The organism is Campylobacter sp. BCW_6871 (genome assembly GCF_001762325.1).
Taxonomy (GTDB): domain Bacteria; phylum Campylobacterota; class Campylobacteria; order Campylobacterales; family Campylobacteraceae; genus Campylobacter_D; species Campylobacter_D jejuni.
In genome coordinates, this window is record NZ_MJWQ01000082.1 from 1 (window position 1) to 56,883 (window position 56,883).

The following is a 56,883-nucleotide window of genomic DNA, read 5'->3' on the forward strand; positions in this document are numbered from 1 at the left end:
CTAGCTGAGAGAACTCAAAAGTCTTTATCTGAAATAGAAGCTAATACTAATTTACTTGTTCAATCTATCAATGATATGGCAGAAAGTATTAAAGAACAAACTGCAGGTATTACTCAAATCAATGATAGCGTAGCACAAATTGATCAAACTACTAAAGATAATGTTGAAATTGCTAATGAATCAGCTATTATTTCTAGTACAGTAAGTGATATAGCTAATAATATCTTAGAAGATGTTAAGAAGAAGAGGTTTTAACCTTAGATAACTAGCTAAAAAGCTAGTTATCTCTAAATTTACTTATTGATTTAAAATTTGATTTTTACTCTTACATAAATTCTGCCAATTTGAAACACTTTTGATTTCAAGACATTGTTTTAAACTTTCTTTTTCAGCTTGTATATTTTGCATTCTTTCATAAGTTAAAGCTTGGATATATAAAGCTCTTGCTCTATCTTCATCTGAAAGTTTTAATTTAAGCAAATCTGTTAAAACAGCTAAACTTTCTTCATTTTTATTGATTTTAGCCAAAGCATCAAGATACATAAATTCTAAATTAGGACTAAAAAGATTTATACCTTTAAAATTTTGATAGTCAATGGCCTTAGGTGCGTAAGTTAAAATAGTTGTTTGCATATTATGATCATTAGCATAAGAAAGTAAAGCATCATAGACTTCTACCATACTAAAATTCATTGGAAAACTTTCTAAAATTTGCAAAATTTTAATGGCTTGATTGTAGTCATTTAAACGCAACAAAGACAAAAATTGCAAATAATAAGCCTTAAAATTCTCATCATCGCTTTTTAAAATTCTAGAATTAGCTATATCTTTAGAAATTTTAATCACCTGAGGATATTGTTTATTATCAAAAAGAATAGATGCTTTTTGAAGACCATAAAATATAGAATCTTCGCTATAATTTTTATTTATATAATCAAGTGCTTGTTCAACATTAGAAGTTCTGATAAGACAAGCTAACATTTGTTTTTTATTATCAATTTTCTGACCTATATCATAAGCGCTAAAACGCATAAAAATATTTGCAGCATTGATACAATTATCAGCTTTTATCGCATTTTTTAAATCATTAACAGCTGCTTTCTCTAAAAATTGAGTAGCATTTGGAATTTTTTTACTTTCTATAAGATCTTTATAAGCTAAAATCGCACTAAAATTTCCCTCTTTATAATAAAGTGCAACATCTTCATCTAAAGCTTTATTTGCAATATTCTCATCTTTATTTGCATATTGCTTCATTAAATCTGTATAACGCTGATGCAAAAAGCTTGCATTATTATCACCTAAAGCAAAGAATACCTCATCACTTGCTTTTTTGATTTCATCTAAATACCTACCATCTAAATAATCATCCATATACAAATCAAGGTATTTTTTAGCATCACTAGATCTGTTAGTATGTGATAAAACTAAGGCTAAATCTTTTAAAGTTTCTTCATAACTTGGATCAAGTTTGGACATTTTAGCAAAGGCATCTTCATAAATACTTGCACTTATATCAAATTGTCCTTTTTGATTAAATAATTTAGCAAGTTCTAAAGATCTTGGAATATCTTTTCCAAAATATTCAGGATTGGCTTTTAAAATAGTGTTAATATACTCTATAGCTTTATTTACTTGCCCATTTGAAAGCAAATTCTTTGCCAAACTCATAGCTGCTCTTGCAGCTAAATCTAAATTTTTTGTATTAAAATAAGTATTTTCATAAATATTTACAGCTTTTTCTTTTTCATTTAAATTATAAATATAGTCTGCATAATCAAGTTTTGATAACTGAGTAAAATAACTATTAGGTTGTTCATTATCCAAAATCGACATTGTATATTCTACATCAGCACGCTGAGCTAAAGCGATATAAGTTCTTAACATTATATGTAAAACTTCTGAAAAATTTTTATCACTTGTAAAAGTACGCGTCCAATTTTTAGCATCATCAATCATCTTTTCTAAAATTTGTTGATCACGCATGCTCGGATCTTGGGTATAAAGTTTATTTTGAGCTCTTAATTTATATAGTATAAATTCACTAGTAAAAATACTGCCACGATATCTATTGATAGCATTTTGAGCATCAATAGCAACCTGACTATAATTAGCCTTATCGTATTCTTTTTTGATGCGTAAATAAGTATTAATATCTGCACTTTGAGGGATGACAACAGGATCAGAATTTAAATCCAAAGCTCCAACATAAGGCAAGCTCTCGTGTGGAAAATTGATATTAAAATCAAGTCCATCATAGTCTTTAATAGGTGCTAGCTCTGGTGCAAAAATAAAAGTAAAAGCCTTACTTTTATGCGAACTTGATGAACTAAGTTCTTTATCTATATAAATATTTTGAGAAGTGTCAAACATTTTTGCTTGTATTTTTGGCAAAATGATCATTTTAATTTTTTGAGCTTCTTGTATAAATTTTAAATCAAAAGCAGAAAAACTCTGATCTTTTAATTTATTATCAACCATACCTGCAATATCACATTCAAAATGAACTTTTGATTCGGTAATAAATTTTTGACATGTAAATTCTAAATCATTACTCGCATGTAAAACTGCAAAAGCTTGATTATTTTCGCGACCCGTGTTTAAAACAAGCTCAAAAGCAAAAGCATTTAAAAAACTTAATAAAATTAAAAATAATATTCTCATAAAATAATTATAGCAAAACTCTTATAACATTAACAATATAGCAAAAGTGCTTATACAAACACAAAAAGCTAAAATAAAATTTTGTATAAAACTAAACTTAATATTATGAACCCTATCATTTTTCATAAATAAAGCATGAATTAAAATCTTTAAATACGCATAAAGCATAATAACAGAAGATAAAGCCACAAAAAGTGCCAAATACCAATATCCATTTAAAATTGCTGTATTTAAAATCATAAATTTACCCCAAAATACTCCAAAAGGCGGGACACCTGCTAAAGAAAGCACACTAATGCTCAAACAAAAAGCAATTAAAGGTTTTTTAACCAAAAGTCCATTTAAACTCTCATAAGAATTATTCTCATAATTGCTTAAAATCATAAATACAGCATAATTTGCAAAAGCAAATAAAGTCCAATATCCAAAAATAGCAAGCAAAATTCCATCAAAATTTTGTTCTTTTAATAAAGGAATACAAGCCACCAAAACCAAAGAAGAATGCATTACAGAACTATAAGCAAACATTTTTTTGATATTGTTTTGACTTAGAGCCGCAAAAGCACCTATAAGCATAGAAAAAATCGCTAGAACTATTATGATATATTCAAAACCTGTATTATTTAAAAAATCAAACAAACGAATAACCACAACCAACATGGCAACTTTTGGCACAACTGAAATAAAAGCAACCAAATTTGTATGTGCTGCATAATACACGTCTTTAAGCCAAAAATGAAAAGGCGCCAAAGAAAGCTTAATTGCACAAAGAACGAAAATCATCACTCCAGCACCCAAAAGCATGGGATCTTTTTGAAACTCATTTTTTAACGCTAAATTAGCAGATAAATCTAAAGTTCCTGTTTTTAAATAAATAAAAGCTACAGCCATAACAAAAAACCCAGCTCCTACAGCCGCTACACTAAAGTATTTTATTGCACTTGAAATAGCATTATTACTTCCACGCATTGCTATTAAAGTATAAAGTGCTAAAGAAGAACTTTCAAGTCCTATAAAAATAAGTACTAAATTTGAGCTTGAAACCATCAAAAGCAAAGATGCAATCATAAATAAAAATAAAGCATAAAATTCACCTTGATTTTCTTCTTTTTGCATTAAAAGATATAAAAATGAAAAACACAAAATCACCAAAGAAGCATAAAATGAAACAATATCATTATTTAAAGTAGCCAAAAAAGCTTTTGCTTCTAAACCTTGAGCATTTGCATTATTTAAAATCAAAAAAGCACTTACAATTAAAGATAAAGAACTTATGCCAATATAAAACGATCGATGAAATTTCCAAAAACCAGAGCAAAGCAAAAGAACTATTGCGGTTGTAATTAAAAATAAAAATGGATAAGATAAGCTTATATTTAAAAGTTCTAAATTTAAAAAATTATTTAACATTTGCCTCTCCTATTTTAGATAAAAAATCTAAAGTATTTTGCTCCACAGCTCTAATATTCATTGTTTTTATAAGATTATCCACATCTTTTTGTATCGGCTTTAAAAGTATATTTGGCATAAGCCCTAGTCCAAAAATCATTACTACAATACACACAAGCGCTACTATTTCTCTAAAGCGTAAAGAAAAACCCTCTATAAAGCTTTGTTTTTGCATGAAAAATATTTTTCTAAATACTGCGAACATATAAATCGCTCCTAAAATAATCACCAAACCTGCCAACAAAGCGTAAAATAAATTAATCTTTGCTATACCTAAAAGAATTAAAAACTCTCCCACAAAAGAAACAGTTAAAGGCAAAGAAACACTCGCAAGTAAAATTAGCATAAAGAAAATTGAAAATAAAGGTGCTTTTTTGGCCAAAGAATGGTAAAAAGAAATATCATAAGTATGATATCTTTGATATAAAAGTTCAACCATTAAAAATAAAGATCCTGTTACAATACCGTGTGCAAACATATAAAAAACCGCACCACTAATACCTAAAGCATTTAAAGAAAAAATTCCCAAAATCATCACACCAAGATGTGAAATAGAACTATAAGCGATCAATTCTTTAATATTTTCTGCTCTATAAGCAATTAAAGCATTATAAACGATACTCACTATACATAAAGCTACAATTAAAGGCATAAAATACACACTCGCATCTGGAAAAAGTGGTAAACAAAAAAGTAAAAATCCAAAAGGAGCCATTTTAAAAACTACAAGCATTACAGAAACAAGCACAGGCGAATTTGCATAAACCTTAGGTGCCCAAGTATGAAGTGGAAATAAAGGAGCTTTGATAGCAAAAGCGATAAAAAATGCTCCAAAAAGTAAAAGTTGCTCTGTGAAATTTACTGCTGAGGCATTATTTTTCCAAATTTCCAAGTCAAAAGTGAAAATATTTAAAAGTTGATAATTTAAATAAGCTTGATAAATCAATGCTACAAGCATTAAAATTGAACCCGCAAAAGCATAGATAAAAAATTTCACCCCTGCTCTAAAATCTTTACCATAAACTCCCATAATATAAAGCAAAGGCAAAAGAGAAAATTCCCAAAAAACATAAAATAACAAACCATCTTTTGCGCTAAAAAGTCCCATAATGGCAAATTCTAAAAAGAATATACAAGATACAAGTGCTTTTTGTTCCAGCTTTAAAAATAAAAAGCTTAAAAATATCATCAAAGAACTTAAAAGCATCAACACAAGTGCAATACTGTCTACTCCTACATGAAAGCTAAAAAATTTCAAAATTTTAAAAGAGAGATTATAATCAAAGCTTGCCCCTTGTAAAAAATCCGCAAAAATATCCAAATTTAAAGCCAAAATTATAAAACTTACAACAACGCTAAAAACCTTAACGCCTCCGCGATTTAAAAGCAAAACTACAAAAGCAGAAATTAAAGGAAAAAATATCAAATAATTTAGCATTTTACACCATCCATACCAAAATCAACAAAATCACAAAAGCTGCCACCAAAAATCTAAGCATTAAGTTTAAACTGTTTGGCATAATCATTTTTTGTGAAATAATTTGAGAATACAAAGCAATTTTTTCAACTATTCTATCAAAAATATAAAGATCACAATGCTTTAAAATCGCACATAAACTTTCATATTTTGAAACAATAAATTGATGATAGAATTTAGGAATAAAATAATCATTACTTAAAAGTTTGTGAATTTTATTTTCTTCAATACTTTCTTTAAACCAAGAATTTTTATAAGCAAAAATAGCCAAAATTACACCCAAAATAGCTACTACACTCGCACTAATCATTACAATTTGATTTTGCGCATCGATAAAAACTAATTTTGTGCTTAAATATTCAAAAAAACTATGTTCAAAAAATCCTGCAATAATAGCTAAAACCATCAAAGGACTCATAGCTAAAAGTGCGATTTTACTTGCTTCATGTGGATGTTCATCATGTCTTGCAGGGGTAAAAAATACCAACATTAAAAGTCTAAAGCTATAAAATGCTGTTAAAAAAGCTGCGATTAAAAGCACCAAAAAAATACCATGGTGAAAAGAAATGAAAGAATATCCTAAAATCAAATCTTTAGAGAAAAATCCTGCAAAAGGATAAATTCCTGCTAAAGCTAAAGATCCTATACACATCAAAATAGCTGTAAATTTTAAAGGTTTAAAAAGTCCACCCATTTTTTTAATGTCTAATTTATCATTCATAGCATGCATTACATTTCCAGCACCTAAAAAAAGTAAAGATTTAAAAAAAGCATGTGTAGCTAAGTGAAATAAAGCTATACCATAAGCCCCAAGTCCTGCAGCTACAAACATATATCCAAGTTGCGATAAGGTAGAATAAGCAATAATGCGTTTTAAATCCCTAGCCACCAAAGCCATAGAAGCTGCAAAAATCGCTACAAAAGCTCCAAGTAAGGCAATAATATAAGAAACCTCAGGAACTAAATCATAAAGCGTGCTCGCACGAATTACCAAATAAACCCCCGCTGTTACCATGGTTGCTGCATGGATTAATGCAGAAACAGGAGTTGGCCCTGCCATAGCATCAGCAAGCCAAGTGTGAAAAGGAAATTGTGCAGATTTTCCCATAGCCCCTATAAATAAACAAGTTGCGATTAAGATCAAAGCGTTGCGATCTAGGCTTTGTGCCATGGAAAAAACTTCATCATATTTTAAAGTTCCTGCTTGTAAATAAAGCCAAAAAATTCCTAAAAGCATACCCAAATCCGCAATACGATTCATAATAAAGGCTTCATTAGCCGCAAAAGAATAAGTATCATTTTTATACCAAAAACCTATAAGCAACCAAGAGCAAAGCCCAACGCCTTCCCAACCTACAAAAAGTCCTAAGAAATTATCACTCATAACTAAAAAAAGCATAGAAAAGACAAAAAGTCCTAAATAAGCAAAAAATTTATTAAAACCTTCATCATGAGCCATATAAAAAATACTATAAAAATGCACACAAGTAGCTACAATACCTACAACACTCATCATAGTAAGCGAAATGGCATCTATATCAAATCCAAAATTTACTCCAGCAAACCATTCAAACAAACTCACATTAAAAGCTTCATTGCAAAAAAGCAAATACAAAGAACAAAAAGCACTCAAAGCTACTAAAAGTGAACAAATTATCCCTACAAATTGTTTTTTCTCACTCAAAGCAAAACAACTTGCAAACAAAAAAGCTATAAAAGGACTAAAAAGAGAAATCAAAGCCAAATTTTGCATACTAAGCCTCCACTTCTTTTAAACTTTTTAACTCTAAAGTGCCTTTTCTTCTATACCAAAGCACACACAAAGCTACACCAACAGCTACTTCACAAGCCGCTACACCCATGATAAAAAGTGCAAAAACCTGTCCATTTAAATCATTGTGCATTTTAGAAGCTGCTACCAAGGCTAAATTAGCACTATTTAATAAAATTTCACTCGAAATAAAAAGCATAATGAGATTTTGTCTTTTTAAAATCCCTACAAGCCCTATAACAAACATTAAAATAGCGACAAAAAAATACTTTTCTATCATTGTTTTTCCTTTGTAAGCTCTTTATGAGTAAGAGTGATAGCACAAACTAAAGCAATCAAAAGCAAAATAGCTATAAATTCAAAAGCTAAAAGATATTTTGAAAAAATCGCTAAAGCCAGTTGTTTATTAAAATCAAACAAAGCAGGATCATTTAAAGGCAAATCCGTGCTGATATTTTGGTATTTAAAACCTATAAGCATGGCCAAAAGTAAAATTGCACTTAAAACTACCAAAGTAAAAAAACTTTTTTTAGCTTTAAGTTGTTCTTTAAATTCTTTAGAAGCATCAAAAAACATCATCGCGAAACTATAAAGTCCAAGCACAGCTCCACTATAAACAATAATTTGTATCACGCCTAAAAACTCTGCATCAAGTAAAAAATAAAATCCCGATAAAAACACCATTCCACCCGCTAAAGCCGAAAGAGAATAAAGCATATTTTTACTTAAAACCGCAATGCCAAAAAAGCCTAAAACCACTACACTAAAAAATACAAAAGCCAAATTTTCTATCATTTATTTTCTCCTTACTCTTGTGTATTTTGATTTTCTAAGGCTCTTTCTTGCATCACATCGTAATAATTTGGTGTTTTTACCACCAATAAATCAGCATCTTTTCTAAGGCTTCCCGCTCCTTCAAATTCAACTTGATTTTTAAGCTTATCAATAGGAGTTAAAAAATCTTGCTTATAGCCAAAATAAGACCTTTGCTCAGCTGCATTTTCATACTCTGTTCCATGCACTATAGCAAGTTCAGGGCAAACCTCAGCACAAAAACCACAATAAATGCAACGCCCTAAATTAATACTATAATTTCCTACTTTTTTACGCCCATTTTCATCTAAAGAAGTTTCCATTCTAATACAATTGCTAATGCAAATTTTTTCGCAAAGCCCACAACCTATACATCTTTCGTTTTCGCTTTCTATAAAACGCATCAAACGATGAACAGCACGGTAACGATTGTCAAGTTTTACCTTTTCAAAAGGATATTTAATCGTAGCGCTATTATTTCTCTTAAGCAATTCTCTCATCATCACAAAAAGCCCTATAAAAAGCTCTAGTTTAACGCTTCTACGCAAAGCTTGTGAAATTTTCTCCCAAGCGCTAACAGGAGTTTTTCTTTTCTCATCCACTAAATAATAATTTTTCATATTAAACTCCTATAAAAGAACTGCCAAAGCAGTGATTAAAAGGTTTAAAACCGCTAAAGGGATTAAGATCAAATAGCACATTTTCATCACTTGATCTGGACGCAATTGCGGAAAAGCAGCTCTTGCCCAAAAATACCAAAAGAAAATAAAACTTGATTTTACTATCATCATAATCCAACCAGGAATAATCCAAAAGCTATTAAAACCCCCTAAAAACAAAAGAGTTACCAAAATAGCTCCAGCTATCATAGAAGCATATTCACCTATGAAAAACATACCCCATCTTAAACCCGAATACTCCGTTCCATAACCCGCTACAATTTCAGCATCATTTTCCGTCAAACAAAGCGGAGTTCTATTGGTCTCTATAAATAAAGCAATTATAAAAAGCACAAAAGCCAAGGGCTGTTTAAAAATAAGCCAAGAAAAAAATCCATCACTTTGATAATTGTTAATATCCACCAAAGAAAAAGAACCTACAAGCATTACAATAGCAATCAAAGCCAAAACTCCTACGCTTTCATAGGAAATAATCGCTACAAGCCCTCTTGCAGCCCCTAAAATCGACCATTTATTATTACTTGCAAGTCCACCCAAAAACACCGCATAAAAGCAAAGCCCTGAAGTACCGATGACAAAAAGCAAAGCTACATTGATATCTGCCACTATAGGCTGAATCACCCTTCCAAATAAAGTAAATTCAGGTAGCATAGGAATAGCTGCTAAAGAAACAAAAGCACAAATAGCAGAAATCAAAGGTGCTATAGCAAAAATAAATTTTTGCGAATTTGAAGGGATTATATCTTCTTTAGTAAAAAGTTTTATCATATCAGCTACAAGTTGAATAAGCCCAAAAGGCCCTACCATATCAGGCCCTATGCGTCTTTGAAAATAAGCTAAAACCTTTCTTTCAGCATAAGTTGCAAGACCTGCTAAACTCGCAAATATTGCAATGATAATAATACATTTAATCAAAGTCTCTAAAGCAAAAAAAGCAAAATCACTCATGGTTTGCTCCTAATTTTTCTAAATTCGCCACAACAAATCTTTCATCAAAAAAGCTTAGCGTGTCAAGTTTTTCATCAAAATACGGCAAGAAAGCTCCATTTTTTATATCCTTATCCACACGCACACTAAGGCTTAATTCTTTATCTTTTATTTTAAGTTTTACAAGATCTTTATCTTTTAAATTTTTCTCTTTAGCTAAATTTTCACTTACGCCTAAAAAAATCACCTCATTAATCGCACTAGCACGATTTGAAAATCTACCAAATTGATAGCTAGGATTAGCGCTATAAAGCAAAATTTCATCTTCTTTTAGGTTTAAATTTTCAAAATTTGGAGAGACGAATTCTTTTTTAGCAACTTGTTTAAAACATTCTAAATTAAGCTCATATCCCCTTTTACAATCGCCTGCATTGGTATAAAAATTGTCTAAATGATCAAAATCAATCGGAGAAAAACCTTTATTTATAGGGAGTCTCTTAGTATAATTTATAGTATATTCCTCATCAAAACCTAAAGCATTAGCTAAATCATTTAAAAAATATCCCTTAAATTCTAAAGCAGCGTTAGTTGGCACCACTCTTTTATCATAATTTAAAAAAGTTCCTTCTTGCTGATTTAAACTCGCACTAGCTAAATTTGCATGCTCTTCATAAGAAAAACTAAAATCACCTTTTTCATTGTAGCCTAAAGTCTTGCCTTCTTGTGTGTTTTTATCCAAATCACAAATCATAGCCACACCTAAGGTATTAGTATGCGTAGGATTTAAAAAGACTTTAAAAGGAGTGGTATTTTGGATCAAAGCAAGTAATTTAGCAAGTTTTTTGGCATTTTTATGAAAATAAAAATCACTCCCTATAACAAGAGTAAAATTTACTTTTTTGAGCAATAAATCTTCTAATTTATCTTCATCTATGCCTAAATTTTTAGCAAAAACAGAGCGTTGTACTTCTATGATTTTTTTTACTTTTTTAGGTACGACTTTTTTTACTTCTTTTTGGATTTCATTACCTTCTTCATCTTTTTCTATGACTTGTTCTACAACTTCTTCGTTGATACTTTCTTCTATTTCTTTATTTTCACTAACAAAAAACTCTGCTAAATGAGTTTTAATACCTTCATCTTGGCTAAATTTTTGAAGTAAAAAATATAAAATTTGCTCTTCATCGCCACTTTTATGAATGTGTGAAATAAAATTTTTAGAATATTTTGCTATACCCATATCTTGCATAGGATGAAAATAAAGCCCTGAGCCTTTATTCATCACTAAAGCATTATTGATTTTATAGCTAAGTGTTGGAGCATCATATCTTAAAAGCATTCCAGCCACAACCAAAAAATCACTTTTTGTTATATCTTGAGTATTAGCACTATAAAACTCGCCAGAATTAGCGATAAATTCTTGTAAAAATTCTTTAAATTTCAAAGCTTCTTCATTGATCAAAGAAAGATTAAATTTCTTTTTTAAATTTTGTAAAATCAAAGCTTCTTCATTGGTAATAAAACTATTAAATTTAATGTTTTTAATTTCATTTTTCTCAAAAAGCTCCACAAGTTCTTTAAAGGCTTTTTCATCTTTATCTGCCTCATTTTGCGTATCAAAAGCAAATCTTGCAGCCTTATTTAAACTCGCAAAGGCAAAATCATTACTCACACGATAAATTTTTTCTTTTTGATTGCTAATACCACTTTGCTTAATATCATAATACATCAACTCACAATCGCTTGAATGCGGATTTGAAGCAGGGATTCTTTTAAGTTCCCAAATATTTGAAGTGTATTGAAATTTCGAACCTATCAAAGCTCCTGTTGGGCATACGCTTGTACATTCCCCACAAAATGAACAATCAAGCGTGTCGCCATTTGCAGGACCTATCAAACTTTTTTGAAATTTAGTCCAAATCGCATAAGCATCTTTTCCCATGCTCTCTTTAAAGCTATTATCCACACTATCTCCGCCACGAGGAACGGTTTTTAAAGCACTTTCGCCGATTTTATCCTTACAAACTGTAATGCAGCGCTCACATACTATGCAAAGCGCGGGATCGTAATTAATCATTCCCCAATGTTTATGCGGTTTATGCGTGTCTTTAATCCAATGCTTTTGAACATTTACACGGCTTTTATGAGTGAAATTTTGCAATTCACACTCGCCTGATTTATCGCAAACCCCACACTCTAAAGGATGATTGATACAATAAGTTTGCATGATCTCATTTCTTTCATCCCAAAGATTTTGCAAATCACTTTCTACAACCATGCCCTCTTTTGCTTTAGTATTGCAAGAATATACTTTTTTACCATCAGCTTCAACCATACACATACGACAAGCCAAAGTAGGACTACAGCCCGAAAGATAGCAAATCGCTGGGATAAAAATATCATTTCTTCTTGCTATATTTAAAATATATTCGCCTTCTTCAAAGGCGCAATCTATACCATTAATCTTAATTGTCATTTTGCTTCCTTTATGCGAATTGGAGTAAAATCAAAACCATTGTTTTCATAATTTAAAAAAGCTATGGTGCCTTGTAAATTTTCATCTAAACAAAGCTTGGTTTTAAGACTAAAATCTTTAGCCAAAATTTCAACTTCACTTTGATCTTTGCATTTTGCAATTTGTAAAAATTGCTTTGAACAATGTAAATTTTTATCTTGTAAATTTACTCTAAAAAGCACTAAACCATCATAATTATCTAGTTCTTTTAGGGTGTTTAATTTTGCCTTTTTAAAATCGCATTCTTCTTCATCGCTATCTAAAATCTTTAATTCATATTTTGCACTTAAGAAATTCAAAAAATATTTGATATTTTCGCTATCTTTGTAAGAATGGATATTTTTATCTATAATTAAATACTTAGCCTCTTTTAAAAAAGCAAGCACTTCACCTGCTTCTTCCTCTCCAAAACAAGATTCAGCACTTAAATATCCCTCATCTAAATCGCAAAAATGCTCTTCATCGCTTAATTTACAAAGCAAGGCTAAAACAAAACTCAAACTTGCAATTTCGCATTTGTAAAATTTAGCTTTTAAGTTTTTATCTTCCAAACAAGAAATATTAATGCTATTTACACCTATTTTTTCACATAAATTTTTGTTTTTAAGGCTTGGCATATCTAAAAAACAAAGAGCATTATCATAAATCATACCCTCTCCTTTTTTATAACAATAGTCCAATCCACTTGATTAAATTTCAAAGAATTTAAAAGCTCACAGCCTTGTTCTTTTACAAAAGAAAAACTTTTTTCAACAGGAGAAAAATCGCCGATTTCAAAAAGCACCACTAAAACCTCGCCTTGTTTTGCTTCTTTTATGATTTGTGCTAAATCTTCAAAAAGCTCTTTGCTTTTTCTTAAATCTACTCTTCTCATCGATCTATCTCACCTAAAACTATATTTACATTACCCATAATGGCTACAACATCAGCCAAATAAGTACCTACAAGCATTTCTTCAAAAAACGCACAATGCCAATAACTAGGCGTTCTAGCCTTTAAACGATAAGGTCTTCCTGTACCATCACTATAGATAAAAAAGCCAAGCTCACCTTTTGGACTTTCAGTAGGCACATAAACTTCGCCTTTAGGGGGTTTTAAACCTTGAGTGATTAAAACAAAATGCTGCATTAAAGAATAATTCTGCGTTAAAATTTGTTCCTTTGAAGCACTTACATACTCAGGATGCGTAGCTAAAATTTCAGGTGGAGTATCTTTATAAAGCGTGGCACATTGTCTAAGGATTTTTAAACTTTCACGAAATTCTTGCATATAAACTTTATATCTTGCATAAGAATCCCCTTGCGTAGCATAAGGCACGCCAAATTCGACTTCATTATAAAGCAAATAAGGCTCTTCTTTGCGTATATCGTATTTTATGCCACTTCCTCTTAACATCACACCTGTACAACCCCAATTTAAGGCTTGTTCTTTAGTAACCACACCTACATTTTCAGTTCTTAAACGCCAAATTCTATTATCATCTAAAAGATATTCATAATCTTTTAAATCATTTGGAAATTTATCGCAAAATGCAAGCATTTCTTCTAAATAATTTTCAGGTAAATCAAGCATAACCCCGCCTATTCTCATAGAAGAATGTGTAAGCCTTGCACCACAATACTTTTCTATCAAATCCAAAACATACTCACGTTCTCTAAAGCAGTATAAAAACACACTCATCGCACCAATATCAAGCGCATGAGTGGCAAGCCAAAGTAAATGCGATGCGATACGGTTTAATTCTAAAAGTATCATGCGTATCACTGCTGCACGGCGTGGAATCTCTAAACCACAAAGCTTTTCAACCGCTGCACAATAAGCATAATTATTCGCTGAAGCGGCGATATAATCCATTCTATCAGTAGTAGGAATAAATTCTTGATAAATCATATTTTCAGCCATTTTTTCCATACCACGATGCATATAACCTATACAAGGACGTGCTTTTACAACTTGCTCTCCATCAAGTTCTAAAATAAGACGTAAATTTCCATGTGCTGAAGGGTGTTGAGGGCCTAAATTGATAATCATTTTTGAGTCTTCTTGCTCAAAAGCTATATTTTCATAATAAGGTTTTAACTTGCTAGGAATTTGCATTTTAACGCCTTTTCTCTAAAATTTTTGCTTCATCACGTTTTACTTTTTTTACAAAAGCTACGCCTTCATCTTCTTGATATTCTTGTTTAAAGGAAACTTCCTTCTTTTGACCACCTTTTGGCACTTCATGATAAAGTCTTGCAAAATTTAGCGTATCTTTATCATCAACAAAACCAGAATCTCTTTGTTCTTCACCCACTACTTCACGATATTCTTTACCAAAAATTTTATCAATCTCATACCATCTTGCAAACTCATCACCCTTTAAAGGATAAGTTTTTAAAAGCGGATGTCCAAACCAATCATCAGGCATTAAAATGCGTTTTAAATTGGGATGATTTATGATGAAAATTCCAAACATATCATAAATTTCTCTCTCACTCCAATCTGCCCCTTTAAAAACATGAGCCACGCTTTGCAAACGCTCTTTTACGCCTACAAAAGTTTTTATTCTCACTCTTAATTTTTTTTCTAAATTTAAAAGCTGATAAAACACTTCAAAACCATTTTTATCTGCTACAAAATCAATAGCACTTGCCTCTGTAAAACTTAAATACCCTAAAGTTTTAAGCATTTGCAAAGTTTTAACGTTGTCTTCTTTTTTAATTTCTATTACCCAAAAATCAAGCTCTACAAAGGAATTTAAAATTTCTACTTGAGTTTTTAAAACTTCAAAATCATCTTTAAAAACACTTTCATTAACATCAGATTTTACAGTGTGTGGCGCGTGATAAAATCTATCTTTGTAATAATTTTGAGTTTGAGCATTTTTTTTATCGCTATACTTTCTCATCATATCAACCTTTTAGGTGCGATCTTACGACTTGCTTTTTCTTTGCGGATCTTTTTTTGCAAAATCATCAAAGCAAACTGAAAACTTTCTGGGCGTGGAGCACAGCCTGGCACATAAATATCTACAGGTATAATTCTATCCACTCCTTGAACCGTAGAATAAGTATTAAACATACCGCCTGTATTGGCACAACTTCCCATAGAAATCACCCATTTAGGATCAGGCATTTGATCGTAAAGTCTTCTTGTAAATTCAGCGTGTTTTTTACACAAAGTTCCTGCGATAATCATCACTTCGCTATGGCGTGGTGAAGCTCTAAAAATCGTTCCAAATCTATCAAAATCATATCTTGAACCCCCGGCCGCCATCATCTCAATCGCACAACAGGCAAGTCCATAAGATAAAGCCCATAAAGAATTACTCCTACCCCATTGAACTAGTTTATCAACACTAGTTAAAACGACGGGCAAACCACTTGCATAATTTACTTGATGCTCTGCCATGCAAACGCTCCTTTTTTATAAGCATATAAAAATCCAACTCCTAAAAGTACGATAAAAACAAAAACTTCTAAAAGCCCAAACCAACCTAAATCTTTAAAAATCAAAGCCCAAGGAAATAAAAACACAACTTCTATATCCAAAAGTATGAAGATTAAGGCGATGATGAAAAATTGAGAGTTAATCTTGTTAGCTTGTTTAACAGGAATAGGACCACATTCATAAATTCCAAGTCCTAATTTTTTGCGATTTTTTGCGGCAAAATTATTACCAATTTTTGAAGCTAAAAAAACCAGTCCAAAAAAAATAACACTAGCAAGTACTAGCATTAAAAAAATACCAAAATAAGGATGCGAAGCATCTATATGAGACATTTATTCTCCTTTTTTAAAGCACTTTAATCACTCCACAACAAAAATTAAATTTACACTTTTCTTTATTTTACTCTAAACTTTCTATATTGAAACTTATATTAAAAAATATTTTTTAAAGTTTTAATTTTTTATGATTAAATTTATAAAAAAGATCACTTTGATGAGTTATAAATATATAAGAAATATTATTTTTTTGCTGATAGTCATATAAAAAAGTTAAAATTTCTTTAGAAGTTTTAATATCAAGTGCTGAAGTAATTTCATCTAAAATCAACAATTTAGGATTTAAAATCAAAGCACGGATAAGACCTACACGCGTGGCTTCTCCTCCGCTTAACTCATAGGGTTTTTGTTCTAAAATTTGCTTTTTTAGACTAAAAAAATCAAAAAATTCTAAAATCAAGTCATCATTCTTTTGTAAATTAAAATTTTCCAAACCATCTTGTATAAGATTTTTGATTTTTTTATAAGGGTTTAAAGCCATTTTTTGATCTTGAAAGCAATACTGAATTTGCTTTCTTAAAAGTCTCTGTTTGTTTTTATCAAGCTTGTGTAAGTTAAGATTTTCATACCATACCTCACCCTCGCTTGGATCTTCTAAAAAACAAAGAATTCTAGCTAATGTACTTTTACCTGCACCACTTTTACCTAAAATTATTAAATTGTCATTTTTATTTAAAGAAAAATTGATATTATCAAAAATAATATGTCTTTCTTTTTTTAAATACCAATGCTTTTTAAGCTCATAAAACTTACTTAAATTACAAACTTTAAGCATTATAATACCTTAAAAACTCATCTAAGCTATATAAATTTGAACTATTTTTTTCTAGCATAAGAATTTCATCTGCTAAAGAATTTACCAAATTTAAATCATGAGTGATGCAAACTAAGGCTGTGTTATTTTTTAATTCTTCTAAAATCGATATAATCTTAGAAGCGTTTTCTTTATCCAAAGAAGCTGTGATTTCATCACAAATTAAAATTTGGGGTTGATTTAATAATGCCAAAGCTAGGCTCACCCTTCTTGCCATACCCAAACTTAATTCATTAGCATAAGAATGCCACAAACGATCAAGATTTTCAAATCCTAATTTTTTAAAATAAGAAAAAGCGTAATCTTTTCTTTCTTTTTGTTTTAATTTTGTATGAGTTTTTAAAACAAGATGACATAAATTTCCAATATCCAAATAAGGATAAAGACTAAGCTCTGCATCTTGCAAAACAAGTGCCACCTTAGAACGGAAATTTCTAAGTTCTTCTTTGTTAAAATTAAAAATACAAGAATTATGAAAACTTAATTCATCAAAACTTATTGTGAAGTTAGAATCTAAAAGTCTTACCAAAGCTTTTCCTAGCAAGCTTTTACCCACTCCACTTTGTCCTAGTATCATTAAAGTTTTGCCTGTTTTTATATCTAAATTAATATCCTTAAGCAATAAATTATTCTTCAAACTGATATTTAAATTTCTTACCTTCAAGATCTTATACCCCAAATTTTTTGTAAAAAATTACCCAACCATAAAAGAGGTAAAAACAACAAAAGCAAGCTTAAAAGTGGAAAAAGTATCATCCACCAAGCACCTATAAAAACTGCTTTTGAAGACTCACTCAAAAGAGTACCTAAAGTTGGAATTTCAAATCCTAAGCCCAATCCAAAAAAACTCAAAGTAGCTTCTGTGGCTATAGCATGAACAATATTAAATATAAAAAGTGTAAAAATCAGTGTTTTTAAAGCGGGTATTAAATCTTTAAAAAAAGCTCTAAATTTAGTTCTTCCAAGCACTATATTTGCTTTGTAAAAATCTAAATTTTCAAGTCTTTTTAATTCACTTTCTATAATTCTTGCTATGAAACACCAATGAATTAAAGCGATTAAAAAAATCATCAAAAACACATCAGAAGTTATCATGCTTTGAAAAAACATCATAAGTAAAAAAGCAGGCAAGGCTAAAAAAAACTCTAAAATACGCATCCAAAAAATATAAAAAAAACATCGTGCTAAAAACAAATAACACAAAGCAAAAATAATAGACAATAAAGATCCACCAACACCTATAATCAAAGAATTTCTCAAAGCAAAAAGCAAACGAGAAAACAAATCCCTGCCTAAAAAATCAGTCCCTAAAATATAAGTAAAATTAGGAGCTTGATGCAAATTTTCTAAATGAGTGCTTAAAATATCAAAAGGAGTCAAAAAAGGTGCGAATAAGGCGCATAAAAACAAAAAAATTAAAGGCGCAAGTATGATAAGAAATTTAAACAAAATCAAGCCTTCTTAATCTAGGATTTAAAATCCTAGCTACAATATCACTTAAAAATGTAAAAAATGCTGCAAGCAAAACACTAAAAAATATAAGCGCAAGCACAACAGGATAATCTTTAAAAATAATACTTTTAAAAAGTAAAGACCCAAGCCCCTCGTAAGCAAAGACACTTTCTACCACATAAGTTCCCATCATAAAACTTAAAGCACTTCCCCCAAAATAAGCCACAATAGGACTTAAAGAATATTTCAAAACTAAAAAATAAATATCTTTTTCTCTCAAAGCTCTAGCATATAAATTTTGAATAAAAATTTGAGAAAAACTTTCATTGATAAAATTTCTAGCAATCCTTAAAAATAACGCCAAATGTGATAAAACGAGCACCAAAACAGGTAAAATCAAATGCTCTAAACGATTTAAAAAATCATCTTCAAAGCCTATATCACTACTTCCCATAACAGGCAAAATTTTCCAAAAAATTCCAAAAATTAAAACAAACAATAAAGCTAAAACAAAAGGAGGTAAAGCAAAAAAATTAAAAGCTAAAAAAGTGATGATTTTATCTATAAAACTTTCTTTATAGTAATATCCTAAAAGTGCCAAAAAAACACTGAGTAAAAATAAAAGCATTAAGGCACTAAAACCCAAAATAAAAGTATTAAAAATTCTTTCTTTTATAAGCTTTAAAACACTTTCTCCACTTAAAAAAGAAACCCCTAAATCTCCTTTTAAAGCCTTAAAAAGCCAAATTTTATACTGCTCTAGCAAAGGCTTATCAAGCCCTAAATTTTGTTCTATTCTTTGAACAAATTCTTTACTTTGTGAATTAACTCCATTAGCATAAGCTATACTGCCTTTACTAAAATAAAGCAAAACAAAACATAAAAAAGTGCTAAAAAATGCTACGACAATACTAAAAACTAAGCGCTTTAGCACTATTTACTCCACTCATAAACATTCCAAGTAAAACCCACTCCATGATGACCTAAAGTCCTTGCTTTGATACCTTTTAAATCTTTATTATAAACTAAAGCAAAATCAAGATAGGCTAAAAAGATAAAAGGGGGATTTTCATACAAAGCATCTATAAAATCTTTATAATATTTTTTTCTCTCTTCCAAATTTGAAGTATTTCTTGCTTTTTGCAAGGCTATATCCACTTTTTTATCATGATAATGTCCAAAATTCCAACCCGCATCATTTAAAGCACTATCTTGCGAACTTTCAAATACCCTAAAAGTGTGAAAATCAGGATCTAAAGGACTTCCCCAGCCTATTAAAAAACTATCTACTTTAGAATAATCAAAACTTCCAGCAGGTTTAGCCACCACCTTGCTTACAACTCCTATTTTTCTAAATTCGCTTTGCAAAATTCCAGCTAAACTTACCCTTAAAGGATCATTACTCATCACCCAAATTTCAAATTCTAAAATTTTCCCATCTTTTTCAAAATTTCCATCTTTATTTTTCTTAAAACCTGCACTTACAAGCAAGTCCTTGGCTTTTTTGGGATCATATTTGTAAATTTTAAAATTCTTAGAATTTGCCCAAGAACGCTCTAAAGGGTGATTGGCTACAAAAGCATAATTATGCAAAAGATTTTTTACTATACTTTCTTTATCAACTGCGTAATTTAAGGCTTGTCTTACTTTTAAATCTTTTAAACATTCATTATCAAAATTAAACATTAAAGCCCGATAATCAGCCGATTTTTCACGTAAAATTCTAAAATTTTCATCATTTTTAAAAAGATTTAGCAAAGAAACATCGATTAAAGCTGCGTCTATCTTGCCATTTTTAAGCTCAGCATTAGCTATAGAAGGGTCAAAAATGTGTTTTATAATAAGTCTTGGAGTTTTTACCTTATCAAGATAAAAATGTTCATTGGCTTTAAATTCAACATATTCACCTTTTTTCCATTTTACAAATTTATAAGGACCTGTGCCTATAGGATTTTGATTAAAAGAGCTTGTGTTTAAATTCTCATTTTCAAGCAAATGTTTAGGAAGCATTCCTATGCTTAAAGCATCTAAAAATGCGGGATAAGGTTTAAAAAGTGTGATTTTTACATGAGAAGGATTTAAAATTTCCACACTTTTAATGTCTTCAAAATTGACATAAACAGAAGAATTGTTTTTAGGATTTTTAAAGGCTTCTATACTAAATTTCACATCATCAGCACCAAATTTGACTCCATCATGCCATAAAACATCATCTCTTAAAAAAATATCATAAATAAGCCCATCTTTACTAACATCCCAAGACTTAGCCAAATCAGGTTTTAAACTCATATTTTCATCAAAACGCGTAAGCCCTGAAAATACAAGATTAATCACTGCATCATGATCCTCGCTATAAGCAGGATTTATCCTTGTGATTTCATTTTCAACTGCTATAATAAGTGTATCTTTTGGGATTTTCGCTTCTAAATTCACAAACAATAACATTGCAGAAATTAAAAATCTCAACATAAAAAAACCTTTTTATTTTAATAACGCACAAAATTATAAAACAAAAAAACTCAACTCGCAAGCCTATACGGGGGATAAAGTTATATTTTAGTTATAAATTTCTATTTAAATACTATTTTAATAAATTTTTATCATTATATTATTCAAATTTTTATTTTTTGAAGTTAAATTCATAAACGAAAAATTCATTATAAAGCCTATATTTAGGAGTTTTAAAGTCTTAATTTTAATTGAATAAAATTATTATTTGTATTATAATCGCAATTACTTTTGTCATATAAATGCAAGGAGATAACATGGAACAAAATCGTAGAGATTTTTTAAAATGAAGTTCTTTGTTTGGCGGCTTAACCTTAAGTCCTATAAGTCTAAGTACAAATTTATTAAAAACTCCTCAATTGATCAGCAAATGGGCTGGATGTAATGTAAATTGCGAAAAAAAATGTCCTGTAAAAGTACATAATCAAGATGGAATTATTAAATAATCAGTACTGATAATGAAGCCTTTTATATAATTTATGCAACAGGAACAATAATCAATCGCTGTACACAAGGTCCATGGGCTAGACTTTGAAGTCTTTATGGTGGTTATTTAAATTATCACAACTCTTATTCTACGGCTCAAATTTCAAATACTATGTTTTTTCTATGGAGGATCTCCTGCTAGCGATATATATACTTTACGCTCTGCAAAATTAGCTATATTTTTTGGAGCAAACCATGTTGAAACTAGAATGGGAGGTGGTGGAGTAGGCTATGCTTATCAAAAAGCCTTAGAAGAAAGTGGATGTAAAATAATTCACATTGACCCAAGATACAATGATTCTATGATAGGGCATTGTGATGAGTGGATACCTATAGCACCAGGAACCGATGCAGCTTTGATTGCTGCGCTAACTTATGTGATGATAAAAGAAGATTTACTTGATAAAACTTTTCTTGATAAATACACCATAGGCTTTAGCGAAAATACTCTGCCACAAGATGCAGCCAAAAACTCAAGCTATGAAAGCTATGTTTAGGACTAAACGATGGAGTAGAAAAAACTCCTGATTAGGCTAGCAAGATTATAAACCACATAGTTCAACTTGCAAGAGAAATTACCACCATAAAGCCTTGTTTTATAGAACAAGGTTGAGAAGTGCAAAGACATTCAAATGTCGAACAGGGTCAAGTAAAACATATGATATAATGGATATGCCTTTTAAAAATCCAATAAAAGATTCTATTCCTTATTTTTTATTCACAGATGCCATTTATCGTGGAAAAGAAATGACAGATATTAGTGATGGGGTACGTAGCACAACACAATTAAAACAAAATATTAAATTTATTTTCAATACAGCAGGAAATTGCCTTACAAATCAGCACAGCACTATTAAAGAAGTGTATGATATTTTAAGCGATGAGAATTTGTGTGAGTGTATAGTAGATATTAATATAACCAGAACTCCGTCAAACAATTATGCTGATTATATCTTACCTGATGCAACTATGCTAGAGCAAGAAGATTTTATAAGACCTAGTGCAGGATATTATAGCAATAAGCCTTATATTATTTATTGTCAAAAAGCTATCGAGCCAGTTGGTGAAGTAAAACCTATTTATGAAATGTGTCTTGAACTTGCTAAAGACTTGGCATAGAAAAAGAATTTAGCGAAGGAAGAACGCAAAAAGATTGGCTAAAATACCTTTATGAAGAAAGTATGAAAAAAATCCACTTTTGTCTAGTTTTGAAGAAATGTGCGAAAAAAGGACTTGTAAAATTTGAGCCTGTAAAACCTGTAGTGGCATTACAAAGTTTTATAAAAGATCCTATCAATAATCCTTTAAAAACTCCTAGCGGAAAGATAGAAATTTATAGCACAAAACTCGCACAAATGCAAAAAACTTGGAAATTAAAAGAAGGACAACAAATATTGAAAGTCAAAGAGAAGGGATTTTAGACCCATTAAAACAAAAGCATCCTTTGCAATTTTTTGGCTATCACTACAAAGGTAGAACGCATTCTAGCTTTTGGGAAATTCCACAAATTAGAGAAGCTAATCCTCAAGAAATTTGGATAAATATTATAGATGCAGAGCAAAGAAGTATCAAAACAGGCGATGTGGTGCAAGTAAGAAATGACTTAGGAATCATACCAGGTTTTGCAGTAACCCCACAAGATGCATGGGTAAAATATGAAAATGGTATCGATGTGGGAACTTGTGTGAATTCTTTGGCAAGTATAGTACCAACTGCTATTTCTAAAGGAAATGGACAACAATTCTATTTTAGTTGAAATTGCAAAAGTTTAAGGAGAAAAAGATGAAATTAGAAGAAAATTCACAATTTGGTTTTATGCTAGATCAAAGCAAATGCGTAGGCTGTAGGACTTGCTCACTTTCTTGCAAGGATTATAAAAATATGCCTGTGGGTTAATTTTCGCCGTGTGTTTGAGACCGAAGGGGGAAATTGGACAGCTAAAGAAGATGGAAGTTTTGAGCAAAGTGTTGCTTACTACACTTCTATTTCTTGCAATCATTGTTCTAATCCATCTTGTCTTAAAGCTTATCCAACCGGTGCAACAACGAAAATAAATGGGGCATAGTAGCAATCGATGATAATATGTGTATAGGCTGCAAAGCTTGTGCTATGGCATGTCCTTATGGCGCACCTCAATTTAACCATGAAAGTGGTCATATGAGCAAATGCGATGGGTGTTATGAGAGATTAAAAGAAGGTAAAAATCCAAAGGAATTTGCAATGGTGGTTGCTTTTATCCCTTCATTTTTTCATTTAAATGATATTATACACATTGTTAATGTATTAAATAGAATGGGTGTTTTTTATGCAAACAATGAGTGGCATATAGGCTGGATGAATAATGAAATTTTATTTATATCTCTTGTATGTGCTTTGGGCTTTTTGCTTTATCTAATAAACTTCAAATTGGGGCGGGGTATCTTACGCTAATATGTGGAATTTTAGGACTTTTCTTTATGAGTGGAGCTTATGACTCCATGCAAGAAAGTGTGCCTACTTGGGATTTTAAGATCACTTTGCTTTATTTTTTCGCTAGTACTATATTTTTAGGTGCTATTGTTTATTATTGTTTTTTTGAAAATAGCGAACATGAAAAAATGTCGTTTTTTACAGGACTTATAGGCATAGGGCTTTAAGCACTGCTATAGTTTTGCAAACCCTACATGTAGGACAAACTTGGATTATGGGGCTTGTAAACCCTTTTGAACTTTTAGGTGGAGCCTATGATTGGTTTATACCGCTTTCTTTTGCATTCTTAGGACTTGGGATTTTTACTTGGTATTTGCATAATTATTTACATGAAAAATTTAAAAGTAAATTTTTTGCTTATTTTTCCCTACTTTGCGCATTTTTAGGGATATTTACCACCAGAATGCTATTTTATGGACTTATAAATACTAGGACATTCTTAATGCAAAAATTGGCAATAGACATATTTATCAATTTTTTGCAAAATCCACCTAATCATTTTTTGCTAGAAAAACTTAAAAAATAAAAATTCTGGCAAAATTGGTTTTTAAAAAATAATAGCAAATTACAATGCGCCGCTTTAAAGCTTTTATCATCTTCAAACGAAGATGATAAATTAATAGCAAGTGATTTTACATCTTTGTTTTTAAGCGATGTTGATTATGTAAAAGCACCGCCTTTTGCTTCTTTTTATCTTGATGAAAATAAAGAAATTTATTCAGATAATTCTGATAAAATTAAGCAAATTTTTGTGCAAAATAACTTTTTTTCTTTTTTTAATGAAGAACCTGCAGATAGCTTGATAAATGAATTATTATTCATTAGTTTTTTAATCAAAAAACAAGATGATATAACTTTGCAAAAATTCTTAAAAGAAGAATTTTTTACTTGGTTTAATATGTGGAGTTTTGATGTTATCAATAAAGCTAAAACACATTTTTATAAAGCATTAACAATGTTAATGCAAGACTTTTTCAATCAACTAAATACAAAATTTTAACACAAGTCAATTTTTTTCTCCTTTTTAAGATATAAAATATCTCTTTTACAATAAAAAGGAGAAATTATGACAAAAGAACAAATTCAAATCATCAAAGATTGTGTGCCTATTTTGCAAAAAAATGGAGAGGATTTAACCAATGAGTTTTATAAAATAATGTTTAATGATTATCCTGAGGTAAAACCTATGTTTAATATGGAAAAACAAATTTCAGGAGAACAACCAAAAGCTTTAGCGATGGCGATTTTAATGGCAGCCAAAAATATAGAAAATTTAGAAAATATGAGAAGCTTTGTTGATAAAGTTGCCATAACTCATGTTAACTTAGGGGTTAAAGAAGAGCATTATCCTATAGTTGGAGCTTGCCTTTTAAAGGCTATTAAAAATCTTTTAAATCCTGATGAAGCCACTCTTAAAGCTTGGGAAGTTGCTTATGGAAAAATTGCTGAATTTTATATCGATATAGAAAAAAAGCTCTATGATAAATAATACAAGCCCATTTTGGGCTTTAATCAAATTTTTCTACTAAATTTTTTGCTAATTCCTTTATATTCTCACCCTTTAATTCGCTGATTTCACCATTTTGAGCCAAGAAAATTCTATCAGCACTATCAAAATATGCATCATCATGTGTGATAGCAAAGATTGTTTTGCCTTGCTCTTTTAACAAAGGTAAAAGTTTTTTATAAAAAAATCTTCTAAAAACAGGATCTTGATCAGCCGCCCATTCATCAAGCACTAAAATATCCCTTTCTTCAAGCAAGGCTATAAGCATAGCTAAACGCTTTTTTTGCCCTGTAGAAAGTTTGGTTAAGGTCAGTTCATTATCTTTGACACTTGTTTTATCTTTAAGTTCTAAAAACTCCAACCAAAAAGCAATTTTTTCTTCGCTTGCAAAATTTTCTTTATTTAAGGTTTTAGTAAAAAGATGAAAATCGCTAAAAACAGCAGAAATAAGAGATCTATACTCATCTAACTTTTTATCATCTATAAGCGTATCGTCAACATAAATTCCGCCTTTACTTGGCTTAAAAAGTCCTGTCAAAAGCATACAAAAAGTGGATTTACCACTTCCATTTTTACCTATTAAAAATACCAATTCACCTTTTTTAAGTTCTATATTTACAGGATTTAAGTGAAAATTTTCTTCATAAGCAAATTGAGTATTTCTAAAAGAAATTTTTTTCCATTCGCTAATATAATGTGTTTTTTTAAAACCTTCTATATAATCATCTAATTCCAATTTTGCGATCTTATCTAAAGCGATTTTTGCCAAAAGCAAAGTAGGAAAAGATCCTATCATAGATACTAAAGGGGTTCGTAAAAACAAAATAGAAAGAGCTATAGTTGTAGCATCTGCAACACTTGCCCATTCAAATTTTAAAGCTAAGTAAAACTCTACGCCCACTAAAGCCAAAAGAGTTACATTTGTCCAGTTGTTTGAGAGATTGTTAAAAAGATTGCCTAAAGTACTATTTTTCTTTTTCAATCTTGCATTATTTTCAAATTCATCTTCATAATAAAGCTTGGCTCTATCACGATTGATCAAAAGTTCTTTATGTCCATCTAGTATATTTTGGTAATTATTTTGCAAAGCATCGTCATTTTCCCTTGCCTTTCGAAAATACTGATATACTTTCATCATCAAAAAATTATTAGTAATAAAAATAACCATAATCCATACCACACACAAAGCAAAAATTTGTGGTGAAAGATAACATAAATAAACACTAGTGCATAAAATCAATATACTTGATTGTAAAAAATCAGGCAATCTTAAAAGCCCAAAAGATATATTTCTCACATCACTTCCCAAAGAAGCTAAAATTCTAGCCTTACCTACTTTAGCCACTCTTAACAAAGGGGTATCTAAGATCTGCTTTACTACACGCCTTTGCATTTTAAAAATAAAATTTTGTCCAAAAATACTAAGTCCAAGTTCAACTATGGTAGAACTTATAAAAAATATCAAAAGCAAAACAATAAAATAAAAAATAGGAATGTTTTGTGCATTTTTAAGCAAATAATCATTGATAAAAACAAGAGTTAAAACTCCAACAGCACTTGTAATAAAAGAAAAAAGCAAAAAAGAAACCAACTTTAATTTATTTTGCTTAAGTAATTCCATAATAAAAGGCATTTATAAACTCCAAAATATAATTTTAATTATAACATTTTAAGAGTGATTATTAAAATTTTATTTTATCTTTTACTATAAAAACAGCACGAATAGCCAATAACGCTAAAAAAATCATATATATACTCATACCATATAAAATATGGATTTTCATTTTTACTCGCGAGTGTATTAAGCCAAAAAACGAGTTGCGGAGTAATACCGCCTGAAATTGCATAAGCAATATTATAAGAAAAAGAAATTCCTGAAAATCTTATTTTAGCTCTAAAAACTTCACTCATTAAAATAGGTGCAAACACATTAATTCCACCTAAAAAACAAACAATCGAATACAAAATACATACCAAAACCAAATTTTTAAGCTCATATAAAGCATAAAAATATAAAAAAGAAAAAATACAAAAGTTAAAGAAAATAAAATGTAAATTTTAAATAAACCAAATTTATCTACAAGATAACCCATAAAAGCCCCGCCTAAAGCTATTCCCAAAATTCCTAATATCTGCAAATAACTTCTTTCAATCTCACTTAAATTTAAAATACTGGGCATAAATTTAGGCATTAATAAAACAAGCACAATAACACAACCTGTTAAAACCCAAGTCATCATCATTGATGAAAATAAATTTTTTACAATATCCTTTTCTTTAAATAAATCTTTAAGAGGAAAAGAACTAAGCGATGATTCTTTTTTCATTTGTTTAAAAACAGGAGCTTCTTACAAAAATCTACACAAATAAATAGAAATAATCCCAAAAATTCCACCTACAAAAAAAGCAATACGCCATGCATAAGCAGCAATTTCTTCTATACCAAAAAAAGCATTAATGATTAAAATACTATACTTCCTAACAAAATTCCTAAAGCCATAGCTGAATTTAAACAGCTTAAAAAGAAAGCTTTTTGTTTTTCTTGACAATGTTCTCTTACAAAAACCCAAGAGTTTCATAACCTAGAATAAAAGCTAAGACAAAGGTAGGAAGAACCATTAGTAAAATACTTAGCATAAACATATTTTTACGCCCAAATTTATCTCCAAAATGTGCCATAACTATACCACCTAAGGACGTGCTAAATATCCAGCTGCAAATGCTCCATAAGTATTTAATAAAGCCCAAAATTCACTCATATCTTTAGGAAAAAATACATTAGCTATATATTCAGCAAAAAAGACAAAAATAATAAAATCATAAAATTCTAAAGTTCCTCCTAGTGAAGAAAGTCCTAAGATCTTAATTTCCTTTGTTCCAAATTTTGATTTTCTCATTGATTAATTACCTTAAATTTTAAAAACATTGTTTTTATTATACTATAATCATTTCCAAAATATTATCTAAAAAATTTAAGGATAAATATGTTTAATTTTATAACCACTCTTTTAAAAACCAATCTTTATTTTTTAGAAGAAAAAACCACAAGCAAAAGTTCAAATCAAACCCATATAATCCCACTTAAACAATCTGATGATGAATTTTTAAATTTATTATTTTCTTTTTTAGTGCCACAAAGCGATGAAGATAAGAATTTTATAGGAAAAACTCGCACAAAAATCAAAAGAAATGAGCATAATATTGCCCTGATAAAAAATCCAAATTTTAATGCTTTAATAGACACAGGGTTTTTAGATACTATTGACACATTAAAAGAAAAATTGCATATCCACAAAACCGATTTTAAAGATATCATTCATATTATCTTAACACATGCACATCCTGATCATATAGGAGCTTTAATGAGCGAAGAAAATCTTTTTCCAAAAGCTCAAATTTTAATCGATAAAAAAGAATATGATTTTTAGATCAAAAGCGATAGACAAGAAATTAAAAACACTTTGCTTAAACTTAAAAATATAGAATTTATTAACCACTCTAAAGATTTAATCTTTCAAAATTCAGGCATTAAAGCCATACCTGCTTACGGGCATACCCCAGGTCAAAATGCTATAATAATTGATGATAAAATAGTCTTTTGGGGAAATTTACTTCACCTTTATGATATACAAATCCCAAAACCTAAAATCGCTATAAAATTTGATATAGATCAAAATGAGGCTATACAAATCAAGGGAAAAACTACTTAAAGAATTTAAAGAAAGAAAACTCAAAGTTATAGGGACTCATATGCCTTTTATTGAGCCTAAATTTTAGATTAATTACTTAAAAATTACTAAAAATTAAGTAAAAATTTTAATAATTTTTGCTAAAATTATAGCCTTTTTATTTCATGAAAGGAGAAAATTTTGGCAAAAGATGATGTAATTGAAATTGATGGCACCGTACTTGAAGCATTGCCTAATGCAAATTTCAAGGTTGAACTTGACAACAAACATGTAATTTTATGTCATATTGCAGGAAAAATGCGTATGCATTATATAAGAATAATGCCAGGTGATAAAGTAAAAGTAGAACTTACACCTTATAGCCTTGATAAAGGGCGTATAACTTTTAGATATAAATAATCTAAGTTATTTAAAAGCTAATTTTAGATAAAATTAGAGTTTTTACGACAAATTACATCGAACTATATGAAGAAGTATTTTTAAAATCCACCACTTATTTTGAAAATAGTTGGTTATTCATAAAACCTGATGTGGTCGTAAATCAAGTGGAATTCATTCAAGGAGACGCTCATGAAAGTGAGACCATCGGTTAAAAAGATGTGCGACAAGTGCAAAGTAGTTCGCCGTAAAGGCGTGGTTCGCATTATTTGCGAAAATCCAAAACATAAACAAAGACAAGGATAAACATGGCTCGTATTGCAGGTGTGGATTTACCAAAGAAAAAAAGAATTGAGTATGGACTAACCTATATTTATGGTATAGGGCTTTTCACTTCAAGAAAAATTCTAGATAAAGTAGGAATTTCTTATGATAAAAGAGTTCATGAGTTAAGTGAAGATGAAGCAGCAGCTATCCGTAAAGAAATTCAAGAAAACTATATGGTTGAAGGGGACTTGAGAAAACAAGTTGCTATGGATATTAAAGCACTTATGGATTTAGGAAGCTTTAGAGGCTTAAGACACAGAAAAGGCTTACCAGTTCGCGGACAAAAAACAAAAACAAACGCAAGAACTAGAAAAGGTAAGAGAAAAACTGTTGGTGCAAAATCATAAGGATAAATCATGGCAAAAAGAAAAATCGTAAAGAAAAAAGTAGTTAAAAAAAATATAGCAAAAGGTATTGTTTATATCAGTGCGACTTTTAACAATACTATGGTTACAGTAACTGATGAAATGGGAAATGCTATCGCTTGGAGTAGTGCAGGTGGTTTAGGATTTAAAGGTTCTAAAAAATCAACTCCTTATGCGGCACAACAAGCAGTAGAAGACGCTTTAAATAAAGCAAAAGAACACGGAATTAAAGAAGTAGGCATTAAAGTACAAGGACCAGGAAGCGGTAGAGAAACTGCTGTTAAGAGTGTAGGTGCTATGGAAGGAATTAAAGTAACTTTCTTAAAAGATATCACTCCATTAGCTCACAATGGTTGCAGACCGCCTAAGCGTCGTCGTGTCTAAGATATAAGAAAAATTTAGGAGAATATTATGGCAAGATATAGAGGACCAGTAGAAAAATTAGAAAGACGCTTTGGTGTTAGCTTAGCATTAAAAGGAGAAAGAAGACTAGCTGGCAAAAGTGCACTAGATAAACGCCCTTATGCACCAGGACAACACGGAGCAAGAAAAGGTAAAATTAGTGAGTATGGACTTCAATTAAGAGAAAAACAAAAAGCTAAATTTATGTATGGAGTAAGCGAAAAGCAATTCCGTCGTTTATTTGCTGAAGCAGCAAGAAGAGAAGGAAATACAGGGGTATTACTTATCCAACTTTTAGAACAAAGATTAGACAATGTGGTGTATAGAATGGGTTTTGCTACAACACGTCGTTTTGCAAGACAACTTGTAACACATGGACATGTTTTAGTAAATGGTAAAAGAGTGGATATTCCTAGCTTTAGAGTAGAAGCAGGTGCTAAAATCGAAATTATCGAAAAAAGCAAAAACAATCCACAAATAACAAGAGCTATCGAACTTACAGCACAAACTGGAATCGTTGCTTGGGTTGATGTTGAAAAAGATAAGAGATTTGGAATTTTCACAAGAAAACCTGAAAGAGAAGAAGTTGTCATTCCGGTTGAGGAAAGATTTATCGTTGAGCTTTACTCTAAGTAATAGGGGCTAAATATGAGAAACATTACAACATCTGCTTATACGCCAACAGAATTTACAATAGAAAACATTAGTGATACTGTGGCTAAAATCAGTGCTTGGCCTTTTGAGATCGGCTATGGAATCACCCTAGCCCATCCTTTACGCCGTTTGCTTTACACTAGCACCATAGGATATGCTCCAACTGCAATTCATATTGATGGCGTAGCTCATGAATTTGATAGCATGCGTGGTATGCTTGAAGATGTAGCACTTTTTATCATTAATCTAAAAAAACTACGCTTTAAAATTAAAGGCGAATCAAATAAAGAAATAGTAGAATTTAGCTTTAAAGGCTCAAAAGAAATTTACGGCAAAGATCTAAATAATGATCAAGTAGAAGTAGTAAATAAAGACGCCTATCTAGCAACAATCAACGAAGATGCTGAACTCAAATTCACATTGATTGTTGAAAAAGGTATTGGCTATGTACCAAGCGAAGAAATTAAAGAGCTTTTAAATGATCCTAAATTTATAGCTTTAGATGCTTTCTTTACACCTGTAAGAGAAGCAACCTATGATATTGAAAAAGTTTTATTTGAAGATAATCCTGATTATGAAAAAGTGGTTTTAACCGTAACAACTGATGGACAAATCACTCCAAATGAGGCTTTTCAAAATGCTCTAGAAGCTATGTATAAACAATTATCAGTATTTGATAAAATTACCAATGTTAGAAGCGTAATTAAAAATCAAGCAACAAGCAATGAACTAGAAAATACTAAATTATTGCAAAACATTACAGATTTAAATTTAAGTGCTAGAAGTTATAATTGTCTTGAAAAAGCAGGAGTAGTTTACATAGGTGAGCTTGCTTTGATGAGTGTAAGTGAACTTGCAGGGCTTAAAAATTTAGGTAAAAAATCTCTTGATGAAATTAAAAACATCATGGAAAGCATAGGTTTTCCTGTGGGAACTTCTAAGCTTAGCGATAATAAAGAAATACTTAAAAATAAAATCGCAGAATTAAAAGCACAAAACGAAGGATAAAGAATGAGACATAAACATGGATATAGAAAACTTGGCAGAACTTCATCTCATCGTGCTGCCTTATTAAAAAATTTAACTATAGCTTTAGTAAATAGTGGAAAAATCGAAACTACTCTACCAAAAGCTAAAGAATTAAGAGGTTATGTAGAAAGATTGATTACTAGAGCAAGACTTGGAGATTTTAACGCTCATAAAGCAGTTTTTGCTTCATTACAAGATAAAAACGCTACTAATAAATTAGTGACTGAAATTGCTCCAAAATTCAAAGATCGCAATGGTGGATATACAAGAATCATCAAAACAAGAATTCGCCGTGGTGATGCTGCTGAAATGGCTTTCATCGAATTTGTGGCTTAATCAAATCCTAGCTTTTGCTAGGATTAATACTTCAATTAAATACCCTAAAAATAAAAAGTTTTAAATAATTATTTTAAATAAAATTAAATTTATTTATTTTTCAAAACCCTTGCTAAAAATTCAACTACTTATGCTAATATAAGTTTTTAATTTTTAATTTCAAGGATATGTTATGCAAGAAAACACTCGTTTACGCATTGCGATACAAAAATCAGGTAGACTTTCAAAAGAATCCATAGAGCTTCTTTCAGAATGTGGTGTTAAAATGCATATCCATGAACAAAGTTTGATCGCTTTTTCTACAAATTTACCTATAGATATTTTACGCGTTAGAGATGATGATATCCCTGGGCTTATTTTTGATGGTGTTGTAGATTTAGGTATTATAGGGGAAAATGTTTTAGAAGAAAATGAACTTGAACGCCAGTCTTTAGGAGAAAATCCAAGTTATAAGCTTTTAAAAAAGCTAGATTTTGGATATTGCCGTCTTTCTCTTGCCTTACCTCAAGAAAAAAAATTTCAAAATTTGAAAGATTTTGAAGGCTTAAGGATAGCTACTTCTTATCCACAACTTTTAAAGCGTTTTATGAAAGAAAATGGGATTAATTATAAAAATTGTATGCTTACAGGTTCTGTTGAAGTAGCCCCTAGGGCAAATTTAGCCGATGCAATTTGCGATCTTGTTTCAAGCGGGGCAACTTTACAAGCAAATAATCTTAAAGAAGTTAAAGTCATTTATGAATCTCGTGCTTGTTTGATTCAAAAAGAAAATGCTTTAAGTAAAGAAAAACAAGCCTTAGTGGATAAAATTATGTTGCGTGTAGCAGGAGTAATGCAAGCAAGAGAATCTAAATACATTATGCTTCATGCTCCAAAAGAAAAGCTTGATAAAATTCAAGCCCTACTTCCAGGAGTTGAAAGACCGACTATCTTACCTTTAGCACACGATGAAAAAAATGTAGCTTTACATATGGTAAGTAAAGAAAATCTTTTTTGGGAAACTATGGAGGCTTTAAAAGAAGAAGGTGCGAGTTCGATTTTGGTTCTGCCTATAGAAAAAATGTTAAAGTGAGTAAAAAATGCAAATTTTAGTATATGATAATTTAGATGAAAAACAAAAAGAAGAAGCGTTAAAACGCCCTGCTATAAGTGCGAAGGATGAAATTTCAAAAATAGTAAGTTCTATCATTAAAGAAGTGCAAGAAAAAGGCGATGAAGCTTTGATAGAACAAGCTTTAAAATTTGATAAGGCTGAAATTTCTAATATTAAAATCACTCAAGAAGAAATCACTCAAGCAAGCAATCGTTTGGATAAAGATTTACAAAATGCTATTTTAGTAGCTTATGAAAATATCAAAAAATTTCACGAAGCCCAAATCCCGCATGAAATCGCTCTTGAAACTACAAAAGGCGTTAAATGCGAGGTTTTAACACGCCCTATAGAAAAAGTAGGACTTTACATACCAGGGGGTTTAGCACCTTTGTTTTCAACGGTTTTAATGTTAGCTATCCCTGCAAAAATTGCAGGTTGTGAAAAAATCGTTTTAGCAAGTCCTGCAAAAATCAATGATGCCGTGCTTTTTTGTGCTAAACTTTGCGGCGTGGATGAAATTTATCAAATGGGTGGTGCAGGAGCTATAGCAGCTTTGGCTTATGGTACACAAAGTATTTTAAAGGTGGATAAAATTTTTGGCCCAGGAAATGCCTTTGTAACCGAAGCAAAACGCCAAGTAAGTAGCGATATAAACGGAGTAGCTATTGATATGCAAGCAGGACCTAGTGAAGTTTTAGTAATAGCTGATGATTTGGCTAATGAAAAATTTGTAGCTAGCGATTTGCTTTCACAAGCTGAACATGGTGCAGATTCTCAAGTGATTTTAGTGTGTTTAAATCAAGATTTTGCTCAAAAAGCAAGTAATGAAGTCCAAAGTCAATTAGAACTTTTACCTCGTAAAGAACTTGCAAGCAAAAGTATTGCGAATTCACGCATTATCATAGCTAAAGATTTAAATCAAGCCTTGGAAATTTCAAATCTTTATGCCCCTGAACATTTGATCATACAAACTCAAAATCCACGAGAACTTTTAAAAGGTGTAAAACACGCAGGATCAGTATTTTTAGGAGCTTATTCCCCAGAGTCTATGGGTGATTATGCAAGTGGGACTAATCATGTTTTACCTACTTATGGACTTACTAAAACGCATTCTAGTTTAGGTTTGGCAGATTTTAGTAAAAGAATGACCGTTCAAGAGCTAAGCAAAGAAGGCTTTCTAGCTTTAGGTAAAAGTGTTGAAATTTTAGCACAAAATGAGCATTTAGACGCACACAAAAACGCTGTAACTTTTCGTTTAGAGAGCTTAAAATGAATCAAAAAATCCTTTTTATAGATAGAGATGGCACTTTAATAGAGGAGCCAAAAAGCGATTTTCAAATCGATACTCTTGAAAAATTGCGTTTTGAAAAAGATGCTATTCCTACTCTTTTAAAACTAAAAAATTTTGGATTTAAATTTATCATGGTAAGCAATCAAGATGGTCTTGGAACGCCGAGTTTTCCAAAGGAAAATTTTGAAATTGCTCATGAAAAAATGCTTGATATTTTAAAAAGTTGCGGTATAGAATTTCAAGATATTTTTATTTGTCCGCATTTTGAAAATGAAAATTGTGCTTGCAGAAAACCTAAAACTGCTATGTTAGAAGAGTATATCAAACACGAACTTTATGACAAGGAGCAAAGTTTTGTTATAGGAGATCGTGAGAGTGATATGATTTTAGCTTCAAATTTAGGTGTGCGTGGTTTAAGATACGGCGAACTTTCTTGGAAAGAAATAGAAAATGAAATTTTAAGTTCTTTTAGAAGTGCGAGTTATCAAAGAACTACCAAAGAAACAGATATAAAAGTAAAAGTGTGCTTAAATGGGGGCAAGGTTAGCATTAAAACAGGTATTGATTTTTTTGATCACATGTTAGAGCAAATCGCTGTACATGGAGGTATAGGGCTTGAAATTTCTTGCAAAGGGGATTTAGAAATCGATGAGCATCATAGCGTTGAAGATGTAGCCTTAGCACTTGGAGCTTGCATCAAAAAAGCCTTAGGGGATAAAATCGGCATTGCAAGATATGGTTTTGCTTTACCTATGGATGAGTGTTTGGCAAGTTGTGCGATGGATTTTTGCAATCGCCCTCATTTAGTCTATAAAGCCAAATTTAAAAAATCTCATTTAGGAGCTTTAAGCACAGAAATGATCGAGCACTTTTTTTATTCTTTAAGCTATGCTATGGGTGTGAGTTTGCATTTAAAAGTTAAAGGCAAAAACGATCATCATAAAGCCGAAGGGCTTTTTAAAGCCTTTGCAAAAGCTTTGAAAATGGCAGTAAAAATAGAAAGTGAAAATTTAGCCAGCTCTAAAGGAGTGATATGAAAATCATCATCATCGATACAGCCTGTGCGAATTTGGCATCTTTGAAATTTTGTTTGGATAGATTAGGTTTTAATGCAACTATCAGTAGGGATTTAAAAGAACTTGAAAGTGCGGATAAGCTTTTTTTACCTGGAGTGGGTACTGCAAAAGAAGCGATGAAAAATTTAGAACAATTTAATCTTATTGATTTTATTAAAAATACCAAAAAACCTTTACTTGGTATTTGTTTAGGTATGCAAATTTTAGGAAATTTTTCCGAAGAATTAAATCAAGAAACCTTAAAACTCATAGATTTTACAACTCAAAAATTTAAAGCTAAAGAAGGCTTTACTTTTCCACATATGGGATGGAATCAAGTTCATAGCTCTCATGCTTTGTTTAAAGGTTTAGAAGGGGCTTATTTTTATTTTGTGCATAGTTATTGTGTAGGACTTGGAGAATACACTATAGCAGATTGTGAGTATTCGCAAAAATTTAGCGCAAGTGTAATGAAAGATAATTTTTACGGGGTGCAATTTCACCCTGAAAGAAGCAGTGAAGCGGGAGAAATTTTAATTTCAAATTTTATTAAGGATATAGGATGACTCAAATCATACCCGCACTCGATCTTATAGATGGCGAAGTGGTGCGTCTTGTAAAAGGGGATTACGAACAAAAAAAAGTATATAAATACAATCCCTTAAAGAAATTTAAAGAATACGAAAAAGCAGGAGCGAAAGAACTTCACCTTGTAGATCTTACAGGCGCAAAAGATCCTAGCAAAAGACAGCTTGTTTTGATAGAAAAATTAGCTAAAGAAGTCAGTGTCAATCTACAAGTAGGTGGAGGCATACGCTCTAAAGAAGAAGTTAAAGCTTTGCTTGATTGTGGAGTAAAAAGAGTAGTGATAGGATCTATGGCGATTAAAGATGTGACTTTATGTCTTGAAATTTTAAAAGAATTTGGTAATGAAGCTATAGTTTTAGCCTTAGATACGATTTTGAAAGAGGATTATGTTGTGGCTGTAAATGCTTGGCAAGAAGCAAGCGATAAGAAGCTTATGGAAGTTTTAGATTTTTATAGCAATAAAGGCTTAAAACACATACTTTGCACAGATATTTCAAAAGATGGCACCATGCAAGGAGTAAATATAAGACTTTACAAACTTATCCATGAAATTTTTCCTAATATTTGCATTCAGGCAAGTGGTGGAGTAGCAAGCTTAAAAGACCTTGAAAACTTAAAAGGAATTTGTAGTGGGGTTATCGTAGGAAAAGCTTTATTAGACGGAGTTTTTAGCGTAGAAGAAGGGATAAGATGCTTACAAAACGCATAATTGCATGTTTAGATGTCAAAGATGGCAGAGTAGTAAAAGGAACACAATTTAAAAACCATAAAGATATGGGAGATATCATAGAGCTTGCTAGGTATTATTCTCAAAATGGTATTGATGAGCTTGTTTTTTATGATATTGCTGCAAGTGCTAGAAAAGAACGCATATCAAGAGAATGGGTAAGTGAAGTAGCAAAAAATATCAATATTCCTTTTTGTGTTGCAGGGAGTATTAAAAGCGAAGAAGATGCAGCTGAACTTTTAGCTAATGGGGCAGATAAAATTTCTATCAATTCTCCTGCTTTAAATGATCCAAGCCTAATCACACGCCTTGCTAAAAGCTTTGGCGTGCAATGCGTAGTAGTAGGGATTGATAGTTTTAAAGATGAAAATGGAAATTTAAAAGTATTTCAATACACAGGCGATGAAAAAACAAGCAAACATAGTGGAAAAAGCACTTTAGAATGGGTTAAAGAAGTACAAGATCTAGGTGCAGGCGAAATTGTTTTAAATATGATGAATCAAGATGGCGTTAAAAATGGCTATGATTTAGAACAATTAGAAGCTGTATATAAAATTTGCAAAGTACCTTTGATCGCAAGCGGGGGAGCGGGAAAAATGGAGCATTTTTTAGAAGCTTTTAAACTAGGTATAGATGGGGCTTTAGCTGCTTCTGTTTTTCATCAAAAACTTATAGACATTAAAGAATTAAAAATTTATCTTAAAAATCAAGGTTTAAGTATAAGGATATAATATGCAAAATTTCAAAGAACTTAATGAAAAAATTGCTTGGCAAAAAGTGGATCATCTTTTACCTGTCATCATCCAAGATGCAAAAACTTGTGAAGTTTTAATGCTAGGCTTTATGAATAATGAAGCCTTAGAAAAAAGCTTAGAAAGTGGTAAAGTAGTCTTTTTTTCACGCACAAAACAGCGTCTTTGGATGAAGGGTGAAGAAAGTGGAAATTTCTTAAATATCGTAGATTTAAGCTTAGATTGTGATAATGACACGCTTTTAATTTTAGCAAATCCTGTAGGACCTACTTGTCATACGGGCGATATTTCTTGTTTTGAAAAAATTTCTAAAAATGCGGATTTTGTTTTTCTAGCCAGACTTGAAAAGCTTATCAATTCACGCAAAAATGCCGATGAAAATACTTCTTATACAGCAAAACTTTTCAAAAGTGGTACAAAACGCATCGCACAAAAAGTTGGTGAAGAAGGCGTAGAAACAGCTTTGGCAGCGACAGTAAAAGATAAAGAAGAGCTTATTTGTGAAGCAGCGGATTTAATGTATCATTTAAGTGTTTTACTTGCAGATGCAAATCTTAGCTTCTCAGATGTGATTTCAAAGTTAAAAGAAAGGCATAAAGCTTAAAGCTTTATGTAAATAAATTTATATCAATGCAAGGCTTCGTTAAGTTTGACTGCTTTTTTATTTAAAGCTACTATCATAGCACCACTTATAGAATCTTGGCGGAAATGTAACCCATTTAAACCTTTAAGCTCTAAGCCTTTGTAAATTTCTTTATCAAAAGAAAAATAAGGATTAAGTTTGGCAAGTTCTTCGGCATCTTTGAGTAAAAATTTCGTTCCCTCTAGCACCGCAATACCTGCATCAACTATACAATTATCCCCTAAAGGAATTCCTGTCACTGAATTAGCCCCTAAAAGACAAGCCTTACCTACACTTATAGCATTGCCACTTGTTCCACTTAAAACACCTAAAATCGAAGCTCCGCCACCTACATCAGAACCTTCTCCTACTATAGCACTTGAACTAATACGCCCTTCAACCATACAAGCTCCTGTTGTACCTGCATTAAAATTCACATAACTTGCCCCTGGCATGATGGTTGTTCCTGCTGCTAAAGACGCACCCATTCTTACTTTAGAACTTTCTAAAATTCTTGTATTATCCTCAGGGATAATATGTGCTAAAAATCTTGGGAATTTATCAACAAAATCGATTTTTGGATATTGATTGCTCATTTTTAAACGCATTTCATTTGCTCTTAAATACTCAAGCTCGATAGGTTTATCATCGCTCCAAGCTACATTGCTTAAAAGTCCAAAAGCTCCATTTAGATTAATACTTCTTAAAGGCACTTTTTTAGTAGAAAGCAAATAAAGTTTTAGATAAACACTTTCTACACTTAAAGGTTCTTTATCCTCAAAAAGACAAACAAAAGCAAATTCATCGTCTTTAAATTTATCTTTGATAATCTTTAATAAATCAATATTTTGATGCCCTTCTTCTTCTAAAAAAGGTTTAAAACAAGAAAGTGCAAAATCAATATCTTCTAATTTCAAAGTTTGCACAAACTCACTCGCATTAAAATCAATCTCCACACCCCTTTGCATAAAAGCTTCAAGCATGATTGCTGCTGAGCCAAAATTTTGCTCATAATTAATCAAAGCAAAACTTGCTTGCAAGATTTTATTTTTATTTAGCTGTCCTCTATCAAGCCTTGCTATACCAAAAGCTTTAGGTTTTTTATAGCCGCTTTTTTGCTCGATTTGTTTGATTAAATGTAAAAAATCTTCTTTAGTATTAATCATTTTCTTTTCCTTATCCACTTAATTTTTAATGCGAACACGCACTTTTTCCATTCATCACAGGTTGTATAGCAGAATTATCCGCACCACCTTCATTGTTAATCTTTTCTATAAAGCTCCAAATTTTTTCAGCCGCCATTAAATAACGCTTTGAACTCACACTTTCAGGGTGATAAAAACTCACAGGCTTGCCTTCATCTCCACCTTCTCTTACTATCATTTCTATAGGAATTTGTGCTAAAACTTCACTTTTATAAGCTTTTGCCATATCCTCAGCTGTTCCTTTACCAAAAATATCATACTCTTTACCATTATCAGGACATAAAAATCCACTCATATTTTCAATCACACCCGCTATAGGAATGTGAAGTTTATTAAACATATCTAAAGCTCTTTTACTATCGTCTAAAGATACGGTTTGAGGTGTGCTTACGCAAACTCCTGCAGTAATAGGAATACTTTGTGCAGAAGTAATTTGCGCATCACCTGTTCCTGGAGGCATATCTAAAAACAATACATCAAGCTCAGGCCAAATCACATCAGCTAAAAGTTGCTCGATTGCTTTCATAATCATAGCTCCACGCCACATAAGACCTTGACCCTCTTCAATCAAAACCCCCATACTCATCATATAAACACCATGAGTTAAAATAGGCTTTAATCTCTGCCCTACTACTTCAGGCTGAGTTTTGGTTTCACCTAGCATTCTTGGAATATTTGGCCCATAAATATCCGCGTCTAAAATCCCCACTCTTTTTCCCATTTTAGCCATGGAAATTGCTAAATTTACTGTAGTTGTAGATTTACCCACACCACCTTTTCCACTTGAAACCATGATGAAATTTTTTACTTGTGGAGCGATATTTTTTCCACTTCTTGAATTACTTTTTTCTTCAGGAATTTTTGGAGTAATGATATTAAGTTCAATACTTTTTAAAGCCAAACTCGATAAAGCTTCAGTAGCATTTTTACGAATTTCATTGGCTACTTCAGGATTTGCTGAAACGATTTCTATATCAATGAATACACCATCATCTTGAATTTTAATATCTTTTACAAAGTTAAAACTCACTATATCCTTTTCAAAACCAGGATATTTTACAGTTTTTAATTTCTCTAAAATTTGTTCTTTCATATTTTTTCCTTGTCTTTTAAAAAAATCAATTTTACTAATAAAATGATAAAATTTAGCTTTTTATAAGTGTATAATATGGTAACATTATAAAAACCAACAATATTAAAAAGAGGAATGAAAAAATGAGTGAAATTAGCCTCATTATGTTAGCAGCTGGAAATTCTACTCGTTTTAACACAAAGGTAAAAAAACAATTTTTACGACTTGGAAATGACCCTCTTTGGCTTTATGCAACAAAAAATTTAAGCTCTTTTTATCCTTTTAAAAAAATAGTTGTTACCTCTAGTAATATCGTTTATATGAAAAAATTTACTAAAAACTATGAATTCATAGAAGGTGGTGATACCAGAGCAGAATCCTTAAAAAAAGCCTTAGAGCTCATAGATAGCGAATTTGTTATGGTAAGTGATGTAGCAAGGGTATTGGTGAGCAAAAATTTGTTTGATCGTTTGATTGAAAATTTAGATAAAGCAGATTGTATTACCCCTGCTTTAAAAGTTGCAGATACAACGCTTTTTGACAATGAAGCCTTACAAAGAGAAAAAATCAAACTCATTCAAACCCCGCAAATTTCTAAAACCAAATTGCTTAAAAAAGCCTTGGATCAAAACCTAGAATTTACAGATGATAGCACAGCTATAGCTGCAATGGGTGGAAAAATTTGGTTTGTTGAAGGTGAAGAAAATGCAAGAAAACTAACCTTTAAAGAAGATCTTAAAAAACTTGATTTGCCTAAACCTAGCTTTGAAATTTTTACTGGCAATGGTTTTGATGTGCATGAATTTGGAGAGAATCGCCCTTTGCTTTTAGCAGGAGTGCAAATTCATCCTACTATGGGGCTTAAAGCACACAGCGATGGAGATGTTTTAGCTCACTCTTTAACCGATGCGATTTTAGGCGCTGCAGGACTTGGAGATATAGGAGAGCTTTATCCTGATACTGATATGAAATTTAAAAATGCCAACTCCATGGAGCTTTTAAAACAGGCTTATGATAAAGTCAGAGAAGTAGGTTTTGAACTCATTAATATAGACATTTGCGTCATGGCACAAAGCCCTAAACTTAAAGACTTTAAACAAGCTATGCAAAGCAATATAGCTCATACTTTAGACTTAGATGAATTTAGAATCAATGTTAAAGCCACAACAACGGAAAAATTGGGTTTTATTGGAAGAAAAGAAGGTATGGCAGTGCTTAGTAGTGTAAATTTAAAATATTTTGATTGGGCAAGATTATGAAAGTTTTAATTATTGAAAATGAAATTTATCTAGCGCAAAGCATTAGCATTAAACTAAGTGATGCTGGATATAGCTGTGAAATTATCAACTCGTTTGATGAATACAATGGTGAAAAATACTATGATATTGTACTGCTTTCTACAAATACTAATAATTTTTTAAAGGCCGTAGGTCAGTTTAAACATAGTATTATTATTTTGCTTATTTCTTATATAAGTACAGATACAGTTTCAAATCCTTTGAAATTAGGTGCTAGTGATTATATTCAAAAACCCTTTATGATAGAAGAGCTGATTAGAAAAATAAAGCATTATCAAGATTTTAGAAAACTTTCAATCCTTAATAAAGCTTATCAAAGCTATATCAAATCAAGATTAGAAACAATCAAAATTCCAGAGTATAATTATAAAAAATTAAAACTTCCATTGATATTAAAATCCAACAAGCAAAGCAGTGCTGATGCTTTTGTTTTTAATTATGCAAATGAATGTGACATTACTCTTTCTTTTATTGATTTAACATCTACAAATTCAGTTGAAAAAGTTATGAAACTTCCCACAGAAAATAATCTCTTATTTTTGAGTAATTTTCAAGCATTAAAAGCAGTAGAAAAGGAAAAACTCCTAGATTTTATACAAAACAAAAATGTTATTTTGCATACCAATTCAAATACAGATGATTTAAAAATAAACTGCATTAATTTAAATGATAATGAAAAAAATATCGATAGCAATGAAATTTTAACCATAGATGAGTATGTAAAATATGTTATTATAAACTACCAAAATATATTTCCTGATACTGATCTTTCAAAAAAATTAGGCATTTCACGTAAATCTTTATGGGAAAAAAGGAAGAAATATGAAATCAGCAAGAAAAAATAAAAACATTACCATAGATCAAAATGAATTTGGCATCTTATCACTTATTAAAGAAAGTTTGCTAGGCACTTGCACTCATTTAATGAATGAAAAAGAAGTCAATGAAATCATTAAATCAGGAAAATTTAAAGGAGAAAGTTTTCCCTATCCCTTAAGCTTTGCACCAAAAAATGCTGAAGAAGCACTAAATGATATAAAATCTGGCGATAGAATCGATCTCATACTAGATGAAAAAGTAGTAGGACATATAGATTTTAAAAGCCAATTTAAAAATAATAAAAATTTTTCTGATATTTTCAGTCCTAACACTTGCTCTTTAGAAGATATGGGGACAACTTGCATAAGTGGAAAAATAGAAATTTACAATTCTCAAATTAAAAAAATAAAAGAAAATTTTCAACAAATCAAAAACAATCTTAACGCACAAAAAATTACCGCTATAGTTTCAAGTTTTGATCCTTTGCATCGTGCCCATGAAAGAATGTTTCGTTGGACTATTGATAAAGCAGATTTAGTTGTAGTTTTTCTTGTAGAATCTTTTGATGCAAATGGGTTTGAATTCGAACTTAAAGAAGCTTATTTGAAAAAATTTATTCAAAACTATCTTCCACCGGATAGAATTTTCATTTTTCCATTAAAAAATATTAATATTTTTCACGCTCATTTAAATCCTGGCTTAGAAAGCATTATCGCAAAAAGTCTAGGTTGTACCAAACTAGTAGTAGGACAAAATCATACAGGACTTGGAATGTTTTATGATGATAATCAACCAAAAACCATACTTGATGATTTTTCCAAGGACTATGGCATAGAAGTGATTGTTTTACCTGAATTTGTATTTTGCGATCAATGTCGCATGATTGTTAGCACAAGATCTTGCCCTCATGGTTGTCATCACCATTTGCACTATAATTCTCAGTCTTTAAAAGATTTACTAAGAGCGGGTATCATTCCTCCAGCAATTTTCATGCGCAAGGAAGTATCTAGTGTTATTTTAACTTCTCTTTTTCCAAATAGATTAAAAAATATGCAAAAAATTTATAATGAGCTTTTTCCAACTGATGGAATTTTAGAATACAAAAATGATGAAGAATTTTATCAAAAACTTTTAGAAATTCATCAAATGTCTTATATGGTGTAACAAAATGCAAAAATTATTTTTAACTTTTTTTTATTCAGGCTCCGTAAAAAAGGCAAGTGGGACTTTTGGTACTATCGCTGCTTTAATACCTGCTTTTTTTATACTTAAATATCTTGCGATTAATACTTTGTTTTTACTAAGTATTTTAATTTTTGTTGCAAGTATTCGTGTTATAGATGATTATGAAAAAAAAACAGGAATTCACGATGACAAACACATAGTTATCGATGAAGTTGCTGGGGTTTTTCTTGCTTGTGCTATTGCAGCAAGTGTCGAAAACTCAATAGTCAATTTTATTTTGGCTTTTGTTTTATTTAGACTCTTTGACATTACAAAACCTTCTATTATTGGCAAAATAGATAAAAAAGTCAAAGGCGGACTAGGTGTAATGCTTGATGATATGCTAGCAGGATTGTTTGCTGGACTTTTAAGTGCGGTAATTTATGGATTTTTACTTAAATTTAATTTAGTTTTTTGGGATATAAATTTAAAAGATTTATTTTGAAATTTTGCTTAAATTAATTAAATTTTAAATTTTATTCTTATATAATTTAGTCTTTAATTTCAAAAAAGGAAAATATAAATGGCAAACCATAAATCTGCTGAAAAAAGAGCAAGACAAACTATTAAAAAAACAGAAAGAAATAGATTCTATAGAACAAGACTTAAAAATATAACTAAAGCCGTAAGAGAAGCTGCAGCAAATGGAGATAAAAATGCTGCTAATGAAGCTTTAAAAGTAGCTAATAAAAGCATTCATGCTATGGTAAGTCGCGGTTTCATTAAAAAACAAACTGCTTCTCGCCGTGTAAGCCGCTTAGCCCTTTTAGTAAATAAAATCGCATAATTTTCTATATAGTTTTTAATGTTAGCTAGCAAACTAGATCCTTTTTTAAAACGCTTTGAAGAGTTAAATTCTCTTCTTAGCAGTTCTGATATACTCAACGATATCAGTAAAATGACTACACTCTCTAAAGAACAAAAAAATTTAGAACCTATCGTTTTAAAAGCTAAAGAGTATTTAAAAACTTTAGACAATATAGAAGAAAATAAAGCTTTGCTAAACGATCCAGAACTTGGGGAACTTGCAAAAGAAGAACTAAAAACTTTAGAAGAATTAAAACCGAAACTTGAAGAAGAGATTAAAATTTTACTTCTTCCTAAGGATCCCAATGATGAAAGAAATATTTTTCTTGAAATTCGTGCAGGCACAGGTGGAGATGAGGCATCTTTATTTGTAGGAGATCTTGTAAAAGCTTATGCAAGATATGCTGAAAATCGCGGCTATAAACTTGAGATTGTAAGCTCTAGCGAAGGGAGTGTAGGTGGATTTAAAGAAATCATCATGCTTGTTAAAGGAACAGGGGCTTATTCAAGACTTAAATATGAAGGTGGAACGCACCGTGTTCAAAGAGTTCCTCAAACAGAATCCCAAGGACGTGTGCATACTTCTGCTATCACCGTGGCAGTAATGCCAGAAGTTGATGATATAGAAATCGAAATCAATCCAAACGATCTTAAAGTTGATGTTATGCGATCTTCGGGACATGGTGGACAAAGTGTAAATACTACTGATTCAGCTGTTCGTATCACTCATATCCCTACAGGTATAGTTGTAGTCAATCAAGATGGAAAAAGCCAACACAAAAATAAAGAAAGTGCGATGAAAGTCCTAAAAGCAAGGCTTTATGAAATGCAAGAGAGTGAAAGACTAGCAAAAGAAAGTGAAGCAAGAAAATCACAAGTAGGAAGCGGAGATAGAAGCGAACGCATTCGCACTTACAATTTTCCACAAAATCGTATCAGCGATCATAGAATAAATCTTACTTTATATCGCTTAGATGCCATTATGCAAGATGGGCTTTTTGATGAAATCATAGAACCTTTAATCACTCATCATCAAGCCCAAGCTTTACAAGAACAAAATTTATAAGATTTTATACAAATTAATGCTTATGTGGGAATTTATGTGGATTTCCACTAGCACCTACATGTGCAACATTTCCATTTTCTATATCATAAGCTTGACCAAAACCTTTTACAAAGCGTCCTTTTTTAAATTCAAGCTTTACTAGATGAAAATCAAGCATCTTGCGTATAGTTTTAATGCCTCCTTCTCCTCCGGTTTGTTTTTCAAACTCATCATAAATTTGATCAAATCTTTCACCTCTCTCTAAAAAGCTTGCATTTACTCTATAGCGCAATCTTTTGCGAAGTATAACAGAAGCAGCTTTACTCTCATCCTCTAAAAACATTATTTCTATATTGTTTGGATTTACTTTGATGTTGTTAAAATGTTCGCTTACTTCACTTATATAAATATAATTTCCCCATTGTGTGCTTACAAAAGGTGCATACGAGCAAACAACTTCTCCATTTGCATTTAAAGTCGCCAAAGCTACAGAATTAAAACTTAGCATAAATTCATTTAATTCTTTTTCTACGCCACTAAAATTTTGCTCGCTCTTTGCACTCATGCAAAGGGATATTATAGTATCTTTAATCGTGTTTTCATCGGCTTTTTTAGGAAATTCCACTCGTAAATTTTCTTTATCATTGTAAACAAGATCTAAGCCATTAAAATCAACACTTTTTAGAAAAACATCTTGCACTTGCTCAATACCACCAAATTTTTTACAAAGATCAACTAAATTTGATTTATGATGATCATTCATATGAGAAATAATGCTTTCAAAATTCATTTTTATCCTTTCTTGATTTTAAAATAAAATATTAAAAAAAATGGTATCAATTATCAAATTAAAAATAACTTAAAATATATAAATTATCTATTTTAACAAAAATTTATACTAAATTAAGTTAATAAAGGATAAATTTCGTTCTAAATTATTATGATATAAATTATCATTATTTATTTTATTTAAGGAGTAAAATTTGCACCAAAATAAAAAAGATTTTAAGTTATCTTTATTTGCATTATTGCTAATAACTAATTTAAATGCACAAGAATCAAATGAAGCTATCAATCTACAAAAAGTTGTTGTTAGTGCAACAGGTTTTGAGCAAGATGCAGACTCAAATTTACGCAATGTAATCAGCATAGAAGGCAAAGATCTGCAAAATAAAGGTTATGTTTCCTTAGAACAAGCCTTAGAAAGAATTTCAGGCATTAGTTTTGTAAATTTTGGACTTGGACGCAATATAGATATGCGTGGACAAGGAGATAAATCCAATATAGCTGTAAAAGTTATGATCGATGGGCGTGCTATTAATGTTCTTGATAATTCCCATGGTGTAACCCCACTAGATAGTATCAATTTAGATAATGTAGAACGCATAGAAATCATACCTGGGGGTGGATCTGTGCTTTATGGAAGTGGTACTAGAGGGGGCGTGATTAATATCATTACAAAAAAACAAAAATCAGATGCTTTTGCTATAAATTTAAAAAGCAGTGCCTATGATCATGGTGGACTAGGTGGAAATTTAGGTATCAATGGCGCCAAACAAATAAATGAAAATTTAGCTTTTAGCTTTGATATACAAAGTTTTAACCTTGATGGATATCAAGAAGGTTATAATGAAAAAGGTTATTTTATCAACACAAAAACCTATATTGATATCAATGATAATAGCGATTTAACTTTGGGTTATAATTATTTTAAAAGCAAAAATACCAGCAGTGGCTATCTAACAAAAGCACAAGCTCAAAGCGATCCAACCCAAAAAGGCAATAGTGACAATATCACACAAATCAATCGCCCTGAAATTTCTTTGGATTATCATTACTATTTTGATGATATATGGGAATTTAACCTAGAAGCTTTTTGGCAAAATCAAAAGATCAATTATCTAAAAGATGTTTCTACAATGAGTTATGGAAGTATGAGTCTTCCTGTATATCAAAATGGAAGTGGTTTTGAAGACACACTTACAGGGATAAGTTTAAAAAACAAACTAAATTATGCAAATAATTCTTATTTTATTTTTGGTTATAAATTTGCAAACCATGATGCAAAAAGAACAAGCATTATTCATTATGATGTAAACACTAACATGAGTCATACTATGACAACGCTTATGAATATGACTAAACAAAGCCATTCTATTTTCGCTCTTGATTCTCATGAATTTAATGATATTTTTAGTATCTCAGGTGGAGCAAGATATGAATATAGTCTTTATAACACAAATAGAAATTACACTAGCAATATGATAATGCCTCAACGTCCTATAATCAAAACTGAACTTTTTTCGACCGATGATACAAGTCATAACTTCGCCTTTGAAATCACTCCAAATTTTAAATACTCAGACACAGGAAAGCTTTATATCAAATACGAAAGAGGTTTTGTCTCTCCAAGTCCAGCACAATTTGTCAATAAGGATAAAATTTCACAAAAGTATTATTCTGCAAATTTAAATCCTGAGATCTTTGATACCTTTGAACTAGGAATTGATGATTTTTGGTGGGATTTTTACGGCTTTAATCTAACTTTATTTTACACCCTAAGCAAAGATGAAATTTCTTATCTTGGAAACCCTCATGCCACAGGTGGAGGATTTTGGCAATATTATAATATAGATCAAACTCGCCGTTTAGGAGTAGAATTAAGTCTGAGTCAAAATTTTTTAGATGATGATTTAATCTTTAGAGAAAGTCTAACTTATCTTGATGCTAAAATTTCTAAAGGTGTTAATGACGGCATGAAAATTCCTTATGTTTCAAAAATCAAAGCCACAGCTGGGCTCGAATACGCTTGGAATAAAAATTTCTCAAATTTTATTGATCTAACCTATTTTTCTAGAGCAAAAGATGGTGGAACTATAGATGAAAATACAGGAAAAATGTCTAAAAATTCTTGGATAAGGGATTATTTTTTAACAGATATTGGTATGAAATATAATTATAAAAAATTACAAATTTTAGCAGGAATTCGCAATCTTTTCGATAAAAGATACTACACCTATCAAGACAGTATAAATGATCAATACCTAGTTGGGAATGGCAGAAACTACTATGTTGAATTTAAATACGCATTCTAAAATTTTAGTGATTATAGGGCTTGTAGTAGCTTATATAATCGCTTCTTTTACAGCACTTTGCTTAGGAGATGAGAATTTAAACCCAAAAGAACTTTTTTCATATATCTTTAGCCAAGATGAAATTTTAAGACAAATCATCATAGATGGACGCTTGCCACGCATTATAATGGCGATTTTAATCGGTATGCTTTTAGCTAGTAGTGGGGCTATCACTCAAAATGTATTTTCAAATCCTATAGCCGATCCTTATATCATAGGTATAGCTTCTGCGGCAACCTTTGGAGCGGTTTTGGCGTATTTGTTAAAATTAAATGATTATTATTATGGAATTTTAGGTTTTGTTTGCTCTGCCTTTTTTGCCCTAGGAGTTTTTAAAATTTCTTCTAAAGCTTCTATAGCGACTTTACTCATTATCGGCATAGCAGCTTCATCTTTTTTAGGAGCTTTTACTTCTTTTTTCACCTATCTTATAGGCGAGGATTCTTTTAAAATAGTCGCTTGGCTTATGGGAAATATAGGCAATGCTTCTTGGTTTCGTGTGGGAATTTTAATCTTGCCTTTAATTTTTTGTTTGTTTTATTTTTACGCTCATAAAAACGAATTAAACATACTTTTAAGCGGAGATGATGAAGCTAGAAATCTAGGGGTAAATGCTCAAAAATTAAAGATAAATTTACTCATTGTCTCATCCTTGGCTGTATCTTTTGCGGTTGCTTTTAGCGGACTTATAGGCTTTGTTGGACTCATCATTCCTCATACTATAAGACTTTTGCTTAAAAATTATGATAATGCCTTAGTTATCCCTTTATGTACAGCATTTGGAGGATTATTTTTACTTATTTGTGATACTTTAGCAAGAACTCTTTTAGCCCCTGTACAAATTCCGATTGGAATCCTAACTGCATTTTTTGGAGCTCCTATTTTTTTATACTTGGCTTTAAGTGCTAGGAGATTTTTATAATGCTAAAAATACAAGATTTAAGCTTTGCTTATCACCAAAAAGATTTACTAAAAAACATTCATTTAGAACTTAAAAATCAGGCTTTTATAGGAATTTTAGGACCAAATGGCTCAGGTAAAAGCACTCTTTTAAAACTTATACTTAAAAATTTAAGTCCAAATAAAGGAGAGATAAGTCTTTTTAATACAAATATCAAAGATTTTTCTCTTAAAGAATTTGCCAAAATTTGTGGCTTTGTGCCTCAAAAATCAGAATTAAACACCCCTCTAAAAGTCATCGATGTGCTTTTAATGAGCAAATATGCGAATTTAAAACATGCTTTTAGTTCTTATTCTAAAGAAGATATTTTAGAAATTAAAGAATTTGCTAAGGATTTAAGACTTGAAAATTTTCTAGAAAGAAGCATACTTTCTTTAAGCGGGGGTGAATTTCAAAGAATGCTTTTAGCAAGAGCTTTGCTTAAAAAGCCAAAAATTCTTTTTTTAGATGAACCTACTTCAGCCCTTGATTTAAACTATGCTATAGAGCTTTTAACTCTTTGCGAAAAACTAGTTAAAGAAAAAAATATAGCCGTTGTTGCCATCTTGCATGATTTAAATTTAGCTTCTATGTTCTGCGATAAAATCCTTTTTTTAAAAGAAGGGGAAGTAAAGTATTTTGGAACGAGTAAAGAGCTTTTTACTCAAGAAATTTTAAAAGAAATTTATGATTTAAACTGCGAGATTATTTATAAAAATTCTAAACCTTATATTTTAGCTTTAAAGGAGAAAAAATGAAAAAAATTTTAATTATTATGAGTTTGTTTTTAATCACACTAAATGCAAAAGAACGCCTTGTAGTGCTTGATCCTGCAAGCATAGAAACCCTTTTTATGCTTAAGGCTGAAGATCAAATCGTAGGCATTGCCACTTTACAACACTCAAATATCTATCCTAAAGATCAAACCTCAAAACTTACAAGTGTAGGCACTTTTTCAAATCCTTCACTTGAAAAAATAGTAGCATTAAAACCAAGTTTGGTGATTTTAAGCTCTTATTCTTTAAATTTAGAAGAAGGACTTAAAAATTTTGGTATCAAAAGTATCAATTTAAAAGCCGAGCGTTTAGAAGATATAACAAAAAATATCACAACCTTAGGCCAAATCACCAAAAAAGAAAAAGAAGCAGAGTTTTTAAAACAAGAATTTACCCAAAATTTAAAAAAATTAAGCGATAAACCCCTAAATAAAAGTGCGATTTATCTTTATTCTAGTAACCCTTTAATGGCCTTTAATGATAATTCTTTAATAGCTGATATTTTAAGACTTATAGGGATTAAAAATTTAAGTCCGCAAAGTCAAATTTCAAGACCTGTTATATCAGCAGAATATATACTGAAACAAAATCCAGACATACTCATTCTTGGAATTAATGCTAAAAACAACCTTTTAGATACAAATGCTTTATTGAAAAATACCAAAGCAGTTAAAACAGGAAGTATTTATTTTAACAAAGATACACATATATTATTACGTCTTAGTCCTAAGATAATAGATAGAATTCAAGAATTTAAAACAAAGCTAGAAAATAACAATTTTTAATCACCCAATCTTGCTTTAAAAAATTCGCAAGTTTGACAAAGTTTTTCTATGCGTTTATCTTCTTCAAAAGCTTTTTTCATCATCTTTATACGCGGTGATTTAAAAAGCTTATCAAAGTTATTTTCAAAAACATTTCCCAAGTTAATATCTGCTTTAGTATCCAAACAGCAAGGCACCAAACTTCCATCACTTAAAATCCCAATTTGCTCTTTTAAAGCATGACATTTTCCTTTTTTATAAAGGGGTTCATCTTTTAAATTTGGCCATTTAAAAAGTTTATTTTGATGAAGCAAAATATGTCTTTGCAAGCGATTTTTACTTAAGTTTGTATCAATCTTAACTTCAAATTCTTTGGCTAAAAACTCATAAATTTTTAAATTTGACTTAGGTGCTTTAAAATTAGCATCTAAATTCCAAAGTCTTAGATTGATAAAAGAAAGGCTTTTTTGCTCTAAATGCTTTTTGCAAAGTTCTAAAATAGGCTTAAAATACTGTTCTAAAGAAATTTTGCTTTGACTTAAAAAAGACATTAAAGAAATATTGATTTGATGGATATTCTCATACCCTAACAATAAAGCTTGATTTTTAGAATTTAGATAAAAGCCACTTGTAGTGATTTCAAGTTTCATAGCTTCATCTTTTGCGATTTTTAGATAATTTTCCAAATTAGGTAAAAGCAAAGGATCGCCCAAAAGATGAAAGGTAAAAAGCTCGGCTTTATTAGAAATTTCATAAGCTAAGTTTTGAAATTTTTCTTCACTCATTACCCCGCGAATTCCTTTTTGAGAAGGACAAAAATCACATTTTAAACCACAAATATCGCTTAATTCTATATATATTTTTTTAAATTTCATTATATTTCCTAGAGTAAACATTTTACCAAAATTTATGAAATTTATTAAAATATGTAACATTTTTATCGATATTTTTATCTTTTTTATTTCTCTTCTTTATTTTTAAATATATTAAACAAAAATCACACTATACTTAAATAAAAATCTAAAATTAAGGAAGGGTTTATGCAAGAGCTTACTCGCACGAAAAAAATTCGCTCTATTATTGCTGCAAGTAGCGGAAATTTAGTAGAGTGGTTTGATTTTTATATCTATGCTTTTACAGCAACTTATTTTGCTCATACTTTTTCAACTTCAGATAATCCTGTTATCCAGCAAATCAACGCCTTTGGGGTTTTTGCAGCAGGATTTTTTATGCGTCCTATAGGCTCTTGGCTTTTTGGCTCTTTAGCTGATAAAGTAGGTCGTAAGAAATCTATGGTTATATCAGTGGTTTTAATGGCTTTGGGCTCTTTTATGATAGCAGCCTTACCAAGCAAAGATACAGTGGGCGATCTTGCTATTATCTTACTTTTAGTAGCAAGACTCATTCAAGGCCTTAGTGTAGGTGGGGAATATGGCATAGCAGCTACTTATCTTTCAGAACTTGCTACAGAAGGAAAACGCGGTTTTTACTCATCTTTTCAGTATGTAACCCTAATAGGTGGTCAACTTTTGGCCGTTGCAAGCATTAGCATAATGTTTTTATTTTTTAGCATTGATGATATGAAAGATTATGCTTGGAGAATACTTTTTGTAATAGGCGGAATTTTAGCACTAGGCTCGCTTTTTGTAAGAAAAATGATGAATGAAAGTGCTACAAAACTTCACCAGCATGAAGATCGTGGTACTTTAAAAGCATTATGCAAATCTTGGAAACCTTTTTTAATGGTGCTTGGGGTTACTTCTGGAGGTTCTTTAGCTTTTTATACTATTACAACTTATACTAAAACTTTTATGGAAAATACGGGTATGGATAAAATGCTTGTTAATAATCTTTTCTTAGGTGCTTTATTTATACTAATGATCATTCAACCTCTTTTTGGATATATAGGAGATAAAATAGGTCACAAACGATCTTTAATTGTATTTTGTATTTTGGCATTGGTAGGAATTTATCCTATTTTTTCACTTATAGCCAATAACACACAAAATAATCCTTCTTTGACATTTATGTTGGTGGTATTATTGTTTGTTGTTTTAAGTTTTTATACTTCAGTTGCAGGGATTTTTAAAGCAAAACTTTTTCCTGAGCATGTAAGAGCTTTAGGGACAGGTTTAGGTTATGCTATTTCAAATGCTGTTTTTGGAGGATCTGCTCCTTGGGTTGCTTTACAATTTAAAAATGCAGGTATAGAAAATGGCTTTTTTATCTATATAGCTATTTTTACAATCATCATGCTTATAGCTACTTTATGTTTGCCTAAAAAATCAGAGCTTAATTAATTTTAATGCTTTTAAAGAAAGTGCCGAAAGTGCGGTACTTTCTAACTCTTTTAAGGTTTTAAATTCATAATTTTTATTTTCATTGTTTAAAATTTGATGATAAACCTTGATATTAAGTTTATACTTAGTATAGCCGTGCTTAAACTCCCCTATAAAACTCATATCTTTAGAAAGTTTATATTCTCCTTCTTTAAAAAAAGGAAAATTATACATACCCTTATAAAGCTTATCTTGGCTTTTCTGTATCGCAAATTTTTTATTAAATTCAAACAAAAAAAGATTTAAATTTACACTCTCATAAAGTATTTTTTTAACTCTTGGATAAAGCTCTGTATTAAATTTACCTTGACAAAAATCATACAAAGGACAAATTCCACACTTTGCATTTTTACCCACACAAACTAAAGCCCCTATATCAAGCAAAGCTTGGTTATGATCAAAGGCATGATTTAAATTTAAAAGCTCTTTAGCTCTTTTTTCAAGTTCTTTCATACTAGGATTTTCCAAAGTAAAAAGACGAGAAAGCACACGGCGTATATTACCATCAACAAAAGAAACCTTTTGATCATAACCAAAACAAGCTATAGCGCCTGCTGTATAAGCTCCTATACCGCTTAATTTTTTTAGATCCTCAACTTCTTTGGGTAATTTAGCCCCAAACTTATCCACACATTCTAAAGCTGCCTTTTTTAAATTTCTAGCACGAGTATAGTAACCAAGCCCTTGCCAAGCCTTTAAAAGCTCATCTTCATTAGCATTAGCCAAACTTTCTAAAGTAGGAAATTTTTGCAAAAAGGGGAAATAAAACCTTTCTAAAACTGATTTAACTTGAGTTTGCTGAAGCATAATTTCGCTGATATAAACCCCATAGGCTCTATCAATATGCTTTAAACTTTCATCACAATTTTGACTTTGTAAATTACGCCAAGGTAGAGTTTTGCGTCCATTTTTTTCATACCAAAGAAGTAAATTTTCTTGTAGTTTTTCAAGCTCTTTTTTTTGCATAAATGAGAGTATAACAAAAAATTTTAAAATTTTTTGCTAAAATTAGCTCAAATTAAATTATTAAGGATATCCATGTTAGCTTTTTTTAAAGGTTTAGGTATAGGTTTTTTATGTTTATTACTTTTTGTTGCAGGAGTAGTTTTTAATGTAGAATTTTTAGGCAAAAAAGACTCTAATCATGATTTATATTTTTCAAGAAATATAGAAGTAAGCAATACACTAAAACCCGATATTTTATATACAAATATTAATTTTTGGGCAAATGAAAATTTAAGTTCAAAAATTACATTAGACAATAGTGAAAAAGCTGAAATCACAAATACTTTCAATCAAATTTTAGAACGCTCAAAAAAAGAAAATTTTTGTAGCGGAGGAAGTTTTTCTTTAGAACCTAATTTTTCCTATAAAGATGGTATACAAACTCCAAAAGGTCAAAGATTTGATGCGAATTTAGAATGTGAATTTAAAGAAAACCAACTTGCAGATTTTAACAATCTTTTAAATGACATCAATTCTATCATAGCTAAAAATAATTTCATCAGCGTTTCAACACCAGCCATACAAACAAAATTTTCAAAAGATACACTAAACAACAACAAAGAAAATCTCTACAAAGAGCTTTTAAAAACATCATACGAATATGAAAAAACTTACTCTTTAAATCTTAATAAAACTTGTGTATTGAAAAATTTACAAGTAAATGCCAATACCAATATCGCACCTAGAATGCTAAATGTAAAATCTGATAATATAGAACTTTCATCTCCAATTATCGGCGAAAAAGAACAAATTTTAAGTGCAAAAGCTTTATTTATTTGCAAATAACTTAAGGCAAAATAAACTCCTTTTAAGTTTATTTTGCTATACTTTTATCTTCAATTCTTTCAGAAATTTATGCGGGAATAGCTCAGGGGTAGAGCACAACCTTGCCAAGGTTGGGGTCGCGAGTTCGAATCTCGTTTCCCGCTCCATAATCACCCGCCCGGGTGGTGGAATTGGTAGACACAAGGGACTTAAAATCCCTCGGAATTTTTCTTCCGTGCCGGTTCAAGTCCGGCCTCGGGCACCACTTTTTCAACATTATCAGGGCGACATAGCCAAGCGGTAAGGCATGGGCCTGCAAAGCCTTGATCTCCGGTTCGAATCCGGATGTCGCCTCCAAAAAGGCAAAACTTTACTTTATCGGGAGATGGCTGAGTGGTCGAAAGCGGCGGTCTTGAAAACCGTTGAGGGTCACACCTCCAGGGGTTCGAATCCCTTTCTCCCGGCCACCAAAACTTTCTAGTTTATCAAGCTTATGTCATTCCTAAAATTATAAAGGATGCTACAGATGAAAAATAATTTCGGTCTTACTATTTTTATTATATCCTAAAAAACTTAGAAAAACTATGGTTAATATAACTAAAAATAAGAAATACAAATGGAAAATTTAGATTTTATTATCTTAAAACAAAAATATAAAATTTTAAAAATATGTCAAATTTTAAAATACAAGGTAGCCAAATGAAAGAATTTTATATGAATTTAGCTTTAAATGAGGCTTGGAAATATCAGTTTTTAACCTATCCAAATCCAGCCGTAGGCTGTGTAATCTTAGATAAAAATGAAAAAATTTTAGCCATAAAAGCTCATGAAAAAGCTGGATTGGCTCATGCAGAACTTAATGCCATAGCTCATGCTTTTAAAAGTTTAAGACCTGAAATTTCATTGCCTAAAGAAGCAAACGCTTTACATGAGTTTATTTGCAAAAACCATCAAGGTGTATTTAAAGATAGTATAGCTTTTGTAACACTTGAACCTTGCTTTCATCAAGGAAAAACGCCTCCTTGCGCAAAACTCTTTAGCGAGCTAGGTTTTAAAAAAATTTTCATCAGCGTTAAAGATGAA

At 30.8% G+C, this 56,883-nt stretch carries 62 protein-coding genes, 4 tRNA genes and 4 pseudogenes (1 of these 70 only partly in view); 43 read left to right on the top strand and 27 right to left on the bottom strand.

Translation table 11 applies throughout. The annotated features are described in order from the left end of the window. Positions 1-255 (top strand): methyl-accepting chemotaxis protein (locus AJ930_RS09200; protein WP_032600453.1); only part of this gene is annotated, 255 nt, incomplete at its 5' end. 42 nt (positions 256-297) lie between these two features. Here the strand turns inward: AJ930_RS09200 and AJ930_RS09205 are convergent. The 20 genes from AJ930_RS09205 to AJ930_RS09300 form a co-directional block, all read right to left on the bottom strand. Continuing rightward, positions 298-2,664 carry a tetratricopeptide repeat protein gene (locus tag AJ930_RS09205; RefSeq protein WP_070275246.1) on the bottom strand — a complete coding sequence of 789 codons (2,367 nt, stop codon included), beginning with the start codon at positions 2,662-2,664 and terminating at the stop codon, positions 298-300. A 21-nt stretch (positions 2,665-2,685) separates the two neighbouring features. Further along, the gene (locus tag AJ930_RS09210) at positions 2,686-4,074 is read right to left on the bottom strand and encodes an NADH-quinone oxidoreductase subunit N (RefSeq protein WP_070275247.1); all 1,389 of its coding nucleotides are present in this window, start codon (positions 4,072-4,074) and stop codon (positions 2,686-2,688) included. Further along, a complete protein-coding gene (locus tag AJ930_RS09215; RefSeq protein ID WP_070275248.1) occupies positions 4,064-5,551 on the bottom strand; it encodes an NADH-quinone oxidoreductase subunit M in 1,488 nt (495 codons plus the stop codon). Before AJ930_RS09215 ends, AJ930_RS09210 begins: the two co-directional genes overlap by 11 nt. 1 nt (position 5,552) lies before the next feature. After that, positions 5,553-7,343 carry an NADH-quinone oxidoreductase subunit L gene (nuoL, locus tag AJ930_RS09220; protein WP_070239808.1) on the bottom strand — a complete coding sequence of 597 codons (1,791 nt, stop codon included), beginning with the start codon at positions 7,341-7,343 and terminating at the stop codon, positions 5,553-5,555. A gap of 1 nt (position 7,344) precedes the next feature. Then, positions 7,345-7,641: an NADH-quinone oxidoreductase subunit NuoK gene (gene nuoK / locus AJ930_RS09225; RefSeq protein ID WP_002851490.1), complete on the bottom strand. Its 297-nt coding sequence runs from the start codon at positions 7,639-7,641 to the stop codon at positions 7,345-7,347. Continuing rightward, positions 7,638-8,156 (bottom strand): NADH-quinone oxidoreductase subunit J, encoded by a 519-nt coding sequence (locus AJ930_RS09230; protein ID WP_002856161.1) that lies wholly within the window; start codon positions 8,154-8,156, stop codon positions 7,638-7,640. Before AJ930_RS09230 ends, nuoK begins: the two co-directional genes overlap by 4 nt. 11 nt (positions 8,157-8,167) lie before the next feature. Next, positions 8,168-8,794: an NADH-quinone oxidoreductase subunit NuoI gene (nuoI, locus tag AJ930_RS09235; RefSeq protein ID WP_070275249.1), complete on the bottom strand. Its 627-nt coding sequence runs from the start codon at positions 8,792-8,794 to the stop codon at positions 8,168-8,170. A 9-nt stretch (positions 8,795-8,803) separates the two neighbouring features. Continuing rightward, positions 8,804-9,802, bottom strand: a complete 999-nt coding sequence (nuoH, locus tag AJ930_RS09240) for an NADH-quinone oxidoreductase subunit NuoH (protein ID WP_044778692.1) — start codon at positions 9,800-9,802, stop codon at positions 8,804-8,806. Then, complete coding sequence (locus tag AJ930_RS09245) at positions 9,795-12,257, bottom strand: NADH-quinone oxidoreductase subunit G (RefSeq protein ID WP_070275250.1); 2,463 nt, start codon at positions 12,255-12,257, stop codon at positions 9,795-9,797. The genes nuoH and AJ930_RS09245 overlap by 8 nt, the downstream gene beginning before the upstream one ends. After that, positions 12,254-12,946, bottom strand: coding sequence for an NADH dehydrogenase (locus tag AJ930_RS09250; RefSeq protein WP_070275251.1), 693 nt, complete (start codon positions 12,944-12,946; stop codon positions 12,254-12,256). The genes AJ930_RS09245 and AJ930_RS09250 overlap by 4 nt, the downstream gene beginning before the upstream one ends. Next, positions 12,943-13,170, bottom strand: a complete 228-nt coding sequence (locus AJ930_RS09255) for an NADH-ubiquinone oxidoreductase subunit E family protein (protein WP_002824979.1) — start codon at positions 13,168-13,170, stop codon at positions 12,943-12,945. Before AJ930_RS09255 ends, AJ930_RS09250 begins: the two co-directional genes overlap by 4 nt. After that, a complete protein-coding gene (gene nuoD / locus AJ930_RS09260; protein ID WP_070275252.1) occupies positions 13,167-14,393 on the bottom strand; it encodes an NADH dehydrogenase (quinone) subunit D in 1,227 nt (408 codons plus the stop codon). The genes AJ930_RS09255 and nuoD overlap by 4 nt, the downstream gene beginning before the upstream one ends. Before the next feature lies 1 nt (position 14,394). After that, positions 14,395-15,189 (bottom strand): NADH-quinone oxidoreductase subunit C, encoded by a 795-nt coding sequence (locus tag AJ930_RS09265; RefSeq protein WP_083263173.1) that lies wholly within the window; start codon positions 15,187-15,189, stop codon positions 14,395-14,397. Beyond that, complete coding sequence (locus AJ930_RS09270; protein ID WP_002851253.1) at positions 15,186-15,689, bottom strand: NuoB/complex I 20 kDa subunit family protein; 504 nt, start codon at positions 15,687-15,689, stop codon at positions 15,186-15,188. The genes AJ930_RS09265 and AJ930_RS09270 overlap by 4 nt, the downstream gene beginning before the upstream one ends. Next, positions 15,671-16,060, bottom strand: coding sequence for an NAD(P)H-quinone oxidoreductase subunit 3 (locus AJ930_RS09275; RefSeq protein WP_002824972.1), 390 nt, complete (start codon positions 16,058-16,060; stop codon positions 15,671-15,673). The genes AJ930_RS09270 and AJ930_RS09275 overlap by 19 nt, the downstream gene beginning before the upstream one ends. 112 nt (positions 16,061-16,172) lie before the next feature. Further along, positions 16,173-16,838: an ATP-binding cassette domain-containing protein gene (locus AJ930_RS09280; RefSeq protein WP_002862218.1), complete on the bottom strand. Its 666-nt coding sequence runs from the start codon at positions 16,836-16,838 to the stop codon at positions 16,173-16,175. Next, positions 16,831-17,541 carry an ATP-binding cassette domain-containing protein gene (locus tag AJ930_RS09285; protein WP_070275254.1) on the bottom strand — a complete coding sequence of 237 codons (711 nt, stop codon included), beginning with the start codon at positions 17,539-17,541 and terminating at the stop codon, positions 16,831-16,833. Before AJ930_RS09285 ends, AJ930_RS09280 begins: the two co-directional genes overlap by 8 nt. Then, positions 17,538-18,332 carry an ABC transporter permease gene (locus AJ930_RS09290; protein WP_074487149.1) on the bottom strand — a complete coding sequence of 265 codons (795 nt, stop codon included), beginning with the start codon at positions 18,330-18,332 and terminating at the stop codon, positions 17,538-17,540. The genes AJ930_RS09285 and AJ930_RS09290 overlap by 4 nt, the downstream gene beginning before the upstream one ends. After that, positions 18,319-19,263: an ABC transporter permease gene (locus AJ930_RS09295; RefSeq protein ID WP_052949819.1), complete on the bottom strand. Its 945-nt coding sequence runs from the start codon at positions 19,261-19,263 to the stop codon at positions 18,319-18,321. Before AJ930_RS09295 ends, AJ930_RS09290 begins: the two co-directional genes overlap by 14 nt. Then, positions 19,263-20,798: an ABC transporter substrate-binding protein gene (locus AJ930_RS09300; RefSeq protein WP_070275255.1), complete on the bottom strand. Its 1,536-nt coding sequence runs from the start codon at positions 20,796-20,798 to the stop codon at positions 19,263-19,265. Before AJ930_RS09300 ends, AJ930_RS09295 begins: the two co-directional genes overlap by 1 nt. Before the next feature lie 335 nt (positions 20,799-21,133). Here AJ930_RS09300 and AJ930_RS10700 point away from each other — a divergent pair, with 335 nt between their 5' ends. The 10 genes and pseudogenes from AJ930_RS10700 to cgb all read left to right on the top strand — a co-directional run bounded on the left by AJ930_RS10700 (position 21,134) and on the right by cgb (position 25,281). Next, complete coding sequence (locus AJ930_RS10700) at positions 21,134-21,283, top strand: hypothetical protein (RefSeq protein WP_261659534.1); 150 nt, start codon at positions 21,134-21,136, stop codon at positions 21,281-21,283. 216 nt (positions 21,284-21,499) lie between these two features. Further along, positions 21,500-21,820 (top strand): molybdopterin-dependent oxidoreductase, encoded by a 321-nt coding sequence (locus AJ930_RS10705; RefSeq protein ID WP_250493659.1) that lies wholly within the window; start codon positions 21,500-21,502, stop codon positions 21,818-21,820. Between the two features lie 175 nt (positions 21,821-21,995). Next, the gene (locus AJ930_RS10710) at positions 21,996-22,442 is read left to right on the top strand and encodes a molybdopterin-dependent oxidoreductase (RefSeq protein WP_261659535.1); all 447 of its coding nucleotides are present in this window, start codon (positions 21,996-21,998) and stop codon (positions 22,440-22,442) included. 62 nt (positions 22,443-22,504) lie between these two features. Then, positions 22,505-22,744, top strand: coding sequence for a hypothetical protein (locus AJ930_RS10715; RefSeq protein ID WP_070275257.1), 240 nt, complete (start codon positions 22,505-22,507; stop codon positions 22,742-22,744). Between the two features lie 23 nt (positions 22,745-22,767). Next, on the top strand, positions 22,768-23,079 hold the full coding sequence (locus AJ930_RS10720) for a molybdopterin dinucleotide binding domain-containing protein (RefSeq protein ID WP_261659536.1): 312 nt from the start codon (positions 22,768-22,770) through the stop codon (positions 23,077-23,079). 26 nt (positions 23,080-23,105) lie between these two features. After that, positions 23,106-23,531 (top strand): annotated as a pseudogene (locus AJ930_RS10780) (4Fe-4S dicluster domain-containing protein); the annotation flags it as partial. 158 nt (positions 23,532-23,689) lie between these two features. Then, positions 23,690-23,959, top strand: a complete 270-nt coding sequence (locus tag AJ930_RS10415) for a DmsC/YnfH family molybdoenzyme membrane anchor subunit (RefSeq protein ID WP_173405584.1) — start codon at positions 23,690-23,692, stop codon at positions 23,957-23,959. Between the two features lie 14 nt (positions 23,960-23,973). After that, on the top strand, positions 23,974-24,318 hold the full coding sequence (locus AJ930_RS10420; protein WP_173405583.1) for a hypothetical protein: 345 nt from the start codon (positions 23,974-23,976) through the stop codon (positions 24,316-24,318). Between the two features lie 66 nt (positions 24,319-24,384). After that, positions 24,385-24,792, top strand: a pseudogene (locus AJ930_RS09335) (TorD/DmsD family molecular chaperone); the annotation flags it as partial. A 66-nt stretch (positions 24,793-24,858) separates the two neighbouring features. Further along, a complete protein-coding gene (gene cgb / locus AJ930_RS09340) occupies positions 24,859-25,281 on the top strand; it encodes a single-domain globin Cgb (protein ID WP_002862237.1) in 423 nt (140 codons plus the stop codon). Positions 25,282-25,300: 19 nt separating this feature from the next. On the opposite strand, the gene AJ930_RS09345 is transcribed toward cgb, so the two are convergent. Both AJ930_RS09345 and AJ930_RS09350 read right to left on the bottom strand, forming a co-directional pair. Beyond that, entirely contained in the window at positions 25,301-26,932 is a 1,632-nt protein-coding gene (locus AJ930_RS09345; RefSeq protein WP_044779871.1) for a multidrug ABC transporter permease/ATP-binding protein, read from the bottom strand. A gap of 49 nt (positions 26,933-26,981) precedes the next feature. Further along, a pseudogene (locus AJ930_RS09350) lies at positions 26,982-28,196 on the bottom strand (MFS transporter). Positions 28,197-28,283: 87 nt separating this feature from the next. Here AJ930_RS09350 and AJ930_RS09355 point away from each other — a divergent pair. The 15 genes and pseudogenes from AJ930_RS09355 (at position 28,284) to hisIE (ending at position 38,589) form a co-directional block, all read left to right on the top strand. Further along, a pseudogene (locus AJ930_RS09355) lies at positions 28,284-29,076 on the top strand (MBL fold metallo-hydrolase). Positions 29,077-29,168: 92 nt separating this feature from the next. Next, positions 29,169-29,387 (top strand): translation initiation factor IF-1, encoded by a 219-nt coding sequence (infA, locus tag AJ930_RS09360; protein WP_002781436.1) that lies wholly within the window; start codon positions 29,169-29,171, stop codon positions 29,385-29,387. Positions 29,388-29,558: 171 nt separating this feature from the next. Continuing rightward, positions 29,559-29,672 carry a 50S ribosomal protein L36 gene (gene rpmJ / locus AJ930_RS09365; protein WP_002781429.1) on the top strand — a complete coding sequence of 38 codons (114 nt, stop codon included), beginning with the start codon at positions 29,559-29,561 and terminating at the stop codon, positions 29,670-29,672. Between the two features lie 2 nt (positions 29,673-29,674). Beyond that, on the top strand, positions 29,675-30,040 hold the full coding sequence (gene rpsM / locus AJ930_RS09370; protein ID WP_002800121.1) for a 30S ribosomal protein S13: 366 nt from the start codon (positions 29,675-29,677) through the stop codon (positions 30,038-30,040). A gap of 9 nt (positions 30,041-30,049) precedes the next feature. After that, the gene (gene rpsK, locus AJ930_RS09375; RefSeq protein WP_002779544.1) at positions 30,050-30,442 is read left to right on the top strand and encodes a 30S ribosomal protein S11; all 393 of its coding nucleotides are present in this window, start codon (positions 30,050-30,052) and stop codon (positions 30,440-30,442) included. A gap of 27 nt (positions 30,443-30,469) precedes the next feature. Further along, positions 30,470-31,096 carry a 30S ribosomal protein S4 gene (rpsD, locus tag AJ930_RS09380; protein WP_002856574.1) on the top strand — a complete coding sequence of 209 codons (627 nt, stop codon included), beginning with the start codon at positions 30,470-30,472 and terminating at the stop codon, positions 31,094-31,096. Positions 31,097-31,108: 12 nt separating this feature from the next. Next, entirely contained in the window at positions 31,109-32,122 is a 1,014-nt protein-coding gene (locus tag AJ930_RS09385; protein ID WP_002932419.1) for a DNA-directed RNA polymerase subunit alpha, read from the top strand. Between the two features lie 3 nt (positions 32,123-32,125). Beyond that, positions 32,126-32,479, top strand: coding sequence for a 50S ribosomal protein L17 (gene rplQ, locus AJ930_RS09390; RefSeq protein WP_070239828.1), 354 nt, complete (start codon positions 32,126-32,128; stop codon positions 32,477-32,479). A 172-nt stretch (positions 32,480-32,651) separates the two neighbouring features. Beyond that, a complete protein-coding gene (gene hisG / locus AJ930_RS09395) occupies positions 32,652-33,551 on the top strand; it encodes an ATP phosphoribosyltransferase (RefSeq protein WP_002873484.1) in 900 nt (299 codons plus the stop codon). Between the two features lie 7 nt (positions 33,552-33,558). Beyond that, positions 33,559-34,845, top strand: a complete 1,287-nt coding sequence (gene hisD, locus AJ930_RS09400) for a histidinol dehydrogenase (RefSeq protein WP_070275259.1) — start codon at positions 33,559-33,561, stop codon at positions 34,843-34,845. After that, positions 34,842-35,900, top strand: a complete 1,059-nt coding sequence (gene hisB / locus AJ930_RS09405; protein ID WP_002880248.1) for a bifunctional histidinol-phosphatase/imidazoleglycerol-phosphate dehydratase HisB — start codon at positions 34,842-34,844, stop codon at positions 35,898-35,900. Before hisD ends, hisB begins: the two co-directional genes overlap by 4 nt. Beyond that, positions 35,897-36,484 (top strand): imidazole glycerol phosphate synthase subunit HisH, encoded by a 588-nt coding sequence (hisH, locus tag AJ930_RS09410; RefSeq protein ID WP_002862245.1) that lies wholly within the window; start codon positions 35,897-35,899, stop codon positions 36,482-36,484. The genes hisB and hisH overlap by 4 nt, the downstream gene beginning before the upstream one ends. Beyond that, positions 36,481-37,215 (top strand): 1-(5-phosphoribosyl)-5-[(5-phosphoribosylamino)methylideneamino]imidazole-4-carboxamide isomerase, encoded by a 735-nt coding sequence (hisA, locus tag AJ930_RS09415; RefSeq protein WP_070275260.1) that lies wholly within the window; start codon positions 36,481-36,483, stop codon positions 37,213-37,215. Before hisH ends, hisA begins: the two co-directional genes overlap by 4 nt. After that, positions 37,197-37,964 (top strand): imidazole glycerol phosphate synthase subunit HisF, encoded by a 768-nt coding sequence (gene hisF / locus AJ930_RS09420; RefSeq protein WP_070275261.1) that lies wholly within the window; start codon positions 37,197-37,199, stop codon positions 37,962-37,964. Before hisA ends, hisF begins: the two co-directional genes overlap by 19 nt. A 1-nt stretch (position 37,965) precedes the next feature. Continuing rightward, the gene (gene hisIE, locus AJ930_RS09425; RefSeq protein WP_002928365.1) at positions 37,966-38,589 is read left to right on the top strand and encodes a bifunctional phosphoribosyl-AMP cyclohydrolase/phosphoribosyl-ATP diphosphatase HisIE; all 624 of its coding nucleotides are present in this window, start codon (positions 37,966-37,968) and stop codon (positions 38,587-38,589) included. 23 nt (positions 38,590-38,612) lie between these two features. Here the strand turns inward: hisIE and AJ930_RS09430 are convergent, their stop codons facing one another. Next, entirely contained in the window at positions 38,613-39,773 is a 1,161-nt protein-coding gene (locus AJ930_RS09430; protein ID WP_070248926.1) for a tetrahydrodipicolinate N-succinyltransferase N-terminal domain-containing protein, read from the bottom strand. Between the two features lie 25 nt (positions 39,774-39,798). After that, positions 39,799-40,905: an Mrp/NBP35 family ATP-binding protein gene (locus AJ930_RS09435; protein ID WP_070209922.1), complete on the bottom strand. Its 1,107-nt coding sequence runs from the start codon at positions 40,903-40,905 to the stop codon at positions 39,799-39,801. A gap of 122 nt (positions 40,906-41,027) precedes the next feature. On the opposite strand from AJ930_RS09435, the gene AJ930_RS09440 reads away from it, so the two are divergent. The 6 genes from AJ930_RS09440 to prfA all read left to right on the top strand — a co-directional run bounded on the left by AJ930_RS09440 (position 41,028) and on the right by prfA (position 46,098). Beyond that, positions 41,028-42,143, top strand: a complete 1,116-nt coding sequence (locus AJ930_RS09440; protein WP_070275262.1) for a bifunctional 2-C-methyl-D-erythritol 4-phosphate cytidylyltransferase/2-C-methyl-D-erythritol 2,4-cyclodiphosphate synthase — start codon at positions 41,028-41,030, stop codon at positions 42,141-42,143. Beyond that, positions 42,140-43,027 (top strand): response regulator, encoded by an 888-nt coding sequence (locus tag AJ930_RS09445; RefSeq protein WP_070275263.1) that lies wholly within the window; start codon positions 42,140-42,142, stop codon positions 43,025-43,027. The genes AJ930_RS09440 and AJ930_RS09445 overlap by 4 nt, the downstream gene beginning before the upstream one ends. Then, positions 43,005-44,165 (top strand): sulfate adenylyltransferase, encoded by a 1,161-nt coding sequence (locus tag AJ930_RS09450; RefSeq protein WP_070275264.1) that lies wholly within the window; start codon positions 43,005-43,007, stop codon positions 44,163-44,165. Before AJ930_RS09445 ends, AJ930_RS09450 begins: the two co-directional genes overlap by 23 nt. Positions 44,166-44,169: 4 nt before the next feature. After that, positions 44,170-44,670: a phosphatidylglycerophosphatase A family protein gene (locus tag AJ930_RS09455; protein WP_070233519.1), complete on the top strand. Its 501-nt coding sequence runs from the start codon at positions 44,170-44,172 to the stop codon at positions 44,668-44,670. A gap of 78 nt (positions 44,671-44,748) precedes the next feature. Further along, entirely contained in the window at positions 44,749-45,012 is a 264-nt protein-coding gene (rpsT, locus tag AJ930_RS09460; RefSeq protein WP_002856547.1) for a 30S ribosomal protein S20, read from the top strand. Between the two features lie 18 nt (positions 45,013-45,030). After that, positions 45,031-46,098, top strand: a complete 1,068-nt coding sequence (gene prfA, locus AJ930_RS09465) for a peptide chain release factor 1 (protein ID WP_002858952.1) — start codon at positions 45,031-45,033, stop codon at positions 46,096-46,098. A gap of 13 nt (positions 46,099-46,111) precedes the next feature. Here the strand turns inward: prfA and AJ930_RS09470 are convergent, their stop codons facing one another. Next, positions 46,112-46,867 (bottom strand): HugZ family heme oxygenase, encoded by a 756-nt coding sequence (locus AJ930_RS09470; protein WP_070233518.1) that lies wholly within the window; start codon positions 46,865-46,867, stop codon positions 46,112-46,114. Between the two features lie 193 nt (positions 46,868-47,060). Between AJ930_RS09470 and AJ930_RS09475 the strand changes: the two genes are divergently transcribed. Genes AJ930_RS09475 through AJ930_RS09490 form a run of 4 tightly spaced genes read left to right on the top strand, consistent with a single transcriptional unit; the run spans position 47,061 to position 51,712 of the window. Next, positions 47,061-49,172, top strand: a complete 2,112-nt coding sequence (locus tag AJ930_RS09475) for a TonB-dependent receptor (RefSeq protein WP_044794093.1) — start codon at positions 47,061-47,063, stop codon at positions 49,170-49,172. Beyond that, positions 49,147-50,133: a FecCD family ABC transporter permease gene (locus AJ930_RS09480; protein WP_044778651.1), complete on the top strand. Its 987-nt coding sequence runs from the start codon at positions 49,147-49,149 to the stop codon at positions 50,131-50,133. Before AJ930_RS09475 ends, AJ930_RS09480 begins: the two co-directional genes overlap by 26 nt. After that, on the top strand, positions 50,133-50,909 hold the full coding sequence (locus AJ930_RS09485) for an ABC transporter ATP-binding protein (RefSeq protein ID WP_070233517.1): 777 nt from the start codon (positions 50,133-50,135) through the stop codon (positions 50,907-50,909). The genes AJ930_RS09480 and AJ930_RS09485 overlap by 1 nt, the downstream gene beginning before the upstream one ends. Further along, positions 50,906-51,712, top strand: coding sequence for an ABC transporter substrate-binding protein (locus AJ930_RS09490; RefSeq protein ID WP_002866595.1), 807 nt, complete (start codon positions 50,906-50,908; stop codon positions 51,710-51,712). The genes AJ930_RS09485 and AJ930_RS09490 overlap by 4 nt, the downstream gene beginning before the upstream one ends. On the opposite strand, the gene AJ930_RS09495 is transcribed toward AJ930_RS09490, so the two are convergent. Beyond that, a complete protein-coding gene (locus AJ930_RS09495) occupies positions 51,709-52,566 on the bottom strand; it encodes a radical SAM/SPASM domain-containing protein (RefSeq protein WP_044278227.1) in 858 nt (285 codons plus the stop codon). The two genes, AJ930_RS09490 and AJ930_RS09495, sit on opposite strands and share 4 nt — an antisense overlap. Before the next feature lie 165 nt (positions 52,567-52,731). On the opposite strand from AJ930_RS09495, the gene AJ930_RS09500 reads away from it, so the two are divergent. Then, the gene (locus AJ930_RS09500; protein ID WP_070275265.1) at positions 52,732-53,991 is read left to right on the top strand and encodes an MFS transporter; all 1,260 of its coding nucleotides are present in this window, start codon (positions 52,732-52,734) and stop codon (positions 53,989-53,991) included. On the opposite strand, the gene mutY is transcribed toward AJ930_RS09500, so the two are convergent. Next, entirely contained in the window at positions 53,977-54,996 is a 1,020-nt protein-coding gene (gene mutY, locus AJ930_RS09505) for an A/G-specific adenine glycosylase (protein WP_070239855.1), read from the bottom strand. The two genes, AJ930_RS09500 and mutY, sit on opposite strands and share 15 nt — an antisense overlap. Before the next feature lie 72 nt (positions 54,997-55,068). Here mutY and AJ930_RS09510 point away from each other — a divergent pair, with 72 nt between their 5' ends. The 6 genes from AJ930_RS09510 to ribD form a co-directional block, all read left to right on the top strand. Then, on the top strand, positions 55,069-55,821 hold the full coding sequence (locus AJ930_RS09510) for a hypothetical protein (RefSeq protein ID WP_070275266.1): 753 nt from the start codon (positions 55,069-55,071) through the stop codon (positions 55,819-55,821). 71 nt (positions 55,822-55,892) lie between these two features. Beyond that, positions 55,893-55,967 (top strand) — tRNA-Gly (locus tag AJ930_RS09515). 9 nt (positions 55,968-55,976) lie between these two features. Further along, positions 55,977-56,065, top strand: a tRNA-Leu gene (locus tag AJ930_RS09520). Positions 56,066-56,083: 18 nt separating this feature from the next. Next, a tRNA-Cys gene (locus AJ930_RS09525) sits at positions 56,084-56,157 on the top strand. Between the two features lie 22 nt (positions 56,158-56,179). Next, a tRNA-Ser gene (locus AJ930_RS09530) sits at positions 56,180-56,267 on the top strand. Between the two features lie 202 nt (positions 56,268-56,469). Beyond that, positions 56,470-56,883 carry the 5' portion of a bifunctional diaminohydroxyphosphoribosylaminopyrimidine deaminase/5-amino-6-(5-phosphoribosylamino)uracil reductase RibD gene (gene ribD / locus AJ930_RS09535; RefSeq protein ID WP_079860874.1) on the top strand. Its footprint extends 597 nt past the window's final position, so only the first 414 of its 1,011 coding nucleotides appear in the window; its start codon is at positions 56,470-56,472; its stop codon lies beyond the right edge, outside the window.

Bases quoted from the DNA above. Each gene is read 5' to 3' on its own strand.
- AJ930_RS09510 (WP_070275266.1), top strand. From the start codon at position 55,069: ATGTTAGCTTTTTTTAAAGGTTTAGGTATAGGTTTTTTATGTTTATTA.
- AJ930_RS09490 (WP_002866595.1), top strand. From the start codon at position 50,906: ATGAAAAAAATTTTAATTATTATGAGTTTGTTTTTAATCACACTAAAT.
- AJ930_RS09455 (WP_070233519.1), top strand. From the start codon at position 44,170: ATGCAAAAATTATTTTTAACTTTTTTTTATTCAGGCTCCGTAAAAAAG.
- hisIE (WP_002928365.1), top strand. From the start codon at position 37,966: ATGCAAAATTTCAAAGAACTTAATGAAAAAATTGCTTGGCAAAAAGTG.
- AJ930_RS09385 (WP_002932419.1), top strand. From the start codon at position 31,109: ATGAGAAACATTACAACATCTGCTTATACGCCAACAGAATTTACAATA.
- hisH (WP_002862245.1), top strand. From the start codon at position 35,897: ATGAAAATCATCATCATCGATACAGCCTGTGCGAATTTGGCATCTTTG.
- hisG (WP_002873484.1), top strand. From the start codon at position 32,652: ATGCAAGAAAACACTCGTTTACGCATTGCGATACAAAAATCAGGTAGA.
- hisF (WP_070275261.1), top strand. From the start codon at position 37,197: ATGCTTACAAAACGCATAATTGCATGTTTAGATGTCAAAGATGGCAGA.
- rpsT (WP_002856547.1), top strand. From the start codon at position 44,749: ATGGCAAACCATAAATCTGCTGAAAAAAGAGCAAGACAAACTATTAAA.
- AJ930_RS09215 (WP_070275248.1), bottom strand. From the start codon at position 5,551: ATGCTAAATTATTTGATATTTTTTCCTTTAATTTCTGCTTTTGTAGTT.
- AJ930_RS10415 (WP_173405584.1), top strand. From the start codon at position 23,690: ATGTGCTTTGGGCTTTTTGCTTTATCTAATAAACTTCAAATTGGGGCG.
- nuoI (WP_070275249.1), bottom strand. From the start codon at position 8,794: ATGAAAAATTATTATTTAGTGGATGAGAAAAGAAAAACTCCTGTTAGC.
- nuoL (WP_070239808.1), bottom strand. From the start codon at position 7,343: ATGCAAAATTTGGCTTTGATTTCTCTTTTTAGTCCTTTTATAGCTTTT.
- rplQ (WP_070239828.1), top strand. From the start codon at position 32,126: ATGAGACATAAACATGGATATAGAAAACTTGGCAGAACTTCATCTCAT.
- AJ930_RS09430 (WP_070248926.1), bottom strand. From the start codon at position 39,773: ATGATTAATACTAAAGAAGATTTTTTACATTTAATCAAACAAATCGAG.
- AJ930_RS09485 (WP_070233517.1), top strand. From the start codon at position 50,133: ATGCTAAAAATACAAGATTTAAGCTTTGCTTATCACCAAAAAGATTTA.
- rpsD (WP_002856574.1), top strand. From the start codon at position 30,470: ATGGCAAGATATAGAGGACCAGTAGAAAAATTAGAAAGACGCTTTGGT.
- prfA (WP_002858952.1), top strand. From the start codon at position 45,031: ATGTTAGCTAGCAAACTAGATCCTTTTTTAAAACGCTTTGAAGAGTTA.
- AJ930_RS09435 (WP_070209922.1), bottom strand. From the start codon at position 40,905: ATGAAAGAACAAATTTTAGAGAAATTAAAAACTGTAAAATATCCTGGT.
- AJ930_RS09280 (WP_002862218.1), bottom strand. From the start codon at position 16,838: ATGCTTAAAGTTTGTAATTTAAGTAAGTTTTATGAGCTTAAAAAGCAT.
- AJ930_RS09480 (WP_044778651.1), top strand. From the start codon at position 49,147: ATGTTGAATTTAAATACGCATTCTAAAATTTTAGTGATTATAGGGCTT.
- hisB (WP_002880248.1), top strand. From the start codon at position 34,842: ATGAATCAAAAAATCCTTTTTATAGATAGAGATGGCACTTTAATAGAG.
- AJ930_RS09250 (WP_070275251.1), bottom strand. From the start codon at position 12,946: ATGATTTATGATAATGCTCTTTGTTTTTTAGATATGCCAAGCCTTAAA.
- cgb (WP_002862237.1), top strand. From the start codon at position 24,859: ATGACAAAAGAACAAATTCAAATCATCAAAGATTGTGTGCCTATTTTG.
- AJ930_RS09255 (WP_002824979.1), bottom strand. From the start codon at position 13,170: ATGAGAAGAGTAGATTTAAGAAAAAGCAAAGAGCTTTTTGAAGATTTA.
- rpsM (WP_002800121.1), top strand. From the start codon at position 29,675: ATGGCTCGTATTGCAGGTGTGGATTTACCAAAGAAAAAAAGAATTGAG.
- AJ930_RS09440 (WP_070275262.1), top strand. From the start codon at position 41,028: ATGAGTGAAATTAGCCTCATTATGTTAGCAGCTGGAAATTCTACTCGT.
- AJ930_RS09245 (WP_070275250.1), bottom strand. From the start codon at position 12,257: ATGACAATTAAGATTAATGGTATAGATTGCGCCTTTGAAGAAGGCGAA.
- nuoK (WP_002851490.1), bottom strand. From the start codon at position 7,641: ATGATAGAAAAGTATTTTTTTGTCGCTATTTTAATGTTTGTTATAGGG.
- AJ930_RS09345 (WP_044779871.1), bottom strand. From the start codon at position 26,932: ATGCCTTTTATTATGGAATTACTTAAGCAAAATAAATTAAAGTTGGTT.
- AJ930_RS09450 (WP_070275264.1), top strand. From the start codon at position 43,005: ATGAAATCAGCAAGAAAAAATAAAAACATTACCATAGATCAAAATGAA.
- nuoH (WP_044778692.1), bottom strand. From the start codon at position 9,802: ATGAGTGATTTTGCTTTTTTTGCTTTAGAGACTTTGATTAAATGTATT.
- AJ930_RS09500 (WP_070275265.1), top strand. From the start codon at position 52,732: ATGCAAGAGCTTACTCGCACGAAAAAAATTCGCTCTATTATTGCTGCA.
- AJ930_RS09445 (WP_070275263.1), top strand. From the start codon at position 42,140: ATGAAAGTTTTAATTATTGAAAATGAAATTTATCTAGCGCAAAGCATT.
- AJ930_RS09470 (WP_070233518.1), bottom strand. From the start codon at position 46,867: ATGAATTTTGAAAGCATTATTTCTCATATGAATGATCATCATAAATCA.
- AJ930_RS09230 (WP_002856161.1), bottom strand. From the start codon at position 8,156: ATGATAGAAAATTTGGCTTTTGTATTTTTTAGTGTAGTGGTTTTAGGC.
- hisD (WP_070275259.1), top strand. From the start codon at position 33,559: ATGCAAATTTTAGTATATGATAATTTAGATGAAAAACAAAAAGAAGAA.
- hisA (WP_070275260.1), top strand. From the start codon at position 36,481: ATGACTCAAATCATACCCGCACTCGATCTTATAGATGGCGAAGTGGTG.
- AJ930_RS10715 (WP_070275257.1), top strand. From the start codon at position 22,505: ATGAAAAAAATCCACTTTTGTCTAGTTTTGAAGAAATGTGCGAAAAAA.
- AJ930_RS09300 (WP_070275255.1), bottom strand. From the start codon at position 20,798: ATGTTGAGATTTTTAATTTCTGCAATGTTATTGTTTGTGAATTTAGAA.
- AJ930_RS09210 (WP_070275247.1), bottom strand. From the start codon at position 4,074: ATGTTAAATAATTTTTTAAATTTAGAACTTTTAAATATAAGCTTATCT.
- AJ930_RS10710 (WP_261659535.1), top strand. From the start codon at position 21,996: ATGCCTTTTAAAAATCCAATAAAAGATTCTATTCCTTATTTTTTATTC.
- AJ930_RS09495 (WP_044278227.1), bottom strand. From the start codon at position 52,566: ATGAAATTTAAAAAAATATATATAGAATTAAGCGATATTTGTGGTTTA.
- mutY (WP_070239855.1), bottom strand. From the start codon at position 54,996: ATGCAAAAAAAAGAGCTTGAAAAACTACAAGAAAATTTACTTCTTTGG.
- AJ930_RS09205 (WP_070275246.1), bottom strand. From the start codon at position 2,664: ATGAGAATATTATTTTTAATTTTATTAAGTTTTTTAAATGCTTTTGCT.
- rpsK (WP_002779544.1), top strand. From the start codon at position 30,050: ATGGCAAAAAGAAAAATCGTAAAGAAAAAAGTAGTTAAAAAAAATATA.
- AJ930_RS09275 (WP_002824972.1), bottom strand. From the start codon at position 16,060: ATGTCTCATATAGATGCTTCGCATCCTTATTTTGGTATTTTTTTAATG.
- AJ930_RS09265 (WP_083263173.1), bottom strand. From the start codon at position 15,189: ATGATGAGAAAGTATAGCGATAAAAAAAATGCTCAAACTCAAAATTAT.
- rpmJ (WP_002781429.1), top strand. From the start codon at position 29,559: ATGAAAGTGAGACCATCGGTTAAAAAGATGTGCGACAAGTGCAAAGTA.
- nuoD (WP_070275252.1), bottom strand. From the start codon at position 14,393: ATGCAAATTCCTAGCAAGTTAAAACCTTATTATGAAAATATAGCTTTT.
- AJ930_RS09270 (WP_002851253.1), bottom strand. From the start codon at position 15,689: ATGGCAGAGCATCAAGTAAATTATGCAAGTGGTTTGCCCGTCGTTTTA.